Origin of the sequence: Paracoccus shanxieyensis (assembly GCF_009711265.1) — a bacterium.
GTDB lineage: Bacteria > Pseudomonadota > Alphaproteobacteria > Rhodobacterales > Rhodobacteraceae > Paracoccus > Paracoccus shanxieyensis.
This window is the reverse complement of record NZ_WMII01000005.1, coordinates 1-56861: the sequence shown is the minus strand read 5'-3', so window position 1 is coordinate 56861 and position 56861 is coordinate 1. Positions and strand designations below refer to the sequence as shown.

The following is a 56861-nucleotide window of genomic DNA, read 5'->3' as shown; positions in this document are numbered from 1 at the left end:
CGGCACGCCGTCGGACAAGAATGCCGAGGCGCGCGGGCTTGGCCTTGCCAATGTCGCGGCCAGCCTGTTCGGTGGCATCGCCGGCTGCGGCATGATCGGACAGACCGTGTCGAATGTGAAATATGGCGGGCGGGGCCGGCTTTCGACCATGGCGGCGGGCGGGCTGCTGCTGTTGCTGATGGTTCTGGCGGGCGATGTGATCGGTCAGGTGCCGGTGGCCGCGCTGGTCGCGATCATGGTGATGGTTTCGGTCGATACGCTGGACTGGGGCTCGTTGCGGCGGCTGCGCCGGACGCCTGCGCTGTCCAATCTGGTGATGCTGGCGACCGTCTGCGTGACGATCTTTACCCACAACCTGTCGCTTGGCGTGCTGATCGGCGTGCTGATGAGCGGGGTGTTTTTCGCCGTCAAGGTCGCGGCGCTGCAGCAGGTGCGGCGCGATGGCGATCTTTACATCGTCGAGGGGCAGATTTTCTTCGCCTCGGCCGATGCCTTCATCGAGGCCTTCGACCCGACCGATCATGATGGCCCGGTGACCATCGACCTGTCCGGCGCGAAGCTGTGGGACATCACCGCGCTGGCCGCCGTCGAGAAGGTGCGTGACCGGTTCCAGCGTCACAATCTGGCGGTCACGATCAGGGGAGACACCCTTGCCGGGGACGTTCGACAGCCCGAAACCGACCTGCGGCCATAAGGGACAAGCGCCCCTCGCGGCGCGGTGATCGCGGGCGGTTTTCCGCTCGCGGTTTCGGGAACGCGGCGCGGCTTGCGCTGGCTTGTTGCCGTCCGGGCGCCCGGCTAGAAGCGCCACAGTTTTTCCTGACATGAGATCGAACCATGGCGGATGAAGTGCTGCAGGCGCAGGACGGTTCGTCGCTGTCGCCCCCGTCCTGGTTCCGCCGCAATCGCGTCGGGATCATCGCGCTGGCCTCGACCCTGATTTTTGCCGCCGTGGTGCTGGGCATCAGCCGCATCACCCATGATGTCAGCTATGACGCGGTGCTGGCGGCGCTGGATCAGGTCTCGGCGCTGCGGCTGGCGGGGGCGGTGCTGTGCATGGCGCTGAGCTTTGGCTTTCTGGTCTGCTATGACCTGAACGCGCTGCGCTTTGTCGGCGCGCGGCTGCCGCTGGTGCAGGTCGCGCCGGTGGCCTTCAGCGCCTATGCGATCGGCAATATGGCAGGGTTTGGCCCGCTCAGCGGCGGTGCGGTGCGGTTTCGCGGCTATGGCCGCCTTGGGCTGGGCAGCGACCGCATCGCGCAGGTCGTGGCTTTTGTCACGGCGGCGTTCGGCATCGGGCTGGCGGTGATCGGGGGGCTGGCGGTGCTGGTCTTCGCGGGACAGGTCGCAGGGCTGATCGGCCAGCCGCCAGGCCTGCTGCGGGCTGCGGCGGCGCTGGTGCTGGGCGGGCTGGCGCTGGCCGCGCTGTGGCTGTGGCGCGTCAGGCCCGCGATGCTGCCCGATGATGCGACCGAGGGCCGGGGCTTTGCCCTTCCCTCGGCCCGGACGGCGGGCTGGCAGATCCTGATCACGGCGGGCGACCTTTTGGCGGCGGCGACGGTGCTGTATCTGCTGCTGCCCGCAGACAATCCGATGCCTTGGACCGTCTTTGTGCCGCTGTTCTGCATGGCCTTGGGGCTGGGCGTGCTGAGCCATGTTCCGGGCGGGCTGGGCGTGTTCGAGACGATCATGATCGGCGGGCTGACCCCGGTCCTGCCGCCCGAGCAGGTGATCGGCGCGCTGGTGCTGTATCGGCTGGTCTATAACGTCCTGCCGCTGGTGCTTGCGGCACTGCTGCTGGCCGGGACCGAGTTCATGGCGCATCGCCGGCTGTTGGGTGCAATCTGGGCGCCGCAGGTTTCGGGCGCGGTGATCCCGCCGCTGATGGCGCTTTATGCGTTGGTCTGCGGGGCGATGCTGGTGTTTTCGGCGGTGCTGCCGGTGGCGCAGGACCATCTGGACTGGCTGGCGGGAACCGTGCCGCTGCCGGTGGTGGAGCTGGCGCATTTCCTGTCGGGCCTGCTGGGTCTGGCGCTGTTCGTGGCGGCGCGCGGGCTGGCGCATCGGCTGGACGGTGCCTTCTGGGTCGCCTTGGCTGCGGCGGGTCTGGCGCTGGTCCTGACCCTGCCCAAGGCCATCGCCCCCTATGAGGCGATGGCGCTGCTGGGTCTGGTCGCGGCGCTTTTGCTGACCCGGCGCTGTTTCGACCGCCCGGCGGCGCTGCTGGCCGAACCGCTGACGCCCTTATGGCTGGCCGCGCTGGCGGTGGTGGTGATCGCCGCCACGGGGCTGCTGTTCTTTGCCTATCGCGATGTGGATTACAGCAACAGTCTGTGGTGGCAGTTCCAGATGTCGCAGAACGCGCCGCGCGGTCTGCGCGCGCTTCTGGGCATCGCACTGGCCGGGTTCGCCATCGGGCTGTTGTCGGTGCTGCGCCCGGCCTCGCGTCAGGTGCAGGCCGCCGCGCCCGAGGCCTTGGCGCAGGCCATCGCCCTGGCGCAATCGCAGGATGACAGCGGCGCCAATCTGGTGCGGATGGGCGACAAGGCGGTGATGCTGTCGCAGACGGGCGATGCCTTCATCATGTTCGGCGTGCAGGGCCGGTCGTGGATTTCGCTTTACGGGCCCTTGGGCGCCCAGTCGGCGCGGCCGGAACTGCTGTGGCGCTTTGTCGAGGCGGCGCGCGGCGTCGGGGCGCGGGTGGTGCTGTATGAGGTGCCCGCCGATCTGCTGCCCGCCTGCGCCGATATCGGTCTGCGCGCGCTGAAGCTGGGCGAGATGGCGGTGGTGAACCTTGAGACCATGGACTATGCCTCCAGCCGCTGGGGCGAACAGCGCCGGGCGCTGGCCAAGGGCACGCGCGACGGCATGGCGCTGCAGATCCTGCCGCCCGAAGCCGTGCCCGCCGTGCTGGACGATCTGGCGCGGATCTCGGACGCGTGGCTGGGCCAGCACAAGGCGCGCGAAAAGGGCTTTGCGCTTGGCCGGTTCGATCGCGCCTATGTCGCCAGCCAGCCGGTGGCGGTGCTGCGCGACCAGGGCCGGATCGTGGCCTTCGCGACGCTGATGCCGACCGCCACCCGGGCCGAGCTGTCGATCGACCTGATGCGCTTTGGCACCGATGCGCCGCGCGGCGCGATGGATTTCCTGTTCAGCGCGCTTCTGGCCGATGCCAAGGCGCAGGGCTATCGCCGCTTCAATCTGGGCATGGCGCCGCTGTCGGGCTTTGCCACCCATGCCGCCGCGCCGATGTGGAACCACTTTGGCGAGGCGATCTTTACGCATGGCGAAAAATTCTACAATTTCCGGGGGCTGCGGGCGTTCAAGGCCAAGTTCAACCCGGACTGGGAACCGCGCTATCTGATCGTGGGCGGGGCGGTGTCGCCGGTGGCGGCGCTGATCGACGTGACGCTGCTGGTCGGCGGCGGACTGAAGGGAGTTGTCGGGAAATGAACAAGGCCATGCTTGCCCTGACCGGGCTTTTGCTGGTTGGGCCGGGTCTGGCCCTGTCCGCTTTGGCCGCACCCGCCCGCGCGCAGGAAGGCCCCGAAATGGTCGAGGCCGAGGGCGCCTATGACGCCGGCATGATCACCGACCCGCATGTCTATCTGCCTAAGGGCAAGATGGCGGGCGTGGTCTTTCTGATCTCGGATGCGGCGGGCTGGGGCGATGCCGACGACGCCGAGGCCCGGCATCTGCGCGATCAGGGTCAGGCCGTGGTCGGGCTGGACCTGCCCAGCTATCTGCAGGGGCTGGAACAGCATCCCAACGACTGCGCCTATGCCATCGCCGATATCGAGGATCTGTCGGGGCGGCTGCAAGCTCAGGCGGGCGGCGATTATCGCCTGCCGGTGATTGCCGGGCGCGGCGATGGCGGCGGGCTGGCGCTGGCACTCGCCGCGCAGGTGCCCGCCTCGACCCTGGCCGCGACGGTGGTGGTCGATCCTGCCGCCGCGATCCCGCTGCAAGCCCCGCTTTGCACCGAGGCCAAGCGCGAAGCCGTGGGCAGCCGCTTTTCCTATGGGCTGCAGACCGGGCCGCTGAACCAGAAGCTGGACGTGGTGCTGACCGATCGGGCCACCCCCGACAGCCGCGCCCATGTCGCGGCGCTGGATGCGGATTTCCCCGAAATGAAGGTCTCGCAGACCGCTGGCGCGACCGACGCCGCCCTGCAGGTGGCGCTGGACGCCCGGTTGACCGCGCTGGCGCAGGCCGAGGGGCCGCTGGATCTGCCGCTGGACGAAATGCCGGTGGCAAAGCCCGCCCTGGACACGATGGCGATCTTCTATTCCGGCGATGGTGGCTGGCGCGATCTGGACTATGAGGTCGGCCAGCAGTTGCAGGCGGCGGGCGTGCCGGTGGTCGGCGTCGATTCCCTGCGCTATTTCTGGAGCGAGCGCACCCCCGAGGAAACCGCCGCCGATCTGTCGCGCATCATCCGCCATTACCGCGCCGCATGGGGGGTCAGGCATGTCGTGCTGCTGGGCTATTCCTTTGGCGCCGACATCCTGCCGGTCAGCTATGACCTGCTGCCCGATCAAGACAAGGCCAGCGTCGCGATGCTGAGCCTGCTGGCCTTGTCGCATGACCGCGATTTCGTGATCCATGTCTCGGGCTGGCTGGGACTGTCCAGCGAAAGCCAGCAGGATCCGACCGCCGATCTGGCCCGCGTGCCGCCCGGTCTGGTGCAATGCGTCTATGGCACCGAGGATGACGAGGATGCCTGCCACAGCCTGACGGGCCTGGGCTATGAACTGCTGCCGATCAAGGGCGGCCACCATTTCGACGAGGATTATCCGGCGCTGACCACGCGCATCCTGGACGCGCTGAAGCGGCGGCTTTAGGAGGGTGGTGCGGGAAGGCGTGTGCCGGGCGGCATCGTTCTGCAGCTTGTTACGCAGGTCTTTGCGTGGCGATGCGGTATGGTCGGCAAGTGGTTTTAGGGTCCGTTGCGGACGGTAGAAAATTACGCGGCTAGTGGCTTGATAAACCTCAAAAGCCGAGTGTTAATGATGTTTGACCCAAGCGAGTAGGCCCTCTAGTTTGGCTCCGCACGATGGTTGAAGGATAGGCGCCGAATGAACCCAAAAGCCACACTAAGTCTCCACACGGTGGACTACCCATTTGAAACCCTTTCTTTAAGAGCAAAATCAACTCCAAAGAAACTTATCCTAGATCCCGATTTCCAAAGAAAGTACAAATGGGATAAAGATGGGTGGGCGCGAGCATCGAAGTTTATTGAATCTTGCCTCATGCGAATTCCGCTGCCTTCATGCTACTTTGCGGAGAATGAGGATAAAGCACACCTCGTAATCGACGGCGTCCAGAGAATTACTACTGTGATGCGCTTCATGGATAATGAGTTTGCCCTTGAGGGCTTGACTGTCTTGAAAGCGCTTGAAGGCAAAAAGTTCTCTGAAATAGGGACTTGGGCCTCAGATTTAGAAAGCACAACTATACGTTGTGTTATTCTTAGGAATGAGAATCCGAAAGAATTGATTGCAGAAATTTTTTCTCGCCTGAACAAAGGTGCGGTGGAGTTGTCTGATCAGGAAATTCGGCACGCGCTGTTTCCGGGAGATTTTGACAAACTTCTTTCTGAGCTCGCGGAGATAAAAGAAATTAAAAGATTCAAGCAAGGTCGAGCGCCTACAAGTCAGAATGACGCAAGAGAGGGCGAAGAGCTAGTATTGCGTTACTTTGCGTTCAAAGAGGCGCCGGAACAGTATGGTGATAACTTATCCAGATTTCTTGATAGCTTCATGGAGAAAACAACCAAGTTTGACAGTGCCCATATCTCCCAATTGAGAAAAGAGTTCAAGGCCAGCCTCGCGGCGTGCAAATTGGTGTTTGATGATGAAGAGCTTTTTTCAGATATTAACAAAGATAGGCGCCGTCAGGGTATCGTATACTACGACCTACTGATGGTGTCTCTCGGAAGAATCCCAACGAAAACCCTGCGAGCAAAAAGATCCAAGGTCAGAGAAGCATTCGCAGCACTTTGCGCTTCTCCGGACTTCAAGAGACTGACGGCTGGTGGCTTACAACGAAAGACCTCCATAACGCGCCGGAATGCGCTGTGGGACAAGAAACTCCAGGTTGCGATTAAGTGATTAGTGCTGATCTTCTACAAACTTACCATAGCCAGCTTGATGGGTTGAAAGAAGTTGTTCGCGCTTCCGCGGAGAGATCCACTATAGAGCCGCCTGACGCACTTTTTTATGAGAATCAGAACGTCTTTATTAAGTCGTATCTTGTAAGTGCGTGTTCAATTTTGGAAGCGTTCATACAAGATATTGCTAGCGAGTACATGTTAAGTATTCAAGGTCGGATAAATTCGGCAAACCTCCCTCACAACTTTGTGGCATGGGTGGCAGGGCACGAAAAATCAACTTCTGAGTTTAAGCCTTTTGTCGGGGCAAAAATTAGGAAAGATATTTCAGACATGATATCTCCAAACTATTGGAAGACGATGAAGGCGTTTGAACGCATTGGCATCGACATATCAAAGCCAGAAGTTGTTGCATTTAAAGACTATGTGGTCAGCATCGTTGAAAAACGCAATAAGATTGTCCACCATAACGACGAGGCTTCGGACTTGAGTTTTAATGACATCATTGACGCCATCGATCAATTCAGAGCTTACACTCAGTGCGTTTTTAATGCGGTTGTGGCTGATCCGCATTTGGGCGGAGCAACCTAACTCAAAAATATAAACCTATTCCGCCATCACGCGCCCACATATGCCGCTGTGCGCAGCACCGCAGGCTGCACGTGCAGCGAATGTCCGTCAGCCACTGTCCAGCGCCACCACGCTGCCAAGGTTGCGAGATCGCCACTTTGCGCTCCTGATCCGGCAGTCGCGATCAAAGGGCTGCACTCTCCGCATCCAGCAGACGGCACAAGTTTACGGCGAGAACCGTCACCGCCCTTGTCCCCAAGCGGTTGTGCCAGATCAGGCGTGTCGCAGATGCGCCTCCCAATCGGGGTGGCCGATGATCCGGCGCAGCCGCATCAGCTTCCACGCGCCGTATTTGTGGAAATCGAAATCAAGATGCGAGACCTTCAGCTGCACCATCGACCATGCCGCCCATTTCACATCGGCAAGTGCCTTGTGAATGGTGACCCGCGCGATCATCTGCCGCGTCACGGTCCCGAAATATTCCTCGATCAGCTCGGCCTCTTGCGTCGGGGTGAAAAACATCTCGCCGAACCAGATGCCCAGATCGTAGCACCGATCGTTCATCGAGGCATATTCGTAGTCGATCAGCATGACCGAGCCGTCCTGGCCGATCATGAAGTTGCCGGGCATCGGATCGTTGAAGGACGGGACCAGATCCAGCCCCGAGGCCATCAGCGCCTGCCGCGCCAGTCGGTCGTTCAGCGCGATCCACGCCGCATCGCGGGGGCGCGGGCCGCCAAGGCTGCGGACCTGATCGTTATGCTCGTCGATCATGTCGAAGACGGTCTTGGTCAGCCCAAGCGCGGGCAGCGCGTGCATCCGGCGATAGGCGGCGATGGCGGCCGCGCGCTTGTCGCGGCAGGCGAAATCGGCATGGGTGGATGGGCGGCGGTCGGACATGAAATCGTTGATCTCCACGCCCTTATGCGCCAGATCGTCATAGACCTTTGGCCCCAGACCCGCAGCGGCCGCCTTGCGCGAGGCGTCCAGCGCCGCCACGCGGTCGATGAACATCTCGGTTCCATTGCCCGGCACCTTGACGAACCAGTCGCCATCATCGGCCGTGACGCGCCAGTTGGAATTGCTGATCCCGCCAGAGACGGGGCGATAACGCATGCCTTGTCCGGCGCGAAACAGCGGGGCCTCCAGAAGGATCGCCTCAAGTGCCAGCTCGTCCGGGCGGGTGCCTTGTCCCAAGGTTTTCATGCGGTCCCCCTGATGGTGCGGGCCTTCAGCTCGAACTGGGGATGCGACAGCTGCATCCGCGCGCGCATCAACCGCCATTCGCTGTATTTCAACCACTCCACCGCGCGCCGGACCGAGGTCTTGCCATGCCCCCGCGCCCAAAGCCCGTGCAGCACGTCATCGACGATGGACCACAGGCGCGCGCGGGCGAAATCCGCCTCGGTACCGCCATAGGCGGCAAAGGCGGGACGCATGTCTTCTTCGAAATCCGTCATCTCGGCCAGCAGCGCGCCCACATCATACATCGGATCGTTCATCCCGGCGCGGTCGTAATCCACCAGCAGCCCGTTCGTCATCAGGTTTGACGACGATCCGTCATTGCGGCAGGGCACGGTCGGTGCCGCCATCAGCGGCTCGCGGATGCTGTCCAGAAGGGCGAAGATCCATGGCGCATCCTCGGGCAGATCGGTCATCGCCTCGATCTGCGCATAGGGGTCGAACCGGCCCGCCAGCGCGGGGCAGCCGTGCAGGCGTTTCAACGACCCCATCGCGGCGCGCATGAACGCCGCATCCTGCAGCGTGGAATGACGGGCCGGGCCGCCGTTTACGGCCTGCATCGCGATCGCGGCACCTTCGGACCAGACCACGCACGGACCTGCGCCCGCATCGCCCGCCGCCGTTGCCAATGCCATTGCGGCCGCAAGGTCGAAGCCGCCGCGCATTTCGGGGTGCATCACCTTCATGAACACGCGCTGACCGTCGCGCATCCCAAAGACCGAACGGCTTTCCAGCGCAAGGTAGCTGGGCGAGGCCAGGGCATCCGGCCCCGCCACGGCATCGGTGATGCCCGCCGCCTCCAGCACCTCGGCCAGCATGTGATCGGTGACCAGCGCCGTCATGCGTTCGCCGCCGCGGCCTTGTCCAGATCGCCGCCCGCCGCGTCGATGCGGCGGATCATGTCGACCAGAACATCGCCCCCCGCCGCCAGATCCTTGGGCGAGGTATATTCGTCATGGCGGTGGATGATCCCGCCGACGCTGGGCACGGCAACCACGACCGCCGGGCAGCGGCGCAGCACGGCGATGGCGTCATGGCCGCCGATGGTATCAAGCTGCATCCTGGGCAGCCCGTGCAGGTCCGCGCCCAGTTCCGCAAGCCGCACAAGGCGCGGGTCGAACCGGCCCGCCGGGCGGCGATCGATGGACGCGATGTCCGCCGTGACGCTGGCCTTGGCGGCCAGACCGGGCAGCGCGTCGCGCAGGCTCGTCTCGGCCCATTCCAGCGTCGCGGGTTCGGGGGCGCGCAGTTCGGCAAACAGCACCGCCTTGCCCGGCACGATATTGGGCGAATTCGGCGTCACATCCACCCGCGCGACCGAGGTATAAAGCGTGTCGGCCGCCGTATCCGACAGCTCGCGCACCTTGGCGATGATATAGGCCGCGCCAAGGACGGCATCGCGCCGGTCCTCCATCGCGGTGGGGCCGGTGTGGTTCTGTTCGCCCGTCACCTCGATGCGGACCTTCAGCGCACCCCAGTGGCGCAGGAACGGAGCGATCTTCTTGCCCGCCCGTTCCAGTTCGGGGCCGCCTTCGATGTGGATTTCCAGATACAGATCGGGGCTTGGTGCGTCGTCGGTGCCGGCATAGCCGGTGCGGACCAGTTCATCGCGCACGGATGTTCCGTCGCGATCCTTGCGGTCCAGCGCAAAATCCAGCGTCAGTTCGCCGCTGAACACCGAAGATCCCAGCAGGCTGGGTTGAAAGCGCGCGCCTTCCTCGTTCATCCAGTCCGCGATGACATAGTTGCAGCTGGCCTTGCCTTCGGCGCGGAACGTCTCGATCGCGGCAAGCGCGGCCATCACGCCATAGGCCCCGTCGAACCGCCCCCCCAAGGGCTGGCTGTCCAGATGCGAACCGATCATCACCAGTGGCGCATCCGGCCCCGCAAGGTCGATCCGCCCGAACAGGTTGCCGATCGCATCGACCAGCACGGTATAGCCGCGCGCCGTCATTTCCGCCGCGAACCAGTCGCGGGCGCGTTTGTGATCGTCGGTCAGCGCCGGGCGATCCACGCCGCCCAACGGTGTGGCGCCGAATTCGGATACCTTTGTCATCAGGCTGTCCAGCAGGGCTGCGTCGATGCGGGTCAGGGTCTCAGACATGGGCGGATTCCTTCAGCGCAGGTTTGGGGTTCAGGAAACAGGCGGCCAGCGCACGTCCCCCGCGCGATGTCAGTGCGGGGCTTTCCGCGCGGCAGCGGTCGAAGGCATGTGGGCAGCGGCTGGCAAAGGCACAGCCGGGCGGCAGGTCGATGGGGCTGGGCGGCTCGCCCTCCAGCAGGCAATCCTCGGGGCGATATCGGCGTTCCTCCAGCGTCGGTGCGGCGGATAGCAGGGCGCGGCTATAGGGGTGGCCGGGGTCGAAGAACAACCGCTCGTTCGGCGAGACCTCGACCGTTTCGCCCAGATACATCACCGCGATGCGCGAGCAGACCCGCCGCACCATCGCCAGATCATGCGAGATGAAGATATAGGTGAAGCCATGCTTGGCCTGCAGACGCTCGAACAGGTCCAGCATCTTGCCCTGTTCGGTCTGGTCCAGCGCGGACAGGGTTTCGTCCATGATCAGCAGGCGCGGCTGAAGGATCATCGCGCGCGCGACGTTCAGCCGCTGACGCTGGCCCGCCGACAGACCCGTGGGCAGGTCGTGATAGATCGCGTCGGGCAGGCCCACTTCGGACATGACCGCGCGGGCCCGTTCCTGCCGCTCGCGGGGGGTGCCGATGCGGTGGATCTTCAGCGGCTCCTCAAGGATCGAACCGATGGGCGATTGCGGCGGCAGCGAGCCATAGGGGTCCTGCAGCACAAGCTGAAACTGGCGCCGCATCTCGCGCAGGCGCTTCGCGGACGCGGCGCCGACATCTTCGCCCTCAAATTCGATCTGGCCGGCGTCGGGGCGCTCAAGCCCCGTCAAAAGCCGCATCAGCGAGGATTTCCCGCAGCCGGATTCGCCGACGACGCCGAAATTGTCGCCCTGATAGACATCGAAATCCACGTTGCGGACGGCCTGCACCAGCGACTTGCCCATCTGGCCGCGGCGGCGGACCTCATAGGCCTTGGCGACGCCCTTGACGGACATGATCGGACGGGCGACCTGGCGCGCTTCGGCCTTGGCGGCGGTGGTCGACCACAGCTTGGGCAGTTCGGCGATCAGGGTGCGGGTATAGCCGTGCTGCGGATGCGCGACCAGCGCCGAGGGCGTCTGCGTTTCGACCACGCGCCCGTTGTTCAGCACCATCACCGCATCCGACGCATCGCAGGCCACCGGCAATGAGGAACAGATGAACAGCACGGCCGTGTCGAATTTCGCATTCAGCTCTCGCATCAGCTTCAGGATCTGCGCGGCGACTGTCACGTCCAGAGGCTGCGTGATATTGTCCGCGATCAGCAGCGCCGGGTCCGAGATCAGGGCGTCCACGATCATCGCGCGCTGCATCATGCCGCCGGAATACTGGAACGGGTATTCGTCGAACCGCTGGGCGGCGGCGGGGATGCGGACGGCCTCCAGCAGGGCGATGGCCTTGGCCTTCGCCTCGGCGGCTGAAATCTGGCGCACGGCGCGCAGCTTTTCCACCAGTTGTGCGCCGACGGTCATGGTCGGGTCCAGCGCGCCGGCGGGATTGCCGCCGACATAGGCGATCTCGCGTCCTGCCAAGGCACGGGCATGGGCCGGATCCGCGCGCAGATCGCGGCCGCGAAAGCTGATCGTGCCGCCCGTCACCGCAAGGGGCGCGGAAAGCCAGCTTGCGATGGCGCGGGCCAGAACCGTCTTGCCGGATCCGCTTTCGCCAATCACCGACAGGATCTGGCCGGAATGCAGATCGAACGACACATCCGTCAGGATGGCGCGATCCCCCGCGCTGACCGACAGGTTACGAACACTCAGCAAGGGGTCCATCAGGCGCCTCCGTAGATCGTGTTGCGGGCACGCTCCAGCGAGGCCCCCATCAGGTTGATGCTGGTCAGCGTCAGGAACAGAAAGACCCCCGGCATGGTCGCGATCCACCATGCGTTCATGATGTATTTCCGCCCGTCCGAGATGATGTTGCCAAAGGTCGGCGTCGGCGGCTGCACCCCAAGGCCAAGAAAGCCCAGCACGCTTTCAAAGATCATCATCCGGGCGATGTCCAGAACCGCGACAAAGGCCATCGGCGGCAGCACCAGCGGCAAGAGCAGCGTGAACATGATGCGGAAATCGGTCGCCCCCAGCACCATCGCGCCGCGCACATATTCTTTTTTGCGTTCGGCCATGATGTTGGACCGCATGACGCGGGCATAGACCGGCCAGCCTGCCAGCCCCAGCACAAGGATGATCGACGGGATTGTCGGCCGCGACACGCCAAGAATGGTGATTGCAAGGATGATCATCGGGATCGACAGCTGCGCATCGGTGATCCGCATCAGCACCGTGTCGATGGTCTTGCCGTAATAGCCCGCAAACAGCCCGATCAGCGCGCCGACCAGCAGCATCAGCACCGTCGTCGAAACCCCGATCAGCAGCGAATAGCGCAGGCCGACCAGCGTGCGGGCCAGCATGTCGCGGCCCAGTTGGTCGGTGCCAAGCGGGTGCGCCCAGGACCACCCCTCACCCATGAAAAGCGGGGGCAGAAGTTTCTCGCGGATGCTCATCTTGGTCGGGTCGATGCCGCTGATCTCGGGATACAGGATCGCGGCGGCCAGCAGCAGCAGGAACACGACCATGCCGATGCGGAACTCGGTCGAGGCCAGCGCCAGCCGCCAGATGCGGGACGAAATCTTCACGGCGGTTTTCGGGGCCGCCTGTGCGGGAATGTCCATGATGCTCATCAGTATTCCAGCCTCGGGTCGATGGCCGTGGCGGCAAGGTCCACGACGATATTGATCAGCACGAAAGCGGCGGCGGTGACGATGGCGATGCCCTGAATCAGCGGGAAATCACGCCGCATCACGGCGTTGATCGTCAGAAGGCCCAGACCGGGATAATCAAAGATGAACTCGACCACCAACACACCGCCAAGCAGCATCGAGAACTGCACGCCAAGCAGGTTCAGAAGCGGCACGGCCGAGTTTTTCAGCCCGTGCCGGAACACGATCTGGTTGCGTGACAGCCCCCGGACACGGGCGATGTCGATGAAGTTCTGGCCCATCACATTGGCCACGGAAACGGTCAGGGTGCGGATGATGAAGGGCGCCATTTCGATCGCCAGCACCAATGCGGGCAGGATGGTATAAGCAAAGCCCTGATAGCCGATGGCGGGCACCAGCTTCAGCTTTACCGACAGCAGCAAGGCCAGCACGATCCCAAGCCAGAAATTCGGCAGGCTGACAAAGACCGAACTGAGGTAAAGCGCCATCCTGTCCGGCCACCTGCCGGGGTTCAGGCCGCCCGCGACGCCGATGGGAATGGCGATCACCAGCGCAAAGACCATCGCAAGAAGCGCAAGCTGGATCGTCATGGGCGCTGCATCCGCGATCAGCGTCAGCACCCGCGCACGTTCGCCCCGCGTGCTGTCGTCGAAACTGGCCCCGCCCACGGCAGCACCCGATGCGGGGCGCACGAAGGACTGACCCAGATCGCCCTGCACCACGCCGCCCATATAGCGGCCGAACTGCACATAGATCGGGTCGCGCAGGCCCATGTCGGTGGCGATCTGTTCGATCAGCGCCTCGGGGGCCATCCCGCCTGCCATCAGGCGCACCGGATCACCCGGCACGACGCGCAGCAGGGTAAAGATCAACGCCGAGACCAGAAAGACGATCAGCGCGCCTTGCGCGAGGCGCCGCATAAGAAACCTGAGGACGAACATGCGACCCTCCTGCTTGAATAGCTGGCGGGGGCGCGGACCGCACCCCCGATTGGCTTACCCCATGACGGCCTTGGACGCGTCGGACTGGCCGTCGGGATAGATGAACAGCCCCTCCAGATCCGCGCGCATCCCGTGGATCAGCACCGAGGTGAACAGCGACAGCGCCGGCACCTTGTCGGCAAGCATCGGCATCAGGTTCGTCTGCAGCGAGACCTTGCGTTCCTCCAGCGAGGGCGCGTTGCGTTCGGCGTCCAGTGCGGCGTCGATTTCGGGATCCTCGATCCCGCAGATGCGTTTCGAGGTCGAGTGGAAATGCGTGCGCAGCACCAGATCGGGTTCCGGCGAGCCGGTGGACCAGCCGCAATCGACCATATGGCCGGGGCCGCCGCCGGGACGGTCATAAAGCCGCTCGTTCCAGGCCGCGACCTCCATGACGTTCAAGACGACATTGAAGCCCTGTTCCTGCATCAGCGCGGTGATGACTTCGCCGTATTCCTTGGTCTTGGGATAGAAGCCGGTCGAGGTGATATATTCGATCTCGGGCAGCCCCTCGCCATTGGGATATCCGGCTTCGGCCAGCAGGCGCTGGCATTCTTCGGGGTTGTATTCGGGATAATTGTCCAGATCGATATAGCCGAACTTGATCGGCGACACGAAGTTCGTCGAGGCCTCGCCCGCGCTGCCCATCACCTCCATGATCATGGCGCGGTCGATGGCATGGCAGGCGGCCTTGCGGACGCGCCAGTCGTTGAACGGCGGTTTCGAGCAGCGGAACCACAGATACTTGTTTTCCACCGATACCAGACGCGACAGCTTGATGCCTTCTTCGGCTTGCAGCGTCTCGACCTGCTCGGGCTCCAGCCGTTCGATGACATCGGCCTGACCGTTCATCAGCGACAGCATCCGCGTCGTGGCGTCGCCCACGAACGAGAAGGTGACGCCCGGAACCGTGGGGGCGCCTTTGAAATATGCGGGGAACGCCTCCATCACGGTGTCGTTGCCGCGCTGCTCGACGAATTTGAAGGGGCCCGTGCCGTTCAGGCGCTGCGTCAGCGGGCCGCCCGGTCCGGCCGCGACATCCTTGGCCGACAGGATCGGCAGATACGAGGCAAGAAAGATGAACAGGCTGGCGCCATAGCCACCCTTGGTCGTGTCGACGATCACGGTGAAATCGTCGGGGGTGGTCACCTCGAAGGTGGTTTCGGGGCCGGGATAGACCTGCTTTGGACGGTCCAGCTTTGCGCCATATTCAAAGGTCGCCTTCACGTCGGCTGCGGTGAAGGGGTGGCCGTCATGGAAGGTCACGCCCTCGCGCAGCTTGATCTGCAGGCGGAACGCGTCAAGCTCGGTGATCTCGGTCGCCAGTTCATAGACGGTTTCGTCGGGTTTTTCGGGGCGCATGGGCGCGCGGGTAAGATAGCCCATGACGAAGCCTTCGATGTTCGTCTGCGACAGCGTGGTATGCGCGGTCGGGTCCCAGTTGCCGGTGATGTTTTCGGCCGACAGGAAGACGATGGGCTTCAGCGTCTGGGCCATCGCGGGGCTGAAGAAGAAATCGGCATTGATGCGCGGCGCGGCGAAACCCGCACCGGCCAGCGCCGCATAGTTCAGGAAGTTGCGTCTGTTGATCATGTAACCTCTCCTTGTTGGGGAACGGATGCTTTTTGCACCTCGTTGTCGTTGTTCAGGCGGCGGCGCATCCTGCCAGCCGTTCCAGCATCGCCGCATGCAGTTGCGGCGTGGCCGAGGCCAGCACGTCACCCGCCGAGTCGATGCCAAGCGGTTGGCCCGACCAGTCGGTAATGACCCCGCCCGCGCCTTTGACGATCTGGACGACGGGCAGGTAGTCATAGGGTTGCAGCCCGATCTCCAGCACCAGATCGCAATGACCCGAGGCCAGCAGGCCGTAATTGTAGCAATCGCCCCCGAACCGGATCAGCCGGACGCTGCGCCGCAGCGCGTCGAACGCCGCCGCCGAAGGTCCGGTGAACAGCAGCGGATCGGTGGTATAGGCAAAAGCCGATTTCAGATCGCGGCAGGCGCTGGTGCGGCAGGGCGCGCCATTGAATGTCGTGGGCGTGCCTTGTGCGCCCTGCCAGCGTTCATCGATCGCCGGCATGTCGATCTGGCCAAGGCACGGCTCGCCGTTCTTCAAAAGCGCCATCAGCCCGCCGAACAGCGGATGGCCGGTCACGAAAGACTTGGTTCCGTCTATCGGATCGACGATCCAGATATGGTCGCTGTCCAGATTGATCGGGGCCTCTTCCTCGCCAAAGATGCCGTGCCGGGGGAATGTCTCGGTGATGCGCTGGCGCAGGAACGCCTCGATCCCGCGGTCCGCCACCGTCACCGTCACCGGGGAACTGTCTTCCTTATCCTCGACCGTCAGGCCGCTGCGGAAATATTTCAGGGCAATGGCCCGCGCCGCATCGGCTGCGTCGGCTGCAAACTGCTGTTCTGTCATCAGGGGATGGGTGGATGTGTCTGCCATGTCCTGCGCCTTCGGGGTCTTTCGGCAAGAATGGTCCCGTCCAATGCGCGGACTGTACGAAATTCTTGGGCTCCGCCGCGGAAATCCAAGTAAAAGCACTTTCCTGCATAAATATTGGTGCGATCTGGTCGAATAATCAGCGAATTTGACATTAATATTCATGCAAATGCAGATTTTTGGCGTGTTTATGTGGATTTGCGCCTGCTTTCTGCGTATCCGAAAGATGGAACGGAGAATCGCATGTGGTCACACGAACGGCAGGCAAAGATCCTGGAAAAGCTGACGCTGGACAGCAAGGTTTCAACGGTCGAGCTTGCAGAAACCTTCGGGATTTCTCGCGAAACCGCGCGGCGCGATCTGATGGAGATGGAGCAGAGCGGTCATCTGCGGCGCGTTCATGGCGGTGCGGTCCCCGCCATCACCGGCATAGATCCCGAGCCGCCCTTTTCGTTGCGGCTGGAGCAATTCGCCGAACAGAAAGATGCGATTGGACGGGCGGCCTGCGATCTGGTCCCGCAAGGATCTACCTGTTTCATCGACGCTGGCACCACGACCATCGCCTTTGCGCGCCATCTTGCGGCGCGGGGCAATATCAGGGTCATCACCAACTCGATCGAGATCGCTCAGATCATCGCCGGCGGCCGCGATACCGAAACGCTGCTGCTGGGTGGGCGCCCCCATACAGACGTGCCCGCGACCTATGGTGAGCTTACCCTGTCCGAGATCGACCGCTTCCATGGCGATTTCGCCGTCATCTCTCCGGTGGGTCTGCACCTTGCACGCGGCGCTTCGGACTATGAATTGCATGAGGCGGAAATCGCCCGCGCGATGATGCGGCGATCCAAGGAATGCGTGATGCTGTGCCATTCCAGCAAGATCGGCATCGAAAGCCGCGTCGGCATTTGCCGGATCGATGAGATCGACCATCTTGTCGTCGATCGGTCCGGGGAAGCCATCTCGATTCCGCGCGGGACGTTGCATCTGGCCGATTGAACCGGATTGCCGGAATGCGCCGATGGTCTGCTGACGACGCGGCGATCAGACGGCAGGCGCGGCGCTGTCGCCTTCCGGCGAATCGAAGGCCGGGGGATCGGCTTGCCGAGAACAGATTTCTGATTTTGTCCGGTTTGATAGTCGCAGCATGTCGTCAGGCGGCGAAAAACGCAGGCCGCGTAATATTGATAAACTTGGTCGTGATAAGCATCCTTCGCCGAATGTGATGCCTGCGTGCCCCCGGCGCTTGGGCCGATACCCGGATATGTCTGCCGCCAAAACAGCGGTGGCCGCAGCGCAAAAGGATGTTTCATGACGGCAGATAATGTTTTGGTCGCCCGGTCCGGGTTCCTTTGCCGTCTGTTGCCCGCGCTGTCCGTGGCGACGGCGATGATTGCCGCAATGTCGCCCGGACAGGCGGCGGCGGAAGGCAGGATCCGGCTCGCCCAGCAATTCGGGATCGCCTATCTGGTCCTTGACGTGGTGCGCGACCAGCATCTGATCGAAAAGCACGGCAAGGATGCCGGCATCGACATCACGGTCGAATGGGCCCAGATCTCGGGGGCGACGGCCATGAATGAGGCGCTTCTGGCCAATAATCTTGATGTCGTCTCGGCGGGCGTGCCGCCCGCGCTGACGATGTGGGACCGCACGCGCGGAAAACAGGACGTGAAACTGGTCGCCGCGCTGGGGTCGCTGCCGAACTATCTGATCACCACCAATCCCGACATCCACACGCTGAAGGATTTCGGCCCGAACGACCGGATCGCCGTCCCGGCGGCCGGGGTCGGGTTCCAGTCGCGCACCCTGCAGATCGAGGCAGCCAAGCTGTTCGGCCCGGACGAATTCCAGAAACTGGACGCGATTTCCATCAGCCTGCCGCACCCGGATGCGACCGCCGCGCTGATTTCCGGCGGAACCGAGGTCAATTCGCATTTTTCCTCGGCGCCGTTCTATTATCAGGCGCTGGCGGGCAATCAGGCCGTCCACAAGGTCATCAGTTCCTATGACATTCTGGGCGGCCCGGCGACGTTCAACGTGCTTTACAGCACAAGCGCCTTTCACGACGAAAATCCCAAGACCTACGCGGCCTTCTACGCGGCACTGGCCGAGGCGGCGGATTGGATCAACGCGAACAAGGCCGAGGCGGCCGAGGTGTTCATCCGCCAGCAGAATTCCAAACTGCCGCTGGAACTGGTGCAACAGATCATCGACGACCCCGAAAACCACTTCACCATCGTGCCGCAGAACACCTTTGCCTATGCCTCGGAACTGGCCAAGCTGGGCGTCTTGAAGAACAAGGCAAGCTCTTGGCAGGATTACTTTTTCCCCGAAGCCTATGGCGGGGCGGGCGGCAGCTGACGACCGGCGGGCGGACAGGAAGGACGGTGGGGGCGGACGCATGGACGGCATGACATTATCCGAAGCATCAACTCGGGGCGCCGCGGCGGTCGGCGCCAGGGGGGACCGCACCGCGCTGCCCCCGCCGCTGCTTTGCGTGGACGGGGTGACGCTGGAATACCGCGCGCCCGGACGTGTGGTGCGGGCGACGCAGAATGTCAGCTTCGACATATGGGAGGCCGACCGGTTCATCCTGCTTGGCGCATCCGGCTGCGGGAAATCGACCCTGCTGAAGGCGGTCGGCGGCTTCGTCACCCCGCGCGAAGGGCGGATCCTGCTGGAAGGCAAGCCGGTGCGTGGGCCGGGACCGGACCGGGTGGCGGTGTTTCAGGAATTCGACCAGTTGCCGCCATGGAAGACGGTGCGCGAAAACGTGGCCTTTCCGCTGCGGATCTCGGGGCGGCTGGGCCGGAAAGAGGCCAGCGAACGCGCCGCGCATTATCTGGAAAAGGTCGGGCTGACCCGGTTCGCGGATGCCTATCCGCATACACTGTCGGGCGGCATGAAGCAGCGCGTCGCAATCGCCCGTGCGCTGGCGATGGAACCGCGCGTGCTGCTGATGGACGAACCCTTTGCCGCGCTTGATGCGCTGACCCGTCGGCGCATGCAGGAAGAGCTGCTGGCGCTGTGGGAAGATGTGCGTTTCACCCTGCTGTTCGTGACCCATTCCATCGAAGAGGCGCTGATCGTCGGAAACCGCATTGCGCTGCTGTCGCCGCATCCGGGACGGATGCGGGCGGAAATCAACAGTCATGCATGGGGTCTGCACAGCGGCGGCAGCCCGGATTTTCAAGCGGCGGCAAACCGGATTCACAGCTTGCTGTTTGAAGACGGCGACGCCCATGACGGCAAGGACAGGCAATGACCGACATTCTGGGCTTCGACATGCCTTCCCCTGCCCGAGCGGAACCGCCGGTCCGGCCCGAATACGAACGCCCGCTGGAACCCTTGGCGCGGTCTGCGGCTCAGGCGCCACTGCCGCTGCACCGGCGGTTGTGGCAGTTCGCCTGGCTGCGCAAAGGGCTGATTCTGATCGCGCTGGCGCTGCTGTGGGAAATATTGGCGCGCTGGCAAGGCAATGATCTTTTGCTGCCATCCTTCAGCCAGACGCTGCGGGCGTTTTTTCAGGACATCTCCAGCGGCATCATCCCGGAACGCACGATCAATTCGCTGAACGTCCTTCTGAAGGGCTATGCTGCGGGGGTCGTGCTGGCCTTCGTGCTGACGACACTTGCGGTATCGACGCAGATCGGGCGCGATTTGTTGTCGACACTGACATCCATGCTGAACCCGCTGCCGCCGATCGCGCTGTTGCCTTTGGCGCTGTTATGGTTCGGCCTTGGGCCAAACAGCCTGATCTTTGTGCTGGTGCATTCTGTGCTGTGGCCGCTGGCGCTGAACATGTATACCGGGTTCACCGGCGTGCCGGAAACCTTGCGGATGGCCGGGCGGAACTATGGGCTGCGGGGCCTGCGCTATGTGCTGCTGATCCTTGTGCCGGCGGCGCTGCCGTCGATCATCGCCGGGCTGAAGATCGGCTGGGCGTTCGCATGGCGAACGCTGATTGCGGCAGAGCTGGTCTTCGGCGCGTCTTCCGGCAAGGGCGGTCTTGGCTGGTATATCTTCCAAAACCGCAACGAGCTTTACACCGACCGCGTGTTCGCGGGGCTGATCATGGTGATCCTGCTGGGGCTGCTGGTGGAAAACGTGCTGTTCCGGCAGCTTGAAAAGCGTACCGTGATCCGCTGGGGCACCAGCCGCTGATGCGGAGTTGGCAGGCGCGCGATGCACGCGCCTGCGACCTGCCAGATCACGCGCGCCGCGCCACCGGCAGGTCCTGCATCCCGTTTCGCAGCAGCGGCAGCAACTGATCGCCCTGACGCCGGATCTCGGCCAGATAGGGCGTATCCGACAGGATGAACGTGTCGATCCCAAGATCGCGATAGCGGTTCAGCGCGCGCGCCACATCAGGGGCCGATCCGACCAGCCAGGTCGTTGCCGCCCCGCCGCCCCCGAACCGGCCCGGCGCGGTATACAGGCAATCGTCCAGCACGTCGCCCCGCGCCGCCAGATCGTGCAGACGCTGCTGCCCGACCGCCACCGGCCCGTGGTGGTCGTTCCAGCCCTTGCCCGCCGACCGCGCCATGGCCTGAACCCGGCTTTCGGCATCGGACCATGCCTGATCGGTCGTATCGCGCACCACGGTCGTGATGCGCAGGCCGAACCGCAGCGGCGGCAGGTCGCGGTCAAGATCGCGCGACAGCGCCTTCAGCCGGTCGATCCGGGCTGCGATATCGGCCAGCGGCTCGCCCCAGAACAGCTGCACATCGGCCTCGGTCGCCGAGACGGCCTCGGCCGCAGCCGAGGCGCCGCCAAAATAGATCGGCGGATGCGGACGGTCGGGCCGCGCGGCAATGCGGGGCACCACGTCCGCCCCGGATATACGATAGAATTCGCCGTCGAAGCTGACCCCGGTTTCGGTCCAGAACCGGCGCATCAGGCGCATGAATTCCTTGGTGCGGGCATAGCGGCGGGCGGAATCGGTCTGGGTATCGCCATATTCGGCGGTGCCGTCCTGACCCGAGACGATGTTGACCCGCGCCCGGCCTTCGGACAGCAGGTCCAGCGTGGCGATTAAGGTCGCGAATTGCGCCGGCTGCCAGTAACCGGGACGCGCCGCAACAAGCGGCTCGAACCGCGTGGTCCGCGCCGCCAGCGCCGTGGCGACGGCGACCGTATCGGGGCGGCCCCAGCCGTTGCCCAGAAGCGCCCCGGCCCAGCCATGGTCCTCGACCGCCCGCGCCTGTTCGGTCAGATCGTCAAGAAAGCTGCCGCGTCTTTCGGCACTGTCGCCCCGATGTCCCGTGTCGATATGGTTCGGGATATACCAAAGATAATCCTGCGACTTCGTCATGTGGCTGTCCTGTGCTTTCCAGTTGCTTGACAGGATAAACCATTGCCACGGCATAAAAATTAGCCATTCCTGCGGGTAAACGATGAAATCTTTCTCTCGCAGGGGCTGCGGGAAGGACGCGCGCATCGGATCCATCGTCATCAGGTCACGTCGAACCAGTACTGCGGCGCGGTTCAGCATCTGACCCGCCAGAATCCCGCGCTGCATTGCTTTTAGGCGGGCGGGAAGAAATGCCGTTTGTGCAGCTTTACAGCCGCGCGCAAGATCAGTAGCTTTCCACCAGAGCAAGTCGCAGAGTCTTCATCTGCCGCGACAACCGCGTCGCGTTGTTCACTGGCACGGCAGGATCTGGACAAGCATGTCCCCCTGTCCGGCTGACAATCAAAAACTCTGCAATTGATCGGCGCTCAACGCACTGACCTGCGCTGCGACTTGCCGCCGACATTTTGCCGATATTCCCAACATCGGAGCAAACATGACCATCAACCGCCGTCAGGCGTTGGGCGCAATTGGCGCTGCGACTGCCCTCAGTTTCGTGTCGACCCGCGGTTTCGCGCAGGAAGGCCCCATTACCGTCTCGGCTTTGTATGACCAGTCGGGCGGGCTTGAATCCTATGGTCAGCCCATCGTCGACGCGCTGCGCTTTGCCGTCGATGAACAGAATGCCAAGGGCGGTCTGCTGGGCCGCCAGATCAAGCTGAATGTCTATGACCCGCAGTCGAACATGCAGCTTTATGCGCAATTCGCCCGGCAGGCGGCGCTGTCGGACAAGCCTGCGGTGGTGTTTGCCGGGATCACCTCGGCCTCGCGCGAGGTGGTGCGGCCGATCATGCGCCAGTTCAACACGCTGTATTTCTATGCCAATCAATACGAAGGCGGCGTCTGCGACCGCAACATGTTCGCCACCGGCGTGACGCCGGGCCAGACCGTGCAGAAGCTGGTCGATCATTCGATCAAGACCAACGGCGGCAAGGTCTATATCGTCGCGGCCGATTATAACTATGGCCAGATCATCTCGGATTGGGTCAAGAAATACACCGCGGATAATGGCGGCGAGGTGCTGGGCGTCGAGTTCTTCCCGATGGATGTGACCGACTTCAAGACCTCGATTTCCAAGATCCAGGCGGCAAAGCCGGATTATGTCTGGTCGGCATTGGTGGGCGGCGCCCATATCTCATTCTATCGGCAGTGGAAGGCCGCGGGGATGCTGGGCAAGATCCCGATGTCGTCGACCACGTTCGCGGGCGGCAACGAACATGTCATTCTGACGCCCGAGGAATCCAACGGCATCATGGTCTGCCAGAACTATCTGCAGGAGCTGGACAATCCGGTGAATGCGCAATTCGTGGCCGATTTCCATACCAGGTTCGGCGCGGATTATCCCTATATCACCGAACTGGGCATGGGCGCCTATCAGGGCTTCCGGCTATGGGCTGCGGGCGTCGAAAAGGCTGGCAGCATCGAGCGGATGCCGGTGATCGAGGCGCTGGAGACCGGCATCTCGGTTCAGGCGCCCAGCGGGCTGGTGACGATTGATCCCAAGACCCATCACACCACGATGGATGTCCATATCGCCCGCGTCGAAAACGGCGGCCTGGTCCCGGTGCAGACCTTCACCCAACAGCCGCCCGCCGATACCGCGCTGGTCTGCGATCTGATCGCCAAGCCGGATGACAATCAGCAATACGTCATCGACTTCTAAGGAAAGATCATGGATTTCGCGGCAGTCCTTGCGATCGAAATCCTGGGGTCGATTGCCATTCTGGTGCTGATCAGCATCGGACTGGCCGTCGTCTTCGGGATGATGAAGGTCATCAACATGGCCCATGGCGAGTTTCTGATGCTGGGCGGCTATGTCGCCATTTATGGCACCAATCACGCCGGTCTGAACTTCTGGGTCAGTGCGCTGATCCTTGCCCCGCTTGTCGTGGGCGGGGTGGGGCTTTTGCTGGAATGGCTGGTGATCCGCCACCTTTACGGGCGGATGATCGACACCATGCTGGCGACATGGGGCATCAGCCTTGCGCTGATCGGTGGCATGACCATGCTGGTGGGCAACACGACCACGGGGATTTCGACGCCGCTCTCCAGCCTCAGCATCGGCGATTATTCCGTCAGCGGCTATGTGATCTTTCTGATTGCCTTGGCGCTGGCGATCTTTGCCGGGCTGTTTTGTCTGTTCAGGCTGACCACCTTCGGTCTGCTGGCGCGGGCGACCACGCAGAATGCCGATATGGTCGCGGCGCTTGGCGGCAATCCGCGCCGGATCTATGCGCTGACCTTCGGTCTGGGGGCGGCGCTGGCCGGTCTGGGCGGGGCGGCGCTGGCGCCTCTGACCGGGGTGATCCCGACCATCGGGGCCTCATACATCGCCAAGGCCTTCATCACGGTGATTTCGGGGGGCGCGGCGGTGATCGCGGGCAACCTTTCGGCCTCGGTGCTGTTCGGCGTCGTCGGTCAGGCCTTTACCTATGTCTATACCCCCGTGATCGGCGAGGTCGCGCTTCTGCTGACCGCCATCGTGCTGATCCGCATTCTGCCGCAGGGCATCACGGGCCGCTTCTTCCGGAGGTCGATCTGATGGGTCGTTTCGCGCAATCGCTGGGGCTGCTGGCCGTGCTGGCGGCAGGACTGCTGGCCCCGGCACGGCTGGAGCTGTTCACGATCTATGAATTCACCGCCTATCTGATCATGGCCGTGCTGGCGCTAAGCCTTGCCTTCGTCTGGGGCAAGGGCGGGATCATGTGTCTGGGTCAGGCGGCGTTCTTTGGTCTGGGCGCCTATGCATGGGCGGTCGCTGCGATCAATTTCGGTCCGGGGCTGGTGGCGCTGGCCGTGGCGATCGCCGCGCCTGCGGCATTTGCCGCCGTGCTGGGCTATTTCATGTTCTATGGCCGCATCAACGACATCTATATCGGCGTCATCACGCTGGCGGTGACGCTGATCCTGTTCAACCTGATCAACTCGACCTCTGGGCCGCAATACCGCATCGGCGCGGCGCTGCTGGGCGGGTTCAACGGCATGACCGGCATTCCGACGCTGGCCTGGCCAGACGGCACGCCGCTGGATCCGGCTGCGATCTTTCGCCTGACGGTCATCGTGATCGTCGCGGGCATCGTCGCCATCACCCTGTATCTGCGCACCACGCCCGGCAAGATTGCCATCGCCGTGCGCGAGAACGAAACCCGCGCCGAGCTTCTGGGCTATAACGTCGCGCAGTCCAAGCTGATCACCTTCACGCTGGGCGGCGCTCTGGCGGGCCTTGGCGGCTGTCTGTTCGCCAATTGGGGCGCCTTCGTCAGCCCGACGATCTTCAGCCTGGTGCAGTCGGCGCAGATTATCATCTGGGTGATCGTCGGCGGGCGCGGCACGCTGATCGGGCCGATCCTTGGCTGCATCGCGCTGCAATGGGCCACGACCAAGCTGGGCACGCAGCAGGTGGTGCAGGTCAATCTGGTGCTGGGCGTCGTGCTGGCATTCTTCGTGCTGGTGGTGCCGCAGGGGATCGTGCCGATGATCTGCGGCCTGCTTCGCCGCAAACCATCGGCCAAGGCGGAGCATCCGGCATGAGCGACGACATCATTCTGCAGGCCCGTGGACTGGGCATCAGCTTCGGCGGTGTCGATGCGGTGAAGGCGGTGGATTTCGATCTGCGCCAGCGCGAGCTGCGCTGCCTGATCGGACCGAACGGCGCAGGCAAGACCACGTTTTTCCGGCTGCTCTCGGGGCAATATGCGCCGACGCGCGGCAGTGTCACCTTTCGGGGCCAGCCGCTGTCCGGGCTGAAGCCATGGCAGATCGCCCGGCTGGGCATCGGCATCAAGACGCAGGTGCCCAGCCTGTTCGAGGGGCTGAGTGTAAAGGAAAATATCGACGTGGCGGCGCGTGCCCGCCTGCGCGGCCGGGCGGTCGCGCCCGTCGTGGCGGATGTGCTGGAACATATCGGTCTGGGCGATCTGCGCCATCGTCCCTGCGCCGAACTGGCGCATGGTCAGCGGCAATGGGTCGAACTGGGCCAGATGCTGGCCATGAAACCGGCCGTCGCCCTGTTGGACGAACCCGCCGCCGGCATGACGCATGGCGAAAGCCTGAAGACCGTGCAGATCATCCGCGACATCACCCGGCACAGCGCGGTGATCGTCGTCGAACACGATATGGATTTCATCCGCATGATCGGCGATTGCGTCACCGTCTTTGAACGAGGCGCGGTCATCGCCCAAGGCAGCTTTGCCGAAATCTCACGCGATCCGCAGGTGCGGGCGGCCTATCTGGGCCGGAAGGAGGCCGCAGATGCTTGAAGTCACAGGACTGCAATCGGGCTACGGGCGTGTCCCGGTGCTGCGCGGTGTGGATCTGGCGCTGCAACGGGGCGAATGCATCGGCCTTTTGGGCCGCAACGGCATGGGCAAGACAACGCTGCTGCGCGCCATCATGGGCGAATTGCCGACATGGGGCGGGCAGGTCGTCAAGGATGGCCGGTCGCTGAATGGCCGCGCCACGCAGCTGCGCGCAAAATCCGGGATCGGCTATGTTCCGCAGGGCAAGCAGTTGTTCAAGCTGCTGACGGTGCAGGAAAACCTGCGCATGGGCTGCGTCAAGAACTTCAGCGCCGCGTCCGCCCGCATCGCCGAGGTGCTGACGCTGCTGCCCCGGCTGGTGCCGCTGCTGGACCGCCCGGCGGGGATGCTGTCGGGGGGCGAACAGCAATTGCTGGCGCTGGGACGCTGCCTGTGCGGCGAGCCCGACCTGATCTTGCTGGATGAACCGACCGAGGGCATCCAGCCCAATATCTGCGACGAGATCATCGACGTGTTGATCCATCTGCGCAGCGAAAAGTCGCTGTCGATCATTCTGGTCGAACAGGACATCGATTTCCTCTGGTCGATCTGCGACCGCGTACTGGCGGTCGACAAGGGCAGCATCGCCAAGACCATTGATCCCAAAGCCGACGGATCGACCGAGGAAGCCAAGGCATTCATCGGGATCGAGGGCTGAGACGTGACCATCCGCAAACCGAATTTTGAAGACATGCTGGCGGCCGATCAGGATCTTGGCCTGCGCCTGTCCACCGACGATCTGACCGCCTTCACCGGGATGATGCAGGCGGTGGCCGAGGACTATGCCATCGTCGACGCACTGACCCCGGAACTGCCGCCGGTGCGCTATCCGCGCGCGCCCGGCCATTACCCTGCACCCGAGGATAACCCGTTCAACGCCTGGTTCGTGAAATCCCGCGTCGAGGGTCGCGCGGGGGGGCCGCTGTCGGGTCTGCGCGTCGCGCTGAAGGACAATATCATGCTGGCCGGCGTGCCGATGATGAACGGCGCCTCAAGCTTGCGCGGCTATGTGCCGGATGTGGATGCGACGCTGGTGACGCGCCTGCTGGACGCGGGCGCCGTGATCGAGGGCAAGGCGCAATGCGAATATTTCTGCGTCTCGGGCAGCAGCCATACCAGCGCGCTGGGGCCGGTGCGCAATCCGCATGACGAAACGCGCTCGGCGGGCGGATCGTCCTCGGGCTGTTCCGCGCTGGTGGCGTCGGGGCTGGTCGATGCGGCGATCGGCACCGATCAGGGCGGCTCGGTCCGTATTCCCGCCGCCTATGCGGGCTTTGTCGGCATGAAGCCGACCTTCGGCCTTGTGCCCTATACCGGGGTCATGCCGGTGGAAATGACGCTGGATCATGCCGGGGTGATGTCGGGCGACGTGGCGACGAATGCCCGCGTGCTGCAAGCCATCGCCGGCATGGACGGGCTGGACCCGCGGCAACAGGACCTGCCCACGGACCGCGCCTATGGTGCGGATCTGCTGGCGGGGGCCAAGGGCCTGCGCATCGCCGTGGTGCCCGAAGGCTTCGGCTGGGCCAATTCCGAAACCGGTGTCGATCAGGCTGTCCGCGCCGCCGCCGCGCGGCTGGACGAACTGGGCGCGCGCGTCGATGAACGCCCGATCCCCCTGCACCGCAAGGGCCACGCGATCTGGACCCCCATCGCGACCGAAGGCACGGTCGCGCAGATGGAGGGGCTGAACTATGGCTCGAACTGGAAGGGGCTTTATGTCACCAGCCTGATGCGGGCGCAAAGCGACTGGCGCGACCATGCGGCGGATTTTCCCGATGACGTGAAATCGGTTCTGCTTGCCGCGCATTATTTCCGCGGTCAATATCGCGGGCAGACCTATGCCAAGGCGCAAAATCTGGTGCGCCGCCTGAAAGCGGCCTATCTGGCGGTGCTTGCGGATTATGACATGCTTCTGATGCCGACCGTTCCCCTGAAGGCTCCGAAGCTGCCAGCGGTGGATTGCGGACCCGCCGAGTGGGTCGGACGCGCGCTGGAAATGAATGCCAATACCGCACCCTTCAACGCAACGGGTCTGCCCGCCCTCAGCATCCCCTGCGGACGCGCGGATGGTCTGCCGGTCGGCATGATGCTGATCGGGCGCGATCACGCCGAGGCGATGCTGTATCGCGCGGCCGCCGCCTATGAGGCCGCGTTCGACTGGAAAACGCTGTGATGCCGCTGCTGAACACAAGCAAGGACAGCTGGCCCGTCGGCCTGCTGTTTTCGGGGGAAAGCCAGACCTCGACGGTCGAACATTCGCAAGCCTGCGCCACCCTGCTGGCCATCGACGAGGTGAACGGCGCAGGCGGCATCGACGGCGTGCCTCTGGTGCCGCGCCATCTGCCCATCGGGCCGCGTCCCGACGACTATCGCAGCGCCGCCGAACGGCTGTGCGACGACCATGGCGTCCGGGTGCTGTTCGGCACGCATATGTCGAATTCGCGCAAAGCCGTGCTGCCGGTCGTCGAAAGCCGCGAGGCGCTGCTGTTCTATCCCACGCTGTATGAGGGGTTCGAGTTTTCGCATCATTGCGTCTATACGGGTGCGGCGCCGAACCAGAACTCGGTGCAGTTGGCGCGGCATCTGCTGCGTCACCACGGCAAGCGGGTGTTCTTCATCGGCAACAACTACGTCTTTGCCCATGAATCGAACCGCATCATGCGCGATCTGTTTGAACAGGCGCAGGGACAGGTCGTCGATGAGGTCTATCTGCCCTTCCACGCCCCGGATGAGGCATTTGCCACTGTCATGGCCCGGATCGAGACGCTGCGCCCGGATGTGATCTATTCGACCGTGGTCGGCAGCGACACGATCCGGCTGCAACGCGCCTTCGCCCCCACGCGCAGCCGCGCGGACGGCGCCGTCATCGCCAGCCTTGCCATGAACGAAGCCGATCTGGCGCAGATGAATGCCGATCTGTCGGAGGGCTGTCTTGCGGCAGCGCCATGGTTTGCCACGCTGCAAAACCCTGCCAGTCAGGCCTTCCGCGCGGGTATGCATCGTCGCTTCGGCCCGGATATACCCCTGACCTCGGGGGCCGAGGCTGCGTATTTTCAGGTGCATCTGTTCGCTCAGGCGGCGCGTCAGGCCCGGATCCTGTCATTCGACGCGGTTCTGGCCCAGCTTGGACAGGCGCGTTTTGCCGCGCCCGAAGGCGATGTCTGGATCGACGCCGCGACCCATCACACATGGCTGTGGCCTCGGATCGGGCGGGTCAGCGCCGCCAATGCCTTCGAGGTGATCGAAGAAGAGACGGCCCCGGTCAAGCCCGAACCCTATATGGTGAAACACAGCTTTGGGAATGATCTGATCAGCCATGTCTAAGCCCAGCGGCCAGCCAAGGATCAGCGATCTGAGAGGCACCAGGGTTCTGGCGCTGCTGCCCCCCGGGCGCGAGGCCGAGGGGCTTGTCACCCACCTGATCCGCATCGGCTGCCTGCCCCGGCTGGAATGGCCCATCCCCGAAAAGCTGCCTGACGACATCGATGTGGCCATCATCCCGGTCGATTCCGATGCGCGCAGCGCGATCCGGGTGCTGATTGCCAACCTGACGGATCTAAGCCCGCCGATCATCGCTCTGGTGGGCTATGAAGATCCCTCGACGCTGCAACTGGTGCTTGAGCTGCGCTCTGCCGCTGTGATCGAACGGCCGGTGAAACCGTTTGGCCTGCTGACAAACCTGAAGATCAGCCGCGATATCTGGAAACGCCGCCGCAAAGCCCTTGAACGGCTGGCGGCTGCCGAACAGCGCCAGTCGGCCCTGTCCATGGTCGATATCGCCAAGACGCTGCTGTGCAAGGTGCGCAATATGGACATGTCCCAGACCCACCGTTATCTGCAAAAGACCGCCATGGACGGGCGCATCCCTATCGAAGTCGCGGCCGAGCAGGTGATTGCCGAGATCACGGCAGAAGCCGCCGCTACCAGACCCCTGCCTGACATGCCCGACTAATTTCCCGCAGCTTGCTGTTCGTTTTTCGTCCGGCGTTGCCGCCACATTGCCCTAGAAAGCATCCCATGGACTGCATCCCCGTTTCCGCATCACCCAGATCAGCTTGCATTGCGGCCTTTGACCGGCGCGCGCCTGTTGCGCTGCGTCTGTCGTGCCGCGCGATCCCCACCTTTCGACGGCGGCCCTGCGATGCGGGGCCGCGCCATCACATACCGCCAACCGCCTGAATACCCGCCCCGGCGCGACCGCCGGCTTTCCCCAAGATAACGGAGCTGATGACATGACCGACCCGACCCCCGGATTTTCTTTCGACACGCCCGGCTCGACGCTGGTGGAATGGGCCGGGGCCGCGCGGATGGGCGAGCTGCTGGGCGGCTGGTTTGCCGCGCGCAATGTCCTGATCGTGACGGACAAGTTCCTGAACGATGCCGGGGTTCTGGATGCGGCGAAAGCTTCGCTGGCGGGGCATGGCTTCACGGTCTCGGTCTTTGACGATGTGGTGGCCGATCCGCCCGAGGCGGTGCTGACCGCCTGTGTCGCGCAGGGCCGTGCGGCGGGGGCCCAGATCGTCATGGGGCTGGGCGGCGGCTCTTCGATGGATATTGCCAAGCTGGTCGCGGTGATGCTGGTCAGCGAACAGCCTCTGGCCCAGCTTTACGGCATCGGCAAGGTCACCGGCCAGCGCCTGCCGCTGGTGCAGGTCCCGACCACCGCAGGCACCGGGTCCGAGGTCACCAACATCACCATCCTGACCACCGGCGAGACGACCAAGATGGGCATCGTCGCGCATCAGCTTTACGCCGACCGCGTGCTGCTGGACGCCGAACTGACCGTGGGCTTGCCGCCGATGCAGACGGCGGCGACCGGCATCGACGCCATGGTCCACGCCATTGAGGCCTATACCAGCCGCCACAAGAAGAACCTGCTGTCGGACATCTTCGCGCGTGAGGCGCTGCGGCTTTTGGCGCGCCATCTGGTCCCGGCCTGCCAGAACGGCCAGGACCGCGCCGCGCGCGAGGGCATGCTGATCGGCGCGAATTTCGCCGGGCAGGCGTTTTCCAACAGCCCCGTTGGGGCGGTGCATGCGCTGGCCTATCCGCTGGGCGGGCATTTCCACCTGCCGCATGGCCTGACCAACGCGCTGATGCTGGGTCCGGTGCTGCGTCATAACATGTCCGTCGCCGCGCCGCTTTATGCCCAGCTTGCGGATGTGGTCCTTGGGCCTTCGGATGAGGGGGTGCAGGCCCGCTCGGCGGCTTTTGTCGGGTTCATGGAGGATCTGATGGACCGCTCGGGCGCGCCGCGCCGGCTGCGCGATGTGGGCGTCGGCGCAGACAGCCTGCCCATGCTGGCCCGCGACGCGATGCTGCAGACACGGCTGTTGCAAAACAACCCCGTCGAGGTCGATGAGGCCGCCGCCCTGTCGCTGTATCGGCAGGCGTTCTGAGGGGGGCACATGCGTTCGGTCGTGGCGGGCGCGCTGTGCCAAGCTGAGGATCCTACCCGCTGAAAAGCGCGACCACGCGCGTCTTGCAGGGCGTCGCCCTGAAATAGATCTGACCCTAGAAGCGTCGATGACATTGCGACATCAGCCCCGTGCCCCCGCTTCAGCCCCCATCACCGCGATAATCGCTGGCCGGGTCGATCACCGCCAGCAGGCGGGTTTCGCCCGTGCCCTCGATCGGTGGCGAGCGATGCAGCAATCGCGTGCTTTCCTGCGGCCAGCGCGCCCCGCGCAGCAGCGTGACGCTGCCGGTCGAGATCTGCTGCGGCCGGCTCTCGTGTCCCACCTGTGCCAGTTGCGTGCCACGCCCGCGATAGGTGCACAGCATCCGCGCCGTCATATTGTCGATATGAAATCTGCGGCAGGAATTCGTGGTGATGACCTGAAGACGCAGGTGAAGCATGGGCGAGGCCATGACCTCGGCCATGATAAGGCTCAGCGCGGCCAGATCGCTGGCCAGCAGGTCACGGAACGCGCCGTCCGCAATGCCCGCCAGATCGCAGGCGGCCTGCACGCAGGGCTCGACCGCGCCGACCGGGACCAGCGTTCGCAGCCGTGGCAGGTTTCTGGCGGGCAGCGCGCCGATCCAGTCCAGAAAACCCGGCAGCGGCTTGCGTTCCCAGATGGCGGCCGCGATCCCCGGCGATCTGATGGTCCGCAAAATCTCTGGATCATGGCTGTGCAGGACCGCGCGGGCGTCGCCACGCGGGGGGAAGGCGATGACGTTCATGCCGTGATGATCTTTCCCGGCAACGAATTCACGAACATGGTGTCCTGCGGCCGGAAATGGATGACCGAGCGGATGGATTCCCCGGCGTGAAGCAGATCGAACGCCGTGTTGATCTGCTCATGCGCCATATTGTGGGTGATATAGGGATCGACGCTGAAATCGCCGCGCAGCCATTCGTCCACCATCCCCGGCAGTTGCGACCGCCCCAGCACGCCGCCAAAGGCCGAGCCGCGCCAGACCCGCCCCGTCACCAGCTGGAACGGCCGGGTCGAGATCTCTTCGCCCGCACCGGCCACACCGATCACCGTGCATTCGCCCCAGCCCTTGTGGCAGCATTCAAGGGCTGAACGCATGACGCTGACATTGCCGATACATTCAAAGCTGTAATCGACACCGCCATCGGTCATGTCGATGATGACCTGATGGATGGGGTCGGCAAAGTCCTTGGGGTTGATGCAGTCATGCGCGCCAAGGCTTTTCGCCAGCAGGAACTTGGACGGGTTGGTGTCGATGCCGATGATGCGGCTGGCCCCGATCATCCGGGCGCCCTGAATCACCGCCATCCCGACCGCGCCCAGACCAAAGACCGCCACGGTCGAACCCGGCTGCACCTTGGCCGTATTGCGCACCGCGCCCATGCCGGTGGGCACCGCACAGCCCATCACGCTGGCCTTGGCCAAGGGCGCCTGTTTCGAGATCTTGGCCACGGCGATTTCCGGCAGCACGGTATATTCGCTGAAGGTGCTGGTGCCCATATAGTGATGGATCATCCTGCCCTTGTAGGAAAAGCGCGAGGTGCCATCCGGCATCACCCCCTGCCCCTGCGTCTTGCGGATCGTCTGGCACAGGTTGGTCTTGCCCGATCTGATATAGGGGCAGTTCGGATCCTCGGGCGTATAAAGCGGGATGACGTGATCGCCGGGCCTGACCGAGGTGACGCCTGCGCCTAGTTCCTCGACGATGCCCACGGCCTCATGACCCAGCACGGCAGGAAACAGCCCTTCGGGATCCGCGCCCGACAGGGTGAACATGTCGGTATGGCACAGGCTGGTCGTCACGATGCGGACCAGAACCTCGCCGGCTTTCGGGCCATCCAGATCGATCTCTTCGATCTCCAGCGGGCGGTTCGGTTCCCAGGCGATGGCGGCACGGGTTTTCATGGCGGTCTCCGTTGGTCAGCGCCATGTCTTCGGGCATGGCGTCCAAATTGACGTAAGGTTATTACATATCGCTAATGAGAATCGCAAAGGCCCGCAATGCAAAACTTCAAACCCAGACTTTCGGTTGAGCAGGTCGAGGAAGGCCATGATCTTGCTCCGAGATTTGACGCATCAGGGCTGATTTCGGTGGTGACGACCGATGCCGGCAGCGGCGAGGTGCTGATGATGGGCGTGATGAATGCCGAGGCGTTGCAGCGGTCCATCCAGACGGGTCAGGCGCATTACTACAGCCGCGCGCGTCAGTGCCTGTGGCACAAGGGCGCAACCAGCGGGCTGGTGCAGACCACCGTGGAAATGCGCATCGACGACGATCAGGACGCGGTCTGGCTGCGGGTGCGGATCGCGGGCGGGGCCAGTTGTCATGTGGGCTATCGGTCGTGTTTCTATCGGGCGGTACCGCTGGTGGGCGATGCGCCGCTGCTGTTCACGGAAAGCGAAAAGGCCTTCGATCCTGTCCGCGTTTATGGCGATGCCCCGAACCCGACCCAGTTGTGACGCGATCTGGATGGCCCGGAATATGGATGGCCGACGCGCTTGATCTTGCGCGGGCGATGCGCGGCCATGTCTGGCCCAACCCGCCGGTCGGTTGCGTCATTGCGACGGGCGACCGGCTGATCGCCACAGGCGCGACCCAGCCCGGCGGGCGACCCCATGCCGAACGCTTGGCGCTGGAGCGTGCCGGAAACGCCGCCCGCGGGGCCTCGCTGTATGTCACGCTGGAACCCTGCTGCCATCATGGCCAGACGCCACCCTGCGCCGATGCGATCATCGCGGCTGGGGTCGCGCGGGTGGTGGCCAGCCTGCGGGACCCGGATCCCCGGGTGAATGGCGGCGGCTTTGCGCGGCTGCGTCAGGCGGGGATCGCGGTGGATATCGGTCCCGGCGCGGATGAGGCTGCCGCGATCATGTCGGGCTTCCTGCACCGCATCCGCAGCGGTCAGCCCCAGCGGATGCTGCTAGACCGCCCGACCGATGCCATCCCGGACGGCGCGGACGGTCTGCTGACGCCGCGCGGACTGGTGCTGCGCGGACGCCCGCTGCTGGCGCTGGACCCGCATCGGCCGGTCTGGCCCCAGCTTGGCCAGCTTGGCCTGACCTTGGTGGCGGTCAGTCCCTGATAAGGCGGGTGCGGCGACCGGCCGGGCCTAGACCCGCAGCACGGCCAGAAACGGCTGCTGGCCCGACGACAAGGCGTCGAACTGGCGGCGGATCGCGGCCTGATCAAGCACGACCCGGCGCAGGGGCGTGAAATTGACCCCGCGTTCGGCACAGATTCGGGCCGCGGCATCCGCGCTTGGCCGCCCGGCCTTTGGCGCAGCGGAAATGGGCATGTTTTCCCCTGTGGTTGGACTGGGATATTGCGATTGAAGCCGACCCGATCACGGCACAAGCACCGGGCCCGGACCGCTTAAGGACCAACCTGCAACCACCCTGGCCACCTGTCCTGCCCCGCCTCAGGCGACGTTGCGCTGGCCCCATTGCGGGAACGGGTCGGGCAGTTTCGTCCATGCCTGAGGCGTGAAGTCCACAGCCTCGACCAGCGCGGCGTCCAGGGCGGCGGTGATCGCGGCGCGGTCCATGCCTGAACCGATAAAGACCAGCTCCTGCCGGCGGTCGCCCCATGGCTCGACCCAGTTCTTTTCCATTTCTGCCAGCGCCTCGGGGTGGCTGGGCCAGCGATCCTGCGGGACCGAGGCCCACCAGCCCCCCAGCGGCTTCACGGACGAAATCGCCCCGGCAAGGCTGAATTCAACCGCCCAGTTCGGGCGGCTGGCGATCCACAGATGACCCTTGGCGCGGATGACGCCGGGCAGATCGCCATTCAGCACGGCGTGGATCTTTTTCGGGTGAAAGGGTCGGCGCGCACGATAGACGAAAGACGAGATGCCGTATTCCTCGGTCTCGGGGGTGTGGTTTTCAAAGCCATACAGCTCTTTGGCCCACATGGGATGCATATGGGCGCGGTCGAAATCGAACAGGCCCGTGTCGAAGATCTCATCGGCATCGACGCGGCTGAAATCCGTTTCGATCAGGCGGGCATCCGGGTTCAGGGCGCGCACGATCTTGCGGGCCTGATCCAGACGTTCGGGGCCGGCCTCGGTCACCTTGTTCAGCACGATGACATCGGCAAACTCCATCTGATCGGTCAGCAGGTCGACCAGAGTGCGCTCATCCTCCTCGCCCAGCGATTCACCGCGATCGGCGATGAAATCATGGCTGGAGAAATCCTTGGTCAGGTTGATGGCATCGACCACCGTGACCATCGTGTCCAGCCGCGACACATCGGACAGGCTGCAGCCATCCTCGTCGCGGAAATCGAAGGTGGCGGCGACCGGCAGCGGCTCGGCGATGCCGGTGGATTCGATCAGCAGGTAATCGAAGCGGCCCTCGGCTGCCAGCTTGCGCACCTCGTCCAGCAGATCGCCGCGCAGCGTGCAGCAGATGCAGCCATTGGTCATCTCGACCAGCTTTTCCTCGGATCGCGACAATTGGGCGCCGTCGCGCACCAGATCGGCGTCGATATTCACCTCGGACATGTCATTGACGATCACGGCGACGCGGCGGCCGTCGCGATTGTTCAGGATGTGGTTCAGCAGCGTCGTCTTGCCCGCGCCCAGAAAGCCGGACAGGACAGTAACGGGAAGGCGGGTGTCGGTCGAGAGCTGGCTGACGGGCATGGCGTCCTCGCAATGTGATAATATTACATTTACTAAGCTGCGCGGCCACCCAGCCACAAGGGCCAGCAGACAGAATTTTGTTATATTATTACGTTTTTCTGCAGCGGGTTGATTTGCTCCGGCGCGGATGGCTGAATGCCGCGGGCAAAGGGTCTGGAAAGACGACGGACGCGGTTTGGACAGTAAGCACATGAATGGTAAAGCGAAATTCTTTGATCCGGGCGACGAACGCGGCATCCTTCGCATCTCGATTGCGGTGACGTTGGTCATGTCATCGCTGGGGATCGGCTTCGGCCTGATTTCCGGGTCGTTCTCGATCACCTTCGATGGGGTCTATTCGCTTGTCGATGCCAGCATGAGCCTGTTGTCGCTGGTCGTCGTCAACCTGATCACCTCGTTCACCCTGGCCAAGGGGCTGTCGCGCAAGCTGCGCGAGCGGTTTTCCATGGGGTTCTGGCATCTTGAGCCGATGGTGCTGGGGCTGAACGGCACGCTGTTGATCGGCGTTGCGGTCTATGCGCTGGTCAATGCGGTCAGCAGCCTGCTGGAAGGCGGCCGCGACCTGGAATTCGGCTGGGCGATCATCTATGCGGTTTTCACGCTGATCGCCTGCACCACGACTGCCATCGTCGAGGCCCGCGCCAACCGCAAGCTGGGTTCGGAATTCATCCGGCTGGACGTGAAAAGCTGGGTGATGTCGGCGGGCATCACGGCGGCGCTGCTGATCGCCTTCTGTATCGGCTTTGGGGTGCAGGGGACGACATGGCAATGGATCTCGCCCTATATCGATCCGGCTGTCCTTGCCGTGGTGTGTCTGCTGATCATCCCGCTGCCGGTTTCGACCGTCCGGCAGGCGCTGGCCGATATCTTTCTGGTCACGCCTGCCGATCTGAAGGCGCATGTGGATGTGGTGGCGCAGGCTTTCGTGAAAAAGCACGGTCTTGTGTCGCACCGCGCCTATGTGGCGCGCGTGGGCCGCTCGAAGGAAATCGAGCTGTTCTTCATCGTGCCCGCCGATGCGCCCGCCCGCCGCATTGACGAATGGGACGCGCTGCGCGACGAGATCGGCGATGCGATTGGCGGCGAAGGCCCCGACCGCTGGCTGACCGTCGTCTTTACCGGCGACCCCGAATGGGCCGAATGACCTGATCCATCACCGCGCCGCCGTGGCCTTGGCTGTGGCTGCGGCTGCGGCTGCGGCATCCGCATTGACAGCCCGCACGCAGCCGGTCAATTTCACATCCTCACCAGGGGCGTCCCGACAAGGGGCTGAGATACTGCTGGGCCGCAAGGCAGCGCAGGAACCCTATGAACCTGATCCAGTTCATGCTGGCGTAGGGACGGTGCGGTTGCCTGCTGGCCGGTCTGCGGTCGGGGGGCGGCCTTTCCTTCTTTCCGTCCATGCTGGGTCTCCAACGCCTTGAAAGCCAGGAGCCTGACATGACCGATCTGCCCCCCAAGACACCCATCACCCAAGTGACGACCGGGCCGCTGCCCGCCTCGGAAAAGATCTTTCAGCCGGGGATGCTGCATCCCGAATTGCGCGTGCCGATGCGCCGCATTGCGCTGCATCCCAGCGCGGATGAGCCGCCGGTGACGGTCTATGACTGTTCGGGCCCCTATACCGATCCCGCAGCACACATCGCCATTGATGCCGGTCTGAGCCGCATCCGCGAAGGCTGGGTCGCCGGGCGCGACGCAACCCAGACCTATGCCGGACGGGTGGTGCAGGCCGCCGATAACGGCTTTGCCACCGGCGCGCAGCTGACACCGGAATATACGCAGCGCCACCTGCCCCGCCGCGCCCGCGCCGGGCAGGCGATCACGCAACTGGCGCAAGCCCGCGCGGGCATCGTCACGCCGGAAATGGAATTCGTGGCCATCCGCGAAAATCTGGGCCGTCAGGCGCTGGCGCAGTCGGTCCGCGACGGCGAAAGCTTCGGCGCGGCCATCCCCGATCACGTCACCCCTGAATTCGTGCGCGACGAAATCGCCCGGGGCCGCGCCGTGATCCCCGCCAACATCAACCACCCCGAACTGGAACCCGCGATCATCGGCCGCAATTTTCTGGTCAAGATCAACGCCAATATCGGCAATTCCGCCGTCACCTCGTCGATGGCCGAGGAGGTGGAAAAGATGGTCTGGGCGATCCGCTGGGGCGCCGATACGGTGATGGACCTGTCCACGGGCCGCAATATCCACAATATCCGTGAATGGATCATCAGGAACGCGCCGGTCCCCATCGGCACGGTGCCGCTGTATCAGGCGCTGGAAAAGGTCGGCGGCGTGGCCGAGGATCTGAGCTGGGACATCTTTCGCGACACACTGATCGAACAGGCCGAACAGGGGGTGGATTATTTCACCATCCATGCCGGGCTGCGGCTGGCGCATATCCCGCTGACCGTGGACCGGGTGACGGGGATCGTGTCGCGCGGCGGCTCGATCATGGCGAAATGGTGCCTGCATCACCACCGCGAAAGCTTTCTTTACACGCATTTCGCGGAAATCTGCGACATCATGCGCGCCTATGACGTGACCTTTTCGCTGGGCGACGGGTTGCGGCCGGGCAGCATCGCCGATGCCAATGACGCCGCCCAATTCGCCGAGCTGGAGACGCTGGGCCAGTTGACCCGCATCGCCTGGGATCACGATTGTCAGGTGATGATCGAAGGCCCCGGCCATGTGCCCATGCACAAGATCCGCGAAAACATGACAAAGCAGCTTGAGGTCTGCGACGAGGCGCCGTTCTACACGCTGGGACCGCTGACCACCGACATCGCGCCGGGTTACGACCACATCACCAGCGGCATCGGCGCGGCGATGATCGGTTGGTTCGGCACGGCGATGCTGTGCTATGTCACGCCCAAGGAACATCTGGGCCTGCCCGACCGGGACGACGTGAAAACCGGGGTCATCACCTACAAGATCGCCGCCCATGCCGCCGATCTGGCCAAGGGCCATCCGGCGGCGCAGATCCGCGACGATGCGCTGTCGCGGGCCCGGTTTCAGTTCCGCTGGCAGGATCAGTTCAACCTGTCGCTGGACCCCGATACGGCGCGGGCATTTCACGACGAAACGCTGCCCAAAGAGGCGCATAAACTGGCGCATTTCTGTTCGATGTGCGGGCCGAAATTCTGCTCGATGAAGATCAGCCACGACATCCGCGACGCCGCCCGCGCCGAGGCCGGCATGGCCGGGATGGCCCAGAAATACCGCGATGGCGGCGATCTTTACATGCCCGCTGCGGCCAAGGCGTAAGGATTGGGGGCCAGCCTGTGAACGGGCTGGCCCCCCTTGGCGCCATCCGGCGTCACCATTTGACCGCCGCGCGATGCGGCTGGTCTGCTGGCAGCCGATCAGACCGGCCTGCATACGGGGCCATGCCACGGGCGTTCAGCCGTTCACGCCCTTCATGCCCTCGGCGGTATAGCGTTCGCCTGTAAAGCTGCCCGGCGCATAGGCCTGGTTCAATCTGGCGATGTCATCGGCGGACAGCTTCAGGCTTGCGGCAGCGATATTCTGTTCCAGATAGCTCAGCCGCTTGGTGCCGGGGATCGCGAACACCCCCATGGCCAACACCCAGGCAAGGGCCACTTGCGATGGCGTCGCCTCGCGCAGGTCGGCAATGCTGCGCAGGGTGTCCAGACGCGCCGTATTGGCCTGCAGCGCCTCCGCACCGAAACGCGGCGCGTTGCGACGAAAATCGTTCGGGGCAAGGCTTTCGCGATCCAGCGTGCCGGACAGCAAGCCACGCCCCAGCGGACTGTAGGCGACAAAGGCCGTGCCCAGTTCGCGGCAGGCCGGCAAGATATCGGCCTCCATGTCGCGGGTGGTCAGGGAATATTCGCTTTGCACCGCCGCCACGGGATGGACCGCATGGGCCCGGCGCAGGGTTGCGGCCGAGACCTCGCTGAGGCCGATCCGCGCGATCTTGCCCGCCTGCACCAGTCCGGCCAGCACCTGCATCGTGTCCTCGATCGGCCGCCCGGTCTCGGCGCGGTGGACGTAGTACAGACCGATCTGCTCACCCCCCAGACGCCGCAGCGACGCGTCACAGGCCTGCCGGATATAGTCCGGGCTGTTGTCGATGCTGCGGGCATATTCACCCGCAGCCTTGCGGATGCCGAACTTGGTGGCGATGACCGCATCCGGGCGGCCCTGTTTCAGAAACCGCGCCAGCAGTTCCTCATTATGACCGTTGCCATACATGTCGGCGGTGTCGAACATCCGCACGCCCAGATCATAGGCGCGGGCCAGAACGCTCAGCGATTGGGTGTCGTCGGTGTCGCCATAGAATTCCGACATGCCCATGCAGCCAAGCCCAAGCGCGGGCAGGTCAGGAACATCGGTGCCAAGCGGCAATGCGGGGATCATCATCGGTGCTTCCTGTTTTGCGGCAGATGCTTTCTTGCAGCTGCGCGGTCGCATGAAAACTGCATGACCATGCACGCCATCTGTGCGATAACGATCAGATGAACTGGGACGACCTGCATGTGCTGGCAGTGCTGGACCGCGAAGGCTCACTGGCTGGCGCGGCGCGGGCGCTTGGCGTGAACCATGCCACGGTGTCGCGGCGTATTTCCATGCTGGAACAGAGCTTGGGCCAGACGCTGGTGCGGCGTCTTGCGCGGTCCACCCCCCTGACCGAGACGGGAAAACAGGTCGCCGCCATCGCGCGGGACATGGAACTGGGCGCGCAGCGCATCGAACGCTTTTCCCATGCCGCGCAGGGCACGCTGAGCGGGCGCGTGCGGCTGACCGCGCCGCCCGTTCTGGTCAGCGAGGTCATCATCCCCGCCCTGCGCCCTCTTCGTGCCGATCATCCCGATTTGCAGATCGTGCTGTCCGCCAATGCGCAGATCGCCTCGCTTGACAGCGGTCAGGCCGATCTGGCCGTCAGGATGGTCCAGCCGCAGGGAAGGCAGAACATCGTGCGGCGCATCGGCGCGGTCGAATTCGCGCTGTACGCGACGCCCGACATCGCGAAACTACCGCCGCAGCAATGGCGCTTTGTCGCCTTTGACGAGACATTGCGCCATGTCCCGCAGCAACGCTGGCTGGAAGAGTTCGCCGCCGATCGCCCGCTTGATCTGCTGACCGGGGATTTCCACAGCCAGTTCGCCGCCGCCAAAGCGGGCCTTGGCGTCGCCCTGCTGCCGCGGGTGATGGCGGAAGGCTGCAGGGATCTGGTGCGCGTGACCCGCGAACAGCCCGAGGCGCGGCCCGTATGGATGGTGATCCATGCCGACCTGAAACACGCGCCAGCGGTGCGCGCGGTCGCCGGCATGCTGGTCGAGGCGATGCGCAAGATCTGAGCGGCGGCAGGCGCGCCCGCAAGCGTGCCCTCAGCCGCGCTTTGACATTGCAGCTGCCGCTGATCGCCTGACGCGACGGATCATCAGAACGAACCCGAAAAGCATCGCAACGATCAGCGTGACCGGTATCATGATGGGCAAGGCCAACATTCGCCATGCCGATGCAGGGAACCGCTCATGGACCAGTTTGACCCACCACGCATCAAAGCGGTCATATGCCCGTTCAAGTGCAGTGTGCATCGCGCCCCCCCTGTGCTTCCTGCTCTGCGGATAATGTTGGTGCCATTTGCCATTCCGCTGGTGCTGATCAGCCTGGAACGCAGGCTGAGACTTTGACAGCGGCTTGCCCAAGTTGCTTGCGTCACTCGCGCCGCAAGCTGTCCAATCGCGACGCTGTGTCGCCGCCTGTCCGGTCAGGACAACCCGATGCCCCGTCTTGTCGCCAAGCGCGATGCTGTCCTGCCCATGCTATTCCGCCACAGATACCTAGCTTGGCAAAGTCAGCCTGTATCAGGTCTTTCCCGACTGGCCCGCGATACGGTCGGCGGGATACAGGGGGCAATCGTGCCGCCGCGCGCGATGAACCGTAAGCGGCAGTACACCGAAACCCTGACCACGCTGCGACAAGCCACCCTCGGAAGATCATGACGACACACGACACCCCCCTGATCCACGGCGATGCCGGACCGGCGGTCATGATCGTGCCCATCACGCAGGCGACGGCGGCGACCTTTGCGGATCTGTTCATCCGGCTGACCTTCCTTTGTTTTATCCAGACGGGGACCAAGCGGGTCGTCTGCCCGGTCAACGGCGAAATGATCGCAGAGGAAGGCGACCTTATCATCTTTCCGGCGGGCTCGCTGGTGACGCTGGAAAACCGGCCGCTGCTGAACGCGCATTACCGGGCGGATGGCGTGTATTTCACCCATGATCTGATCGACGCGGTTTTCGCCGATCAGGGACCGGGCGCGGCGCCATCCGGGATTCAGATCGTCCGCGCCGAGCCACACCGCCCCGACCAGATCCTCGCGCTGATCCAGCAGACGCTTGCCAGCGAAGCCCTGCCCCTGCCGATCCGCCGGCACCGCCTGCTGGAGCCCCTGATCTGGCTGCGGCATCACGGCGTCCGCTTGCCGGCCCGTGACGATGACCAGCCGCTTGCCCGCCTGCGCCGGTTGATCGAGGCCGATCCGGCCCGGCCCTGGCGCGCCGTGGATGCCGCCCGTCACTTCGCCATGAGCGAGGCGACCTTCCGGCGCTGGCTGGCGAAATCAGGACATGGCTTTGCCAAGATCCTGCACAATACCCGGCTGGAGGCAGGGCTGGCGCTGCTGCAATCGACCCGTGCGCCGATCTCGCAAATTGCCTTGGATTGCGGCTTTCAGACGCCCTCGCATTTTTCCGATGCGTTCAGGAAGCGGTTCGGGATCAGGCCGATGGCGATCCGGTCAACGGCGATCCGGTCAACGGCGGAATGATCGTTTTTCGATAGTTTTTGATCGCGCCTCGGAAGCGGGACAGACCGTGGCGCCTATGATGCGGGCATCGTCATTCACCAAAGGGATCATGACCTTGCTTCTTCAGAAAACGCTGCTTGGCCTGTTTGCGGCTGGCATCATCGCGTCACCGGCCGCCGCCCAGAATTTCCGGCTGTCAAGCAGCTCGGTGGCAGAAGGCGCACAGCTTGCGCCCGCGCAGGTCTTCAAGGGGTTCGGCTGCGACGGCGGCAATACCTCGCCGCAACTGGCATGGGCGGATGCGCCCGAAGGCACGAAAAGCTTTGCCGTGACCGCCTATGATCCCGACGCGCCGACGGGTTCGGGCTGGTGGCACTGGAATATCGTGAACATCCCCGCAGCCGCGTCGCAGCTGCCGTCCGGTGCCAGCGGGACGGACAAGCTGCCAGCGGGATCGGTCGAGTTGCGGAACGACTATGGCACGGCGGGCTTTGGCGGCGCCTGCCCGCCGCCCGGCGAGATGCACCGCTATGTCTTCACCGTTCATGCGCTAGGCGTCCAGACGCTTGATCTGCCGCCGGATGCCAGCAACGCGCTGGCGGGCTTCATGATCGGGGCCAATACGATCGGCAAAGCCAGCGTGACCGCCGTTTACAACCGCTGACCAAGGCGGGCGGCGCGGTCACAAACAGAAATCAGATCATTCTTGTCATTTCCCCGCGCCGCCCGCATCATCAAATCATGACAATCTGGCGCCCCGACCCCTCCACCCTGCACCGCCCGGCCTATCTGTCGCTGGCCGAAAGTTACGCGCGTGCCATCGGCAACGGGCTGGTCCCAGCCGGCACGCGCCTGCCGCCGCAGCGGCGGCTGGCCGATGATCTGGGCCTGTCGGTGCAGACCGTCTCGCGCGCCTATGAAGAGCTGATCCGGCGCGGGCTGGTGGTGGGCGAAGTCGGGCGCGGCTCATTCGTGCTGCCGCAGGGGGCCGAGGCACCGCCGCCCTATCTGGCCGAGCGGGCGGGCGGTCTGGTCGATCTGTCGATCCTGAAGCCGGTGACCGAGCGCATGCATGTCGAGACCTTCCGCGACGGGCTGCATTGGGTCGCCGAAAACCTGACCAGCCCCGCCGCGCTGTCGTTCCGCCCCAGCTCGGTGCTGCCGCAGCATCGCGGGGTCGCGGCCGACTGGCTGCGGCGCGGCGGCATCGACACGGCCCCCGAATGCATCACCCTGACCGACGGCGCCACCTCGGCCATCACCACCGCGGTGATGAGCGCGGTGCCGCCGGGCGGCACGCTGGCAGCGGCGGGGCTGACGCATCACCTGCTGATGCCGCTGTGCAAATACCTTGGCCTGCAGCTTGAGCCATTGCCCATCGACCATGACGGCATCGTCCCCGAAGCCTTGGACCATCTGGCGCGAAAGGGCAGCCTGCGGGCCGTGTATATGCAGCCCTCGGCCATCAATCCGCGCGCGCTGGTGACCAGCCTGCAGCGCCGCGTCGAGCTGGTCGAGATCGCCCGCCGCCACGATCTGCTGATCGTCGAAAATGACATGCTGAACGTGCTGATCGAGGATCGCCCCACCCCGCTGGCGGCACTGGCGCCCGAACGGGTGCTGCATATCAACGGCTTTACCAAGTCGAACCTGCCCGGTCTGCGGGTGGCGTGGCTGGTGTCGCCGCCCCGGCTGGCGGCGGTCACCGCGAACAGGCATCTGGTCACCAACTGGATGGCGACCCCCGCCATGGTCGAACTGCTGAGCCACTGGATCGGCGATGGCACGGTGGACCGGCTGATCCTGTGGCAACGCGAGGCGCTGCGCGAACGCCACCGCATCGCCCGCGAAGAGTTGGCCGGCACGGTGTTTTACGCGCATCCGCAAAGCCTGCATGTCTGGCTGGAACTGCCACCGGGCCGGGACGAGGATGAATTCGTCGCTCAGGCCCGGCAACGCGGCGTGGCGGTCGCCTCGGGCCGCGCCTTCCGGCTGGACGAACGCCAGCGCCGCGACGCAGTGCGAATCGCGCTGGGTTCGACGACAGCCGAGGATCTGCGGCACGGGCTGAAACTGGTCGCCGAAACCCTGCGCAGCACCGCCGAACCGCTGCTGCCGCTGGTTTGATAGGCAGTCGCGCGGGATAAATTGTTATGATATTATTTTCTGATTGACCTGATATAATTGTCCTGCAAATTTTCCCCTATCAGCACAAGGGGGCCAGTTTGGACCAGCCGATCATCCGCATCCAGAACCTTGAAAAATCCTTCGGCACGCTGAGGGTGATCGACGGGCTGAACTTCGACGTGGCGAAGGGCGAAAAGCTGGCGCTGATCGGGCCGTCAGGCTCGGGCAAGACCACGATCCTGCGCATCCTGATGACGCTGGAGGACATTTCCGGCGGCCGCATCGAGGTCTGCGGCGAGCCGCTTTATCACATGTCCAAGGGCGGCGCCGAGGTGCCCGCAGATGAGGCGCATCTGCACAAGATGCGCCGCCATATCGGCATGGTATTCCAGCATTTCAACCTGTTCCCGCACAAGTCGGTCCTGCAGAACATCACCCTTGCGCCGGTGCTGACCAAGGGCGAAAGCCGTGCCGCCGCCGAAAAGCGCGCCCGCGAATTGCTGGATATGGTGGGTCTGGCCGACAAGGCCGATTACATGCCAAGCCAGCTTTCCGGCGGGCAGAAACAGCGCGTCGCCATCGCCCGCGCCTTGGCCTTGCAGCCGCAGATCATGCTGTTTGACGAAGTGACCTCGGCCCTTGACCCCGAACTGGTCGAGGAGGTGCTGGAGGTCATGAAGCGTCTGGCCAATGAGACCGACATGACCATGCTGCTGGTCACGCATGAAATGGGTTTTGCCCATGATTTCGCCGATCGCGTGCTGTTCTTCGACAAGGGCCGCATCGTCGAACAGGGCCCGCCCGACCAGATCTTCACCGCGCCGAAACAGGACCGCACGAAGTCCTTCCTGCGCAAGATCGTTGCCGCCGGACAGCGCGTGTGACGCCCCACCAACAGGAGAGAATGATGAAGAAATGTCTGATTGCCGCGATGATCCTCGCGGCTCCGCTGCCCGCCTTGGCCGACAAGCTGGAGGATCTGAAGGATCAGGGCTATGTCCGCATCGTCATCGGCAACGAGCCGCCCTATACCGCCGTCGCCTCGGACGGCAAGGTGTCGGGTGCTGCGCCGGATGTGGCCCGCGCGGTCTTTGCCGCCATGGGCATCACGGATCTTGAAGCCTCGATCGCCGAATATGGCGCGATGATCCCCAGCCTTCAGGCGGGCCGGGTCGATGCCATCACGGCGGGCCTGTTCATGAAGCCGGAACGCTGCAACGCCGTCGCCTATTCCCAGCCGATCCTGTGCGATGCCGAGGCGCTGCTGCTGCCCAAGGGCAATCCCAAGGGCTTCCAGGCCTATGGCGACATCGCGGCGGATCCGGCGGCGAAACTGGGCGCGCCCGGCGGCGGCACCGAGGAGAAGCTGGCGCTGGACGCCGGTGTGCCGCGTGACCGGCTGATCGTGGTGCCCGATCCGCAATCGGGGCTGAAGATGCTGGAAGACGGCCGGCTGGACGCCTATTCGCTGCCGGTGCTGTCGCTGAACGATCTGCTGAAGAAATCCGGCAGCACTGCGCTCGAGGTCTTTGCCCCGGTGCAAGGCGCCCCGGTCTATTGCGACGGCGCGGCCTTCAACAAGAACGACACCGCGCTGCGCGACGCCTTTGACGTGGAACTGGCCAAGCTGAAGGAATCGGGCGAATTCGCCAAGATCATCGAGCCCTATGGCTTCTCGGCCGCCGCCGCCATGTCCACCTCGCGCGAACAGCTCTGCGGCGAGTGACCTGAACGGGCGGGGCCGCACCCCGCCCACCCCTTATCTGAAAGGCAAGGCATCAGCGCATGGGCGACTGGGCGGGATATCTGACACTCATCCTTCAGGGGGCATGGGTCACGGTCAAGCTGACGCTGCTGGGATCGAGCGTGGCGCTGGTGGTGGCCTTTGTCGCCGGGCTGGCGCGGCTGTCGCGCCATGCATGGCTGCGCTGGCTTTCGACCGGCTATATCGAATTCTTTCGCGGCACCTCGATTTTCGTGCAGCTGTTCTGGATCTATTTCGTGCTGCCGATGACTGGGATCCAGCTTTCGCCGATGCAGGCGGGCGTCATGGCCTTGGGGCTGAACGTCGGCGCTTATGGTGCCGAGGTGGTGCGCGGCGCGGTGCTGTCGGTGCCGCGCGACCAGCATGAGGCCTGCACCGCCGTCAACCTGACGCGGTTTCAGCGCATGCGCCATGTCATCCTGCCGCAGGCGCTGCCCCTGATGCTGCCGACCTTCGGCAACAATGCCATCGAATTGATGAAGGCCACCTCGGTGGTGTCGCTGATCTCGCTGTCGGACATGACGTTTCAGGCGCAGGTGGTGCGTTCGCAGACCGGCAGCACGCTGCTGCCCTTTGTCACCATCCTGCTTTTGTATTTCGTGCTGTCCTCGGTGATCTCATTTGTCATGCGCCGGCTGGAACGCCGGGTGACGCGCGGATTGGACGGGGTGCGCTGATGGAATGGGACTGGAATTTCGCCTGGTCGATCCTGCCCACGCTGCTGGACGGCTTGCGCATCACGCTGATCGCCACCCTGCTGGGCGCCGTGGTCGCCGCCGTGCTGGGGCTGGTCTTTGCCATCCTGCGCCGGTCGCCGAACCGTGCGATTGCCCGCATCACCGGCTTTGTGGTCGAATTCATCCGGGGCACGCCGCTGCTGGTGCAGCTTTACTTCATCTTTTACGTCCTGCCCGATCTGGGCATCCGCCTGCCTGCGCTGACGGCGGGGGTGCTGGGCATGGGGCTGCATTACGCGACCTATGCCGCCGAGGTCTATCGCGGCGGCATCGAAAGCGTGGCCCGCGGCCAGTGGGAGGCCGCGCGCGCCACCAACCTGACCACGCGCCAGACATGGGTGCATGTGGTCCTGCCGCAGGCGGTGCCGCCGATGATCCCGGCCATGGCGAATTACCTGCTGGCCATGTTCAAGGAAACGCCGCTTCTGTCGGCCATCACCGTGTTGGAGCTGATGAATCAGGCGAAATCGGTGGCCAATTCCTCCTATCGCTATGTCGAGCCGATGACGATGGTGGGGGTGATGTTCCTGATCGTCAGCGTGATCTCGGTGATCGGGCTGCGCTGGCTGGAACGCCGCTATGGAAGGATCGGCCAATGACCGAAATCGTGACTGCCGCACGCGCGCCCCGGCTGGATGCCCGCCCCTTTGCCCATCGCATCGGGCTGGTCACGCTGTCGACCGACCACACGATCGAGGCCGATTTCGCCCGCATCGTCGCCCCGCGCGGCATCGGCGTTCACGCGAACCGCATCGCATTCGCCAATCCGGTGACGCCGGAAACGCTGGCCGCGATGCAGCCCGATCTGGCCGAGGCGGCGGCGCTGATCCTGCCGGACGAGGATCTGGACGCGGTGGTCTATGGCTGCACCTCGGCCTCGGTGGTGATCGGCGATGCGGCGGTGCGCGCGGGTATTCAGGCGGGCAAGCCGGGGGTGGCGGTGGTCACGCCGATTTCAGCGGTGCTGGCCGGGCTGCGGGCCATGGGCGCGCGGCGGCTGTCGGTGCTGACGCCCTATTCGGTCGAAACCTCGACGCCCATGGCGCGCATGTTTGAAGCCGAAGGCATGGACCTGCAACGCTTCACCTGCATGAACCTGCTGGACGACCGAGAGATGGCGCGGGTGCCTGTGGACGAAATCGTGGCCTTCGCCCGCGAGGCCGTGACACCGGGATCCGAGGCGCTGTTCATTTCCTGCACCGCCGTGCGCGCCGCAGGCGTGATCGACCGGATCGAAGCCGCTTGCGGTGTGCCGGTGCTCAGTTCCAACTATGCCGCCGCATGGAACGTGCTGCGGTTGTGCGGCGACCCGACGGCGGCGGCGCCGGGCCATCTGATGACGCTGGATCTGCCATGAGCGTGACGCTGGACGACATCCGCGCCGCAAGCGCCCGGATTCGCGGCCATGTCGCGGAAACGCCGCTGCTGCGCGACGACGCGCTGTCGGCGCGGCTGGGCCAGCCGGTGCTGATGAAATGCGAATATGCCCAGCCGACCGGCGCCTTCAAGCTGCGCGGCGCGACGAATGCCATTCTGTCGCTTGGTGATGCGCGCGGCGTCGTCACCGCCTCGACCGGCAATCACGGCCGGGCGCTGGCCCATGCCGCCCGCGCGCTTGGCCTGCCCGCCACCGTCTGCCTGTCGCGGCTGGTGCCCGCAAACAAGGTCGACGCCATCCGCGCCTTGGGGGCGCAGGTCCGCATCATCGGCGACAGTCAGGATCAGGCCATGGCCGAGGTCGCCCGCGCGGTGACAGATGACGGCCTGACCCAGATCCCGCCCTTTGACCATGCCGATGTCATCGCCGGGCAAGGCACCATCGGGCTGGAGATCGGCCAGAACGGTGATTGGCCGGATGCCGTGCTGGTGCCCTTGTCGGGCGGCGGTCTGGCCGCCGGCATCGCGGTGGCCATCAAGGCGATCTCGCCCGCGACCCGCGTGATCGGCATCAGCATGGAAAACGGCGCCGCCATGGCCGCCAGCCTGCGCGCCGGCCATCCGGTCGAGGTGACCGAGGTTGCGACGCTGGCCGACAGTCTGGGCGGCGGCATCGGGCTGGACAATCGCCTGACCTTCGCGCTGTGCCGCGATCTGCTGGACGGGGTGCTGCTGGTGTCCGAAGCCGAGATCGCCGCCGCGATCCGCCATCTGGGCCAAGCGGGCCATATGGTCGAGGGCGCCGGCGCCGTGGGCCATGCCGCGCTGCTCTCAGCCAAATTCACCCCGCAAGGGCCGACCGTCACCATCCTGTCGGGCGGCAATATCGACCCCGCCCTGCACGCCCGGCTGATGGAGGCCGCCGCATGAGACCGCCCATCACCATCCTGACCGAGACCGACCTGCGCGCGCTGATGCCGCTGGACGCCGAGGCCGTCACCTGCATCCGCGAGGCGTTCGTTTCATTGGCAACGAAACCCGTGGCGATGCCCCCGATCCTGCGGCTGGACATCCCGGAACATCGCGGCGAGGTCGATGTGAAGACCGCCTATATCCCCGGCCTGCCGCATTTCGCCATCAAGATCTCGCCGGGGTTTTTCGGCAATCCGGCGCTGGGGTTGCCTTCGACCAATGGCATGATGGTGGTCTTGTCGGCGGAAACCGGGCTGGTGCAGGCGCTGCTGCTGGACAATGGCTATCTGACCGATCTGCGCACAGCCGCCGCCGGGGCCGTCGCCGCCGATGCGCTGGCCCGCCCTGATGCCCACCGCGCCGCGATCCTTGGCGCGGGGATGCAGGCGCGGATGCAACTCAGGGCGCTGGCGCTGGTGCGGCCCCTGACACAGGCGACGGTCTGGGCGCGCGATCCGGCCAAGGCACAGACCTTTGCCGCCGAGATGACCGGCGCGCTTGGCATCCCGGTCACCGCCTGCGCCACCGTGCCCGAGGCGGTGCGGGATGCCGACCTGATCGTCACCACCACGCCCGCCGAAAGCCCGATCCTGCATGATGCGCCCTTGGGCGCGCATATCACCGCCATGGGCTCGGATGCCGGGCACAAGAATGAAATCGCGCCCGCGCTGCTGGCCCGTGCCCATTACGTCGCCGACCGGCTGTCGCAGACCCGGCTGATGGGCGAACTGGCGCATGGCCCGCTGCGCGATGAACCCTTTCCCGAACTGGGTCAGGTGCTGGCCGGGCTTGCCCCCGGCCGCTCGCGCCCCGCCCAGATCACCCTGGCCGACCTGACCGGCACCGGCATCCAGGACACCGCCATCGCCACCCTGGCCCTGACCCGCGCGCTGGACGCGGGCGCGGGACAAGCCTTCACCGTCTGAGAGGACATCATGACCGAGGTAATCCTGAAATTCACGCGCGAGGAATATGCGCAGCGCCTCGCCAAGACCCGCCGGGCCATGGACGAAAAGGGCGTCGATCTGCTGATCGTCAGCGACCCCTCGAACATGAACTGGCTGACCGGCTATGACGGCTGGTCCTTCTATGTGCATCAATGCGTGGTGGTCCCGCCCGAAGGCGAGCCGATGTTTTTCGGGCGCGGCATGGATGCCGTCGGCGCCCGCTTTACCGCCTATCTGGCCGAGGCAAACATCATCGGCTATCCCGATGATTACGTGCAGAACACCCAGAAACACCCAATGGACCTGTTGTCGCAGATCCTGACCGACAAGGGCTGGGGTGCCAAACGCATCGGCGTCGAGATGGACAATTACTGGTTCTCGGCCAAAGCCTTTGCCGCTTTGCAAAAGCATCTGCCGGATGCGCGCTTCAGCGACACCACCGGGCTGGTCAACTGGCAGCGCGCGGTGAAATCGGCCACGGAACTGGATTACATGCGCAAGGCCGGCGCCATCGTCACCAAGATGCACGAACGCATCTTCGAGAAGATCCAGCCGGGGATGCGCAAATGCGATCTGGTGGCCGAGATCTATGACGCGGGCATTCGCGGCACGGACGGCTTCGGCGGCGATTACCCGGCCATCGTGCCGCTGCTGCCCTCGGGGCGCGAAGCCGCCGCCGCGCATCTGACCTGGGACGACCGGCCGATGCGCGCGGGCGAAGGCACGTTCTTTGAAATCGCGGGCTGCTATAACCGCTACCACGCGCCGCTGTCGCGCACGGTGTTTCTGGGCAAGCCGCCCAAGGTCTTTACCGAGGGCGAAAAAGCCGTGCTGGAAGGGATGGAGGCTGGGCTTGAGGCCGCCCGCGCCGGCAATACCTGCGAACAGTTCGCCGGGGCGTTCTATGCGGTCCTGAAGAAATACGGCATCATCAAGGACGGCCGCACCGGCTATGGCATCGGCGTGTCCTATCCGCCGGACTGGGGCGAACGCACCATGTCGCTGCGTCCGGGCGACAAGACCGTGCTGCAACCCGGCATGACCTTCCATTTCATGACCGGCCTCTGGTCCGACGAGATGGGCCTTGAGATCACCGAATCCATCGCCATCACCGAGGGCGCGCCGGAACTGCTGGCATCGGTGCCGCGCAAGCTGTTCGTGAAGGATTAGGGCGATGTTGCAGATGCAGCTTACCCCTTCGCCGATCACGGCGACGGTCGATTTCGCGGCGCCCGGCGTCAGCCATGGCTTCCTGCGGCTGCCGTGGTCGCGCGACGATGCGGCATGGGGGTCGATCATGACGCCGATCACCGTGGTGGTGAACGGCGAAGGCCCGACCGCGCTGCTGACCGGTGCCAACCATGGCGACGAATACGAAGGCCCGATCGCGCTGTTCGATCTGGCCGCGACCATCCGCGCCGAAGATGTCACCGGGCGCATCATCATCGTGCCCGCGATGAACTATCCGGCCTTTGGCGCTGGCACCCGCACCTCGCCCATCGACAAGGGCAACCTGAACCGCAGCTTTCCCGGCCGACCGGATGGCGGCGTGACGCAGAAGATCGCGGATTATTTCCAGCGCGTGCTGCTGCCGATGGCGGATGTGGTGCTGGATTTCCATTCAGGCGGCAAGACGCTGGATTTCCTGCCCTATGCCGCGGCGCATATCCTGCCCGACAAGCGGCAAGAGGCGGCGGCCTTCGATCTGGTGCGGGCCTTTGGCGCGCCATGGTCGGTCAAGATGCTGGAGATCGACGCGGTGGGCATGTATGACACCGCCGCCGAAGAGATGGGCAAGGTCTTTGTCACCACCGAACTGGGCGGCGGCGGCACGGCGACGGCGCGCACGGCAGGGATCGCCAAGCGCGGCCTGCGCAATCTGCTGATCGCGGCGGGCGTCTTGCGCGGGCAGGTCACGGCTCAGCCGACGCAATGGCTGGATATGCCCGATGCCGATTGCTTCACCTTTGCCGAGGATGGCGGGCTGATCGAATTTCTGGTCGATCTGGGCGATGCCGTCGAACAGGGCCAGCCCGTCGCCCGGATCTTCCCGGTGACCCGCACCGGCCTTGCGCCGGTGACCGTGAGCGCAGGCCGCGCCGGGCTGATGCTGGCGCGGCATTTCCCCGGCATCGTGAAACCCGGCGATTGCGTCGCCGTCATCGGCGTGGAGGTAGAAGAATGACCGATAACCCCTTGATGCGGCAACAAGCCTATGTGAACGGCGCTTGGGTCGGCGATGCGCGCTTTCCGGTCACCGATCCCGCCACCGGCGCAGTGATCGCCGAAGTCGCCAAGCTGGATGCCAAGGCCGCGCATGCCGCCGTCGATGCGGCACAGGCAGCCTTTCCGGCTTGGGCCGGAGCCCTGCCGCAGGAACGCGCCGCCGTGCTGCTGCGCTGGTTCCAGCTGATCCGCGACAACCGCGAGGATCTGGCCCGGCTGATGACCGCCGAACAGGGCAAGCCCCTGTCGGAATCGCGCGGTGAAATCGACTATGCCGCCAGCTTCGTCGAATTCTATGCCGAGGAAGCCAAGCGCCCGAATATCGAAAGCGTGACCTCGCATCTCTCCACCGCCGAGATGGAGCTGTGGCGCGAGCCGGTGGGCGTCGCCGCGCTGGTCACGCCGTGGAATTTCCCCTGCGCCATGATTACCCGCAAGGCGGCGGCGGCGCTGGCGGCGGGTTGCACCGTGGTCGTCCATCCTTCGGCGGAAACGCCGCTGTCGGCCACCGCGCTGGCGGAACTGGCCGACCGCGCGGGTTTTCCGCCGGGTGTCTTCAACGTGGTGACGGGTGACGCGCCCGAGATTGTCGGCGAATGGTGCCGCGATGCGCGGGTGCGGGCGCTGTCCTTTACCGGCTCGACCCAGATCGGCAAGCTGCTGTACCGGCAAAGCTCGGACACGGTGAAGCGGCTGGTGCTGGAACTGGGCGGGCACGCGCCCTTTATCGCCTTTGCCGATTGCGATCTGGATCTGGCCGTCGATGAGGCGATCAAGGCGAAATTCGCCACCTCGGGGCAGGATTGTCTGGGCGCGAACCGCTTTCTGGTCGAACGCGGCATCTATGACGACTTCTGCGCCCGGTTCGCCAAGGCCACCCGCGCCCTGACGCTGGGCCCCGGCATCGAGGACCGCGACCTTGGCCCCCTGATGAACGAAGCCGCCGTCAAAAAGCAGGAAGAACAGGTCGCCGATGCGCTGGCGCGCGGCGCCCGGCTGCTGACCGGCGGCAGCCGCGATCCGCAGGGGCCGCTGTTCTATCAGCCCACCGTGCTGGCCGATGTCCCGCCCGAGGCGCGGATTTTCCATGAGGAAACCTTTGGCCCGGTCGCGGCCATCGCCCCCTTCGATACCGAAGATCAGGCCGTGGCCATCGCGAATGCCAGCGAATACGGGCTGGTCGCCTATGTGCATTCCCGCGATCCGCGCCGCATCTATCGGCTGTCGCGCGCGCTGCAATTCGGCATGGTCGCGGTCAACCGCACCAAGGTCACCGGCGCGCCGATCCCCTTTGGCGGCATGAAGCAATCCGGCCTTGGCCGCGAGGGCAGCCGCCACGGCATGGAAGCCTTTACCGAAATCAAATACGTCTGCCGCGATTGGGCAGATCACAGGAGCGCATGATGCTGACCAATGACGAGCTGTCCAAATGGGACCGCGAGAATTTCTTTCACCCCTCGACCAACCTTGGCCAATTCGCCCGCGGTGAGGGCGCGCAGCGCATCATCAAGACCGCCGAGGGCGTGCATATCACCGACCGCGACGGCAACCGCCTGCTGGACGGCTTTGCTGGCCTTTACTGCGTGAACGTCGGCTATGGCCGCCCCGAAATCGCCGAGGCCATCGCCGAACAGGCCCGCGAACTGGCCTATTACCACAGCTATGCCGGTCATGGCTCCGAGGCGAATATCACGCTGGCGAAAATGGTGATGGAGCGCGCGCCCAAGGGCATGGCGCGGGTCTATTTCGGGCTTGGCGGCTCGGACGCCAATGAAACCAACATCAAGCTGGTCTGGTATTACAACAATATCCGGGGCTTGCCGCAAAAGAAAAAGATCATCTCGCGCTGGCGGGGCTATCACGGATCCGGGCTGATGACCGGCTCGCTGACCGGGCTCGAGCTGTTTCACAAGAAATTCGACCTGCCGCTGGCGCAGGTGATCCATACCGAAGCGCCCTATTACTATCGCCGCCAGGACGGCGCGATGACCGAGGAACAGTTCAGCGCCCATTGCGCCGAGGAACTGGAAAAGCTGATCGCCGCCGAGGGCGCGGACACCATCGCGGCCTTCATCGGAGAGCCGGTTCTGGGCACGGGTGGCATCGTGCCGCCGCCCGCCGGTTACTGGGACGCCATCCAGAAGGTGCTGGACCGCCACGACATCCTGCTGATCGCCGATGAGGTGGTGACGGGCTTTGGCCGGCTGGGCTCGATGTTCGGCTCCGACCATTACGGGATGCGCCCCGACATCATCACCATCGCCAAGGGCCTGACCAGCGCCTATGCGCCGCTGTCGGGCAGCATCATCGGCCAGCGCGTCTGGGACGTGCTGATGCAGGGCACCGATGAAAACGGCGTGCTGGGCCATGGCTGGACCTATTCCGCCCATCCGATCGGGGCGGCGGCTGGCATCGCCAACCTGCAACTGATCGACAAGCTGGGGCTGGTGCAGAACGCCGGCGAAACCGGCGGCTATCTGAACGCGCAGATGCAGGCCGCGCTTGGCACCCACCCCCATGTCGGCGAGATCCGGGGCGAGGGCATGCTCTGCGCCGTGGAACTGGTGCGCGACCGTGACGGGCGGCAGCTTTTCGATGCATCCGAGGGCGTCGGCGGCAAGGCCGTCGCCGCCATGCTGAAACGCAGCGTGATCGCGCGGGCCATGCCGCAGGGCGACATCATCGGCCTTGCCCCGCCCCTGTGCCTGACCCGCGCCGAGGCCGACACCATCGTGGCCGCCACCGCCGAAGCCGTGACCGAGGTGCTGGGCCAGCACTGACACGAATGCGCGCAGGGGCCGCCCGGCCCTTGCGCCAATATCGCGCGGGTGCGGCGCTGTCGGCGTCGTGGTGCGTCACCAGCATGGACTGAGCTGCGTTCCTGCGGGCCCACAATCTGGAGCATTCGATGAGCCGCCGTGGCAACTGCCATGAGTTCAAGACGGTCCACGCCAGCGGAGCAAATGATCCGGGGGATCATTTGCAGGCGCAGAACGCCGTTGCCGAGAGCTTCTTCAACCTGCTCAAGCGCGAGCGGATCAGGCGCAGGACCGGACCCGCGAAGACGCAAGGCAGGACGTGTTCGATTACATCGAGATATTCTACAACCCGAAGCGCAAGCATGCGAGAAACGGGATGCTGTCGCCCGCTGAGTTCGAACGGCGGCAGATGATGAGAAGTGAAGGCGTCTAAGAAACATGGGGCTATTCAAAGCTACGCAATGTTGTTGCCTTGATGCATGCATCCCCATCCAGAGGCCCATCTTCCTGCGACGGCTTTCCTTTTGGTCGTGGCTGAACCTGTCAACGGATTTGATCCGATACCGGCCAGCCTCCTGACAACGCCAGCACCTGATTTCATGTTACCGACTGACCTATCAATAACTGCATTTGCCAGGTCATTTTTTCCTGTAAGGCGCATTAGCAAGAGTGTTTCATCGGAATCTGTCTTTTCTGCCTCCTCGGAGGCACATTGTCCTGGCGTAGATCGCAGGGGGACAGACCGAGCGTTCGCTGCTTCTGCTTGGGCAGCTCAATTGCTTCCTTCCGCAAAAATGTCTCGGCGAAATCTCTCGCGAGTTTCATCGCTTCTGGGCGAAGTCGGTAACTGACGCTTAGCTGTGCCCAGGATAGTGCCCCGCGGCGTGGTGTAGGAGCGCCGACCCTCGGAGAGGTCAGGGCTTGTTCAGGTGGCCACGGCGGGCAGCCTGACGGTTGGATTGTCGGTCACACGGGCGAGCGTTTCAAGGCTCATGTAGCGTCTTGCGACCGCCCATTCGTCGTTGGTCTCCAGCATCAGTGCGCCGACCAGGCGGATGATGGCCTCGTCGTTGGGGAAGATGCCTATGACGTCGGCGCGCCGCTTCACCTCGCGGTTCACCCGCTCCAGCGGGTTCGTGGACGCGATCTGGGTCCAGTGCTCGCGTGGGAAGGACATGTAGGCCAGGACGTCGTCGCGGGAGGCGTCCATCAGGGCACCGAGTTTGGGTTGTTTCTCCCGCAGCG

At 64.2% G+C, this 56861-nt stretch carries 53 protein-coding genes, 1 pseudogene and 1 riboswitch (1 of these 55 running past the window's edge); of the genes and pseudogenes, 38 read left to right on the top strand and 16 right to left on the bottom strand.

Annotation, left to right across the window (positions count from 1 at the left end):
- The 5 genes from GL284_RS06795 to GL284_RS06775 all read left to right on the top strand — a co-directional run.
- Positions 1-694: the 3' portion of a SulP family inorganic anion transporter gene (locus tag GL284_RS06795; RefSeq protein WP_155043843.1), read on the top strand. It extends 740 nt beyond the left edge of the window; the window shows 694 of its 1434 coding nt (coding positions 741-1434); its start codon lies beyond the left edge, outside the window; the stop codon is at positions 692-694.
- Positions 695-837: 143 nt separating this feature from the next.
- Positions 838-3453 (top strand): bifunctional lysylphosphatidylglycerol flippase/synthetase MprF, encoded by a 2616-nt coding sequence (gene mprF / locus GL284_RS06790; RefSeq protein ID WP_155043842.1) that lies wholly within the window; start codon positions 838-840, stop codon positions 3451-3453.
- Positions 3454-3461: 8 nt separating this feature from the next.
- Positions 3462-4844: a virulence factor family protein gene (locus GL284_RS06785; protein ID WP_155043841.1), complete on the top strand. Its 1383-nt coding sequence runs from the start codon at positions 3462-3464 to the stop codon at positions 4842-4844.
- A 234-nt stretch (positions 4845-5078) separates the two neighbouring features.
- Positions 5079-6113, top strand: coding sequence for a DUF262 domain-containing protein (locus GL284_RS06780; protein ID WP_155043840.1), 1035 nt, complete (start codon positions 5079-5081; stop codon positions 6111-6113).
- Complete coding sequence (locus GL284_RS06775; protein ID WP_155043839.1) at positions 6110-6703, top strand: HEPN domain-containing protein; 594 nt, start codon at positions 6110-6112, stop codon at positions 6701-6703. Before GL284_RS06780 ends, GL284_RS06775 begins: the two co-directional genes overlap by 4 nt.
- Positions 6704-6955: 252 nt before the next feature.
- Here GL284_RS06775 and GL284_RS06770 read toward each other — a convergent pair whose 3' ends face one another.
- Genes GL284_RS06770 through GL284_RS06735 form a run of 8 tightly spaced genes read right to left on the bottom strand, consistent with a single transcriptional unit; the run spans position 6956 to position 16202 of the window.
- Positions 6956-7888, bottom strand: coding sequence for a choline kinase family protein (locus GL284_RS06770; protein WP_155043838.1), 933 nt, complete (start codon positions 7886-7888; stop codon positions 6956-6958).
- Positions 7885-8766 carry a phosphotransferase family protein gene (locus tag GL284_RS06765; protein ID WP_155043837.1) on the bottom strand — a complete coding sequence of 294 codons (882 nt, stop codon included), beginning with the start codon at positions 8764-8766 and terminating at the stop codon, positions 7885-7887. Before GL284_RS06765 ends, GL284_RS06770 begins: the two co-directional genes overlap by 4 nt.
- Positions 8763-10028: a Zn-dependent hydrolase gene (locus GL284_RS06760; RefSeq protein ID WP_155043836.1), complete on the bottom strand. Its 1266-nt coding sequence runs from the start codon at positions 10026-10028 to the stop codon at positions 8763-8765. The genes GL284_RS06765 and GL284_RS06760 overlap by 4 nt, the downstream gene beginning before the upstream one ends.
- Complete coding sequence (locus tag GL284_RS06755; RefSeq protein WP_155043835.1) at positions 10021-11823, bottom strand: ABC transporter ATP-binding protein; 1803 nt, start codon at positions 11821-11823, stop codon at positions 10021-10023. Before GL284_RS06755 ends, GL284_RS06760 begins: the two co-directional genes overlap by 8 nt.
- The gene (locus tag GL284_RS06750; RefSeq protein ID WP_155043834.1) at positions 11823-12731 is read right to left on the bottom strand and encodes an ABC transporter permease; all 909 of its coding nucleotides are present in this window, start codon (positions 12729-12731) and stop codon (positions 11823-11825) included. Before GL284_RS06750 ends, GL284_RS06755 begins: the two co-directional genes overlap by 1 nt.
- Positions 12731-13711, bottom strand: a complete 981-nt coding sequence (locus GL284_RS06745; RefSeq protein WP_155043833.1) for an ABC transporter permease — start codon at positions 13709-13711, stop codon at positions 12731-12733. The genes GL284_RS06750 and GL284_RS06745 overlap by 1 nt, the downstream gene beginning before the upstream one ends.
- Positions 13712-13765: 54 nt before the next feature.
- The gene (locus GL284_RS06740) at positions 13766-15343 is read right to left on the bottom strand and encodes an ABC transporter substrate-binding protein (RefSeq protein ID WP_155043832.1); all 1578 of its coding nucleotides are present in this window, start codon (positions 15341-15343) and stop codon (positions 13766-13768) included.
- Positions 15344-15395: 52 nt separating this feature from the next.
- Positions 15396-16202: an inositol monophosphatase family protein gene (locus GL284_RS06735; RefSeq protein ID WP_230382944.1), complete on the bottom strand. Its 807-nt coding sequence runs from the start codon at positions 16200-16202 to the stop codon at positions 15396-15398.
- Positions 16203-16442: 240 nt separating this feature from the next.
- Here GL284_RS06735 and GL284_RS06730 point away from each other — a divergent pair, with 240 nt between their 5' ends.
- The 4 genes from GL284_RS06730 to GL284_RS06715 all read left to right on the top strand — a co-directional run bounded on the left by GL284_RS06730 (position 16443) and on the right by GL284_RS06715 (position 20360).
- Positions 16443-17195, top strand: coding sequence for a DeoR/GlpR family DNA-binding transcription regulator (locus GL284_RS06730; RefSeq protein ID WP_155043831.1), 753 nt, complete (start codon positions 16443-16445; stop codon positions 17193-17195).
- 312 nt (positions 17196-17507) lie between these two features.
- On the top strand, positions 17508-18557 hold the full coding sequence (locus tag GL284_RS06725; protein WP_155043830.1) for an ABC transporter substrate-binding protein: 1050 nt from the start codon (positions 17508-17510) through the stop codon (positions 18555-18557).
- Between the two features lie 49 nt (positions 18558-18606).
- On the top strand, positions 18607-19461 hold the full coding sequence (locus tag GL284_RS06720) for an ABC transporter ATP-binding protein (RefSeq protein ID WP_155043829.1): 855 nt from the start codon (positions 18607-18609) through the stop codon (positions 19459-19461).
- Entirely contained in the window at positions 19458-20360 is a 903-nt protein-coding gene (locus GL284_RS06715) for an ABC transporter permease (RefSeq protein WP_196216723.1), read from the top strand. The genes GL284_RS06720 and GL284_RS06715 overlap by 4 nt, the downstream gene beginning before the upstream one ends.
- A 46-nt stretch (positions 20361-20406) precedes the next feature.
- On the opposite strand, the gene GL284_RS06710 is transcribed toward GL284_RS06715, so the two are convergent.
- Positions 20407-21510: an LLM class flavin-dependent oxidoreductase gene (locus GL284_RS06710; protein ID WP_155043828.1), complete on the bottom strand. Its 1104-nt coding sequence runs from the start codon at positions 21508-21510 to the stop codon at positions 20407-20409.
- 475 nt (positions 21511-21985) lie between these two features.
- On the opposite strand from GL284_RS06710, the gene GL284_RS06705 reads away from it, so the two are divergent.
- The 9 genes from GL284_RS06705 (at position 21986) to GL284_RS06665 (ending at position 31249) form a co-directional block, all read left to right on the top strand.
- On the top strand, positions 21986-23212 hold the full coding sequence (locus tag GL284_RS06705) for an urea ABC transporter substrate-binding protein (RefSeq protein ID WP_155043827.1): 1227 nt from the start codon (positions 21986-21988) through the stop codon (positions 23210-23212).
- 9 nt (positions 23213-23221) lie between these two features.
- Complete coding sequence (locus GL284_RS06700) at positions 23222-24091, top strand: ABC transporter permease subunit (protein WP_155043826.1); 870 nt, start codon at positions 23222-23224, stop codon at positions 24089-24091.
- Positions 24091-25080: an ABC transporter permease subunit gene (locus tag GL284_RS06695; protein ID WP_155043825.1), complete on the top strand. Its 990-nt coding sequence runs from the start codon at positions 24091-24093 to the stop codon at positions 25078-25080. The genes GL284_RS06700 and GL284_RS06695 overlap by 1 nt, the downstream gene beginning before the upstream one ends.
- The gene (locus GL284_RS06690) at positions 25077-25808 is read left to right on the top strand and encodes an ATP-binding cassette domain-containing protein (RefSeq protein ID WP_155043824.1); all 732 of its coding nucleotides are present in this window, start codon (positions 25077-25079) and stop codon (positions 25806-25808) included. The genes GL284_RS06695 and GL284_RS06690 overlap by 4 nt, the downstream gene beginning before the upstream one ends.
- A complete protein-coding gene (locus tag GL284_RS06685) occupies positions 25801-26505 on the top strand; it encodes an ABC transporter ATP-binding protein (RefSeq protein WP_155043823.1) in 705 nt (234 codons plus the stop codon). The genes GL284_RS06690 and GL284_RS06685 overlap by 8 nt, the downstream gene beginning before the upstream one ends.
- Positions 26506-26508: 3 nt before the next feature.
- Positions 26509-28023 (top strand): amidase, encoded by a 1515-nt coding sequence (locus GL284_RS06680; RefSeq protein WP_341870300.1) that lies wholly within the window; start codon positions 26509-26511, stop codon positions 28021-28023.
- Positions 28023-29174, top strand: a complete 1152-nt coding sequence (locus GL284_RS06675) for a transporter substrate-binding domain-containing protein (protein WP_155043822.1) — start codon at positions 28023-28025, stop codon at positions 29172-29174. Before GL284_RS06680 ends, GL284_RS06675 begins: the two co-directional genes overlap by 1 nt.
- A complete protein-coding gene (locus GL284_RS06670) occupies positions 29167-29802 on the top strand; it encodes an ANTAR domain-containing response regulator (protein WP_155043821.1) in 636 nt (211 codons plus the stop codon). Before GL284_RS06675 ends, GL284_RS06670 begins: the two co-directional genes overlap by 8 nt.
- Before the next feature lie 280 nt (positions 29803-30082).
- The gene (locus GL284_RS06665; protein WP_155043820.1) at positions 30083-31249 is read left to right on the top strand and encodes an iron-containing alcohol dehydrogenase; all 1167 of its coding nucleotides are present in this window, start codon (positions 30083-30085) and stop codon (positions 31247-31249) included.
- Positions 31250-31409: 160 nt separating this feature from the next.
- Here the strand turns inward: GL284_RS06665 and GL284_RS06660 are convergent, their stop codons facing one another.
- Both GL284_RS06660 and GL284_RS06655 read right to left on the bottom strand, forming a co-directional pair.
- Positions 31410-32036: a DUF1826 domain-containing protein gene (locus tag GL284_RS06660; protein ID WP_155043819.1), complete on the bottom strand. Its 627-nt coding sequence runs from the start codon at positions 32034-32036 to the stop codon at positions 31410-31412.
- A complete protein-coding gene (locus GL284_RS06655; RefSeq protein ID WP_155043818.1) occupies positions 32033-33196 on the bottom strand; it encodes an S-(hydroxymethyl)glutathione dehydrogenase/class III alcohol dehydrogenase in 1164 nt (387 codons plus the stop codon). The genes GL284_RS06660 and GL284_RS06655 overlap by 4 nt, the downstream gene beginning before the upstream one ends.
- 96 nt (positions 33197-33292) lie before the next feature.
- On the opposite strand from GL284_RS06655, the gene hisI reads away from it, so the two are divergent.
- Positions 33293-33751 carry a phosphoribosyl-AMP cyclohydrolase gene (gene hisI, locus GL284_RS06650; RefSeq protein ID WP_155043817.1) on the top strand — a complete coding sequence of 153 codons (459 nt, stop codon included), beginning with the start codon at positions 33293-33295 and terminating at the stop codon, positions 33749-33751.
- 26 nt (positions 33752-33777) lie between these two features.
- A complete protein-coding gene (gene ribD, locus GL284_RS06645; RefSeq protein ID WP_155043816.1) occupies positions 33778-34374 on the top strand; it encodes a bifunctional diaminohydroxyphosphoribosylaminopyrimidine deaminase/5-amino-6-(5-phosphoribosylamino)uracil reductase RibD in 597 nt (198 codons plus the stop codon).
- Positions 34375-34401: 27 nt separating this feature from the next.
- Here ribD and GL284_RS06640 read toward each other — a convergent pair whose 3' ends face one another.
- Together GL284_RS06640 and zigA are read right to left on the bottom strand one after the other, a co-directional pair.
- A complete protein-coding gene (locus GL284_RS06640; protein ID WP_155043815.1) occupies positions 34402-34587 on the bottom strand; it encodes a hypothetical protein in 186 nt (61 codons plus the stop codon).
- 123 nt (positions 34588-34710) lie between these two features.
- Complete coding sequence (zigA, locus tag GL284_RS06635; protein ID WP_155043814.1) at positions 34711-35934, bottom strand: zinc metallochaperone GTPase ZigA; 1224 nt, start codon at positions 35932-35934, stop codon at positions 34711-34713.
- 175 nt (positions 35935-36109) lie between these two features.
- On the opposite strand from zigA, the gene GL284_RS06630 reads away from it, so the two are divergent.
- Both GL284_RS06630 and thiC read left to right on the top strand, forming a co-directional pair.
- A complete protein-coding gene (locus tag GL284_RS06630) occupies positions 36110-37078 on the top strand; it encodes a cation diffusion facilitator family transporter (RefSeq protein ID WP_230382945.1) in 969 nt (322 codons plus the stop codon).
- A 95-nt stretch (positions 37079-37173) separates the two neighbouring features.
- Positions 37174-37293, top strand: a riboswitch (TPP riboswitch).
- An 81-nt stretch (positions 37294-37374) separates the two neighbouring features.
- Entirely contained in the window at positions 37375-39192 is a 1818-nt protein-coding gene (gene thiC, locus GL284_RS06625) for a phosphomethylpyrimidine synthase ThiC (RefSeq protein ID WP_155043812.1), read from the top strand.
- Positions 39193-39327: 135 nt separating this feature from the next.
- On the opposite strand, the gene GL284_RS06620 is transcribed toward thiC, so the two are convergent.
- Positions 39328-40311 (bottom strand): aldo/keto reductase, encoded by a 984-nt coding sequence (locus GL284_RS06620; RefSeq protein ID WP_341870301.1) that lies wholly within the window; start codon positions 40309-40311, stop codon positions 39328-39330.
- A gap of 95 nt (positions 40312-40406) precedes the next feature.
- Between GL284_RS06620 and GL284_RS06615 the strand changes: the two genes are divergently transcribed.
- Positions 40407-41249 carry a LysR family transcriptional regulator gene (locus tag GL284_RS06615; protein WP_155043811.1) on the top strand — a complete coding sequence of 281 codons (843 nt, stop codon included), beginning with the start codon at positions 40407-40409 and terminating at the stop codon, positions 41247-41249.
- Between the two features lie 30 nt (positions 41250-41279).
- Here the strand turns inward: GL284_RS06615 and GL284_RS06610 are convergent, their stop codons facing one another.
- Complete coding sequence (locus GL284_RS06610) at positions 41280-41489, bottom strand: hypothetical protein (protein WP_155043810.1); 210 nt, start codon at positions 41487-41489, stop codon at positions 41280-41282.
- Between the two features lie 404 nt (positions 41490-41893).
- Here GL284_RS06610 and GL284_RS06605 point away from each other — a divergent pair, with 404 nt between their 5' ends.
- From GL284_RS06605 to GL284_RS06535, 15 genes and pseudogenes are all read left to right on the top strand, one after another.
- A complete protein-coding gene (locus tag GL284_RS06605) occupies positions 41894-42727 on the top strand; it encodes a helix-turn-helix transcriptional regulator (RefSeq protein WP_155043809.1) in 834 nt (277 codons plus the stop codon).
- A gap of 88 nt (positions 42728-42815) precedes the next feature.
- Positions 42816-43370: a YbhB/YbcL family Raf kinase inhibitor-like protein gene (locus GL284_RS06600; RefSeq protein WP_155043808.1), complete on the top strand. Its 555-nt coding sequence runs from the start codon at positions 42816-42818 to the stop codon at positions 43368-43370.
- Between the two features lie 77 nt (positions 43371-43447).
- Positions 43448-44833, top strand: a complete 1386-nt coding sequence (ehuR, locus tag GL284_RS06595; RefSeq protein ID WP_155043807.1) for a MocR-like ectoine utilization transcription factor EhuR — start codon at positions 43448-43450, stop codon at positions 44831-44833.
- Between the two features lie 98 nt (positions 44834-44931).
- Positions 44932-45717, top strand: coding sequence for an ectoine/hydroxyectoine ABC transporter ATP-binding protein EhuA (ehuA, locus tag GL284_RS06590; protein ID WP_155043806.1), 786 nt, complete (start codon positions 44932-44934; stop codon positions 45715-45717).
- A 23-nt stretch (positions 45718-45740) separates the two neighbouring features.
- Positions 45741-46559 carry an ectoine/hydroxyectoine ABC transporter substrate-binding protein EhuB gene (gene ehuB / locus GL284_RS06585; protein ID WP_230382946.1) on the top strand — a complete coding sequence of 273 codons (819 nt, stop codon included), beginning with the start codon at positions 45741-45743 and terminating at the stop codon, positions 46557-46559.
- Between the two features lie 59 nt (positions 46560-46618).
- Entirely contained in the window at positions 46619-47275 is a 657-nt protein-coding gene (gene ehuC / locus GL284_RS06580) for an ectoine/hydroxyectoine ABC transporter permease subunit EhuC (protein WP_155043804.1), read from the top strand.
- Positions 47275-47934: an ectoine/hydroxyectoine ABC transporter permease subunit EhuD gene (ehuD, locus tag GL284_RS06575; protein WP_155043803.1), complete on the top strand. Its 660-nt coding sequence runs from the start codon at positions 47275-47277 to the stop codon at positions 47932-47934. Before ehuC ends, ehuD begins: the two co-directional genes overlap by 1 nt.
- Positions 47931-48692 (top strand): ectoine utilization protein EutA, encoded by a 762-nt coding sequence (gene eutA, locus GL284_RS06570; protein WP_155043802.1) that lies wholly within the window; start codon positions 47931-47933, stop codon positions 48690-48692. The genes ehuD and eutA overlap by 4 nt, the downstream gene beginning before the upstream one ends.
- Positions 48689-49642, top strand: a complete 954-nt coding sequence (gene eutB, locus GL284_RS06565; protein WP_155043801.1) for a hydroxyectoine utilization dehydratase EutB — start codon at positions 48689-48691, stop codon at positions 49640-49642. Before eutA ends, eutB begins: the two co-directional genes overlap by 4 nt.
- The gene (locus tag GL284_RS06560; protein ID WP_155043800.1) at positions 49639-50610 is read left to right on the top strand and encodes a cyclodeaminase; all 972 of its coding nucleotides are present in this window, start codon (positions 49639-49641) and stop codon (positions 50608-50610) included. Before eutB ends, GL284_RS06560 begins: the two co-directional genes overlap by 4 nt.
- A 9-nt stretch (positions 50611-50619) precedes the next feature.
- A complete protein-coding gene (gene doeA / locus GL284_RS06555) occupies positions 50620-51801 on the top strand; it encodes an ectoine hydrolase DoeA (protein ID WP_155043799.1) in 1182 nt (393 codons plus the stop codon).
- Between the two features lie 4 nt (positions 51802-51805).
- Positions 51806-52816, top strand: a complete 1011-nt coding sequence (gene doeB, locus GL284_RS06550; RefSeq protein ID WP_155043798.1) for a N(2)-acetyl-L-2,4-diaminobutanoate deacetylase DoeB — start codon at positions 51806-51808, stop codon at positions 52814-52816.
- The gene (locus GL284_RS06545; RefSeq protein ID WP_155043797.1) at positions 52813-54261 is read left to right on the top strand and encodes an NAD-dependent succinate-semialdehyde dehydrogenase; all 1449 of its coding nucleotides are present in this window, start codon (positions 52813-52815) and stop codon (positions 54259-54261) included. The genes doeB and GL284_RS06545 overlap by 4 nt, the downstream gene beginning before the upstream one ends.
- Positions 54261-55637: an aspartate aminotransferase family protein gene (locus GL284_RS06540; protein WP_155043796.1), complete on the top strand. Its 1377-nt coding sequence runs from the start codon at positions 54261-54263 to the stop codon at positions 55635-55637. The genes GL284_RS06545 and GL284_RS06540 overlap by 1 nt, the downstream gene beginning before the upstream one ends.
- 95 nt (positions 55638-55732) lie before the next feature.
- Positions 55733-56049, top strand: a pseudogene (locus GL284_RS06535) (IS3 family transposase); the annotation flags it as partial.
- Between the two features lie 492 nt (positions 56050-56541).
- Here the strand turns inward: GL284_RS06535 and GL284_RS06530 are convergent.
- On the bottom strand, positions 56542-56861 hold a 320-nt coding region (locus GL284_RS06530), incomplete at its 5' end, for a transposase (protein WP_196216724.1).

Excerpts from the sequence above, each read along its gene's own strand:
- GL284_RS06750 (WP_155043834.1), bottom strand. The coding sequence starts at position 12,731 with ATGAGCATCATGGACATTCCCGCACAGGCGGCCCCGAAAACCGCCGTG.
- GL284_RS06540 (WP_155043796.1), top strand. The coding sequence starts at position 54,261 with ATGCTGACCAATGACGAGCTGTCCAAATGGGACCGCGAGAATTTCTTT.
- GL284_RS06640 (WP_155043815.1), bottom strand. The coding sequence starts at position 34,587 with ATGCCCATTTCCGCTGCGCCAAAGGCCGGGCGGCCAAGCGCGGATGCC.
- GL284_RS06705 (WP_155043827.1), top strand. The coding sequence starts at position 21,986 with ATGACCATCAACCGCCGTCAGGCGTTGGGCGCAATTGGCGCTGCGACT.
- GL284_RS06665 (WP_155043820.1), top strand. The coding sequence starts at position 30,083 with ATGACCGACCCGACCCCCGGATTTTCTTTCGACACGCCCGGCTCGACG.
- eutA (WP_155043802.1), top strand. The coding sequence starts at position 47,931 with ATGACCGAAATCGTGACTGCCGCACGCGCGCCCCGGCTGGATGCCCGC.
- GL284_RS06655 (WP_155043818.1), bottom strand. The coding sequence starts at position 33,196 with ATGAAAACCCGTGCCGCCATCGCCTGGGAACCGAACCGCCCGCTGGAG.
- GL284_RS06745 (WP_155043833.1), bottom strand. The coding sequence starts at position 13,711 with ATGTTCGTCCTCAGGTTTCTTATGCGGCGCCTCGCGCAAGGCGCGCTG.
- GL284_RS06770 (WP_155043838.1), bottom strand. The coding sequence starts at position 7,888 with ATGAAAACCTTGGGACAAGGCACCCGCCCGGACGAGCTGGCACTTGAG.
- GL284_RS06700 (WP_155043826.1), top strand. The coding sequence starts at position 23,222 with ATGGATTTCGCGGCAGTCCTTGCGATCGAAATCCTGGGGTCGATTGCC.
- ehuB (WP_230382946.1), top strand. The coding sequence starts at position 45,741 with ATGAAGAAATGTCTGATTGCCGCGATGATCCTCGCGGCTCCGCTGCCC.
- GL284_RS06675 (WP_155043822.1), top strand. The coding sequence starts at position 28,023 with ATGCCGCTGCTGAACACAAGCAAGGACAGCTGGCCCGTCGGCCTGCTG.
- thiC (WP_155043812.1), top strand. The coding sequence starts at position 37,375 with ATGACCGATCTGCCCCCCAAGACACCCATCACCCAAGTGACGACCGGG.
- doeB (WP_155043798.1), top strand. The coding sequence starts at position 51,806 with ATGTTGCAGATGCAGCTTACCCCTTCGCCGATCACGGCGACGGTCGAT.
- GL284_RS06735 (WP_230382944.1), bottom strand. The coding sequence starts at position 16,202 with ATGGCAGACACATCCACCCATCCCCTGATGACAGAACAGCAGTTTGCA.
- GL284_RS06605 (WP_155043809.1), top strand. The coding sequence starts at position 41,894 with ATGACGACACACGACACCCCCCTGATCCACGGCGATGCCGGACCGGCG.
- GL284_RS06780 (WP_155043840.1), top strand. The coding sequence starts at position 5,079 with ATGAACCCAAAAGCCACACTAAGTCTCCACACGGTGGACTACCCATTT.
- GL284_RS06760 (WP_155043836.1), bottom strand. The coding sequence starts at position 10,028 with ATGTCTGAGACCCTGACCCGCATCGACGCAGCCCTGCTGGACAGCCTG.
- doeA (WP_155043799.1), top strand. The coding sequence starts at position 50,620 with ATGACCGAGGTAATCCTGAAATTCACGCGCGAGGAATATGCGCAGCGC.
- GL284_RS06765 (WP_155043837.1), bottom strand. The coding sequence starts at position 8,766 with ATGACGGCGCTGGTCACCGATCACATGCTGGCCGAGGTGCTGGAGGCG.
- ehuR (WP_155043807.1), top strand. The coding sequence starts at position 43,448 with ATGACAATCTGGCGCCCCGACCCCTCCACCCTGCACCGCCCGGCCTAT.
- GL284_RS06670 (WP_155043821.1), top strand. The coding sequence starts at position 29,167 with ATGTCTAAGCCCAGCGGCCAGCCAAGGATCAGCGATCTGAGAGGCACC.
- GL284_RS06720 (WP_155043829.1), top strand. The coding sequence starts at position 18,607 with ATGACATTATCCGAAGCATCAACTCGGGGCGCCGCGGCGGTCGGCGCC.
- GL284_RS06620 (WP_341870301.1), bottom strand. The coding sequence starts at position 40,311 with ATGATGATCCCCGCATTGCCGCTTGGCACCGATGTTCCTGACCTGCCC.
- GL284_RS06685 (WP_155043823.1), top strand. The coding sequence starts at position 25,801 with ATGCTTGAAGTCACAGGACTGCAATCGGGCTACGGGCGTGTCCCGGTG.
- ehuD (WP_155043803.1), top strand. The coding sequence starts at position 47,275 with ATGGAATGGGACTGGAATTTCGCCTGGTCGATCCTGCCCACGCTGCTG.
- GL284_RS06725 (WP_155043830.1), top strand. The coding sequence starts at position 17,508 with ATGACGGCAGATAATGTTTTGGTCGCCCGGTCCGGGTTCCTTTGCCGT.
- GL284_RS06545 (WP_155043797.1), top strand. The coding sequence starts at position 52,813 with ATGACCGATAACCCCTTGATGCGGCAACAAGCCTATGTGAACGGCGCT.
- GL284_RS06600 (WP_155043808.1), top strand. The coding sequence starts at position 42,816 with ATGACCTTGCTTCTTCAGAAAACGCTGCTTGGCCTGTTTGCGGCTGGC.
- hisI (WP_155043817.1), top strand. The coding sequence starts at position 33,293 with ATGCAAAACTTCAAACCCAGACTTTCGGTTGAGCAGGTCGAGGAAGGC.
- GL284_RS06560 (WP_155043800.1), top strand. The coding sequence starts at position 49,639 with ATGAGACCGCCCATCACCATCCTGACCGAGACCGACCTGCGCGCGCTG.
- GL284_RS06690 (WP_155043824.1), top strand. The coding sequence starts at position 25,077 with ATGAGCGACGACATCATTCTGCAGGCCCGTGGACTGGGCATCAGCTTC.
- GL284_RS06695 (WP_155043825.1), top strand. The coding sequence starts at position 24,091 with ATGGGTCGTTTCGCGCAATCGCTGGGGCTGCTGGCCGTGCTGGCGGCA.
- GL284_RS06755 (WP_155043835.1), bottom strand. The coding sequence starts at position 11,823 with ATGGACCCCTTGCTGAGTGTTCGTAACCTGTCGGTCAGCGCGGGGGAT.
- eutB (WP_155043801.1), top strand. The coding sequence starts at position 48,689 with ATGAGCGTGACGCTGGACGACATCCGCGCCGCAAGCGCCCGGATTCGC.
- GL284_RS06715 (WP_196216723.1), top strand. The coding sequence starts at position 19,458 with ATGACCGACATTCTGGGCTTCGACATGCCTTCCCCTGCCCGAGCGGAA.
- mprF (WP_155043842.1), top strand. The coding sequence starts at position 838 with ATGGCGGATGAAGTGCTGCAGGCGCAGGACGGTTCGTCGCTGTCGCCC.
- GL284_RS06610 (WP_155043810.1), bottom strand. The coding sequence starts at position 41,489 with ATGCACACTGCACTTGAACGGGCATATGACCGCTTTGATGCGTGGTGG.
- GL284_RS06710 (WP_155043828.1), bottom strand. The coding sequence starts at position 21,510 with ATGACGAAGTCGCAGGATTATCTTTGGTATATCCCGAACCATATCGAC.
- GL284_RS06730 (WP_155043831.1), top strand. The coding sequence starts at position 16,443 with ATGTGGTCACACGAACGGCAGGCAAAGATCCTGGAAAAGCTGACGCTG.
- GL284_RS06660 (WP_155043819.1), bottom strand. The coding sequence starts at position 32,036 with ATGAACGTCATCGCCTTCCCCCCGCGTGGCGACGCCCGCGCGGTCCTG.
- zigA (WP_155043814.1), bottom strand. The coding sequence starts at position 35,934 with ATGCCCGTCAGCCAGCTCTCGACCGACACCCGCCTTCCCGTTACTGTC.
- ribD (WP_155043816.1), top strand. The coding sequence starts at position 33,778 with ATGGCCGACGCGCTTGATCTTGCGCGGGCGATGCGCGGCCATGTCTGG.
- GL284_RS06785 (WP_155043841.1), top strand. The coding sequence starts at position 3,462 with ATGCTTGCCCTGACCGGGCTTTTGCTGGTTGGGCCGGGTCTGGCCCTG.
- ehuC (WP_155043804.1), top strand. The coding sequence starts at position 46,619 with ATGGGCGACTGGGCGGGATATCTGACACTCATCCTTCAGGGGGCATGG.
- GL284_RS06615 (WP_155043811.1), top strand. The coding sequence starts at position 40,407 with ATGAACTGGGACGACCTGCATGTGCTGGCAGTGCTGGACCGCGAAGGC.
- GL284_RS06740 (WP_155043832.1), bottom strand. The coding sequence starts at position 15,343 with ATGATCAACAGACGCAACTTCCTGAACTATGCGGCGCTGGCCGGTGCG.